The sequence below is a fragment of the Nonomuraea thailandensis genome (assembly GCF_024172165.1).
In the GTDB taxonomy this organism is placed as follows: Bacteria; Actinomycetota; Actinomycetes; order Streptosporangiales; family Streptosporangiaceae; genus Nonomuraea; species Nonomuraea thailandensis.
The window spans coordinates 11,145,750-11,203,420 of sequence record NZ_JAMZEB010000002.1 but is presented as its reverse complement, the minus strand read 5'-3'; the positions used below and the strand labels follow the sequence as shown (position 1 = coordinate 11,203,420).

The following is a 57,671-nucleotide window of genomic DNA, read 5'->3' as shown; positions in this document are numbered from 1 at the left end:
ACCGGCCCAGTACGCGGGCCGCTCCGGCGACAACGGTGGTCGCCAGCACCCAGCCAGCCGCGATCAGCCCGTACGAGAGCTACTGCGTCGCTCCTCCTGGGTTGAACGCCGACTGCTGGCCCAGATCGACAACGGGAAGCAGCAGATCAAGGGCATAGATCACGGCGTTGAAGTGCGGTGACTCGCCCGGCTTCAGCGAAGGCGGCGGCGACACCGAGGACCCAGCTTCGTCACACTGTGAGCATGAGCCGGAACGCACTGGACGCCATCTGCACGACGAAGTGGAGCCGAAACCGAACGCGGGCTATGGACCCAGGATGATTTCCCAGTGCATCCGCGGCGCAACGACCCACCTCGGCGAGTTTTGAGGTCATCCACGAGATCGTGAACACTTCCACACAAGGCGAGATATGCCCACCAGCGGGGCCCGGGTCACAGGAGGCGGGTGCGGATGAAGTCCGGCAGGTCGTCGTTGTGCAGGCGCTCGTCCAGGAGGTCCAGCTCGTGCTCGTCCAGGTCGTCGGTATCCACGATGCCTGGATCATCGTCGAACGGGGTCGCCTTGCTGGTGCCGTCCAGATGCGGGGCCGCGCTGCTCATGGGGTCGGCCAGGTGCGAGGCCAGTGCGGCGACCGGCGTGTCCGGCAGGTCCGGCTCCTCACCCGTGACCCAGGCGAGGGCCGCCTGTCCCGCCGCGGGGATGTTGAGTAGGCCGCCGTGCACGCCGCGCACGTACCAGGTTCTGACGTCGCCGAGCTGTGCCGAGGCGAGCGGCACCCGCCCGTCGCCCTCGCGATGCGGATCGCCTGGGACGCGCTTCTTCGTCAGCGAGGCGCCTCTGCCCCGGCCGAGGGCCCTGTCCCTGAGCTCCACCCGGAAGATCGTCTGGTAGCCGACGCCGGCGATCACGGCCATCCTGTCGCGTAGTTCCTGCGGAAGCTCGTGGTGCCAGGAGGCGAGGCGGCGGTGCTGACCGGCGGCGGCGTCGAGGATCGTCTGCAGCCGGTGCTCGCCGGCCGGGTCCAGGTCCAGCTCCCAGGCTCCCGCCGTGTAAAAGTCGAAGTTCGCGCAAGGGTGTTCGTACGGACCCGCAGCCCCGGGATAGATGTCCGCCGGTGCGGGAAGCAGGCTCAGAACGCCCCAGAGCGAACGGAAGGTCTCGCGGGACAGATAGCGGCCGAGCAACGCCATCGCGTCGAACCCGCCGAGATGTTTCTTCAGGTAGCGGGCGATCACCGGAGACCCGTAGTGCGGCGTGCCGACGAAGACCAGCCGGTCGATGTGCCGCCAGAGCTCCTCGCCGTACAGGTACAGTGCCACTCTGACCTGGAGACCGCCCATGCTGTGGGCGATCACGTGCACGGGACGGTCGTGGTTGCGGGCCGACAGGCCCGTCACCAGGTCACGGAAGCGGGCGGCGGAGTAGGACAGGGGTTTGCGCCAGTCGTAGGGGAACAGCACGTGCCCGACGTCGTCGCGGGTGAGGATCGAGGCCAGGAACGGCTCGTACGAAGGGTCGGCCGCGACCGGCTCCACGGCGTTGCCCGGATCGGCATCGGACTCCCCGTCGGGAGCGAGCCCCAGGTCGTCGATGTGCCGGCGAGTGCGCACGTCCACCCACCACAGGCCGCCCTTGGACGTGCTCGCCAGCAGGCTGCCCATGACGCCCGGCACGACCACGAGATCGCGGGGCGCAGCGGGACCCAGATGGCCGCCCTCGTCTCCGGCGAGACGGCGATACTCGGCGAAGGCGGCCTCGCCGAGGTGGACCCGCAGCACCGCGGCGTACTCGGGGCGCCGGCACAGGCCGAGCCGGGTCTGCGTGTCCGCCCGAAGAAACGAATCCAAGAGATATTCCATGGAGGTCTCCTCATCGACCGGCCCGCAGGGCCCGCACCTCGTTGTCATCTGCCATGAACAGTTCGTACTGGTTGACATAGCTGTAGAACAGGCCGCCGAGATTGGCGTACTGCAGCCAGAGGAACCGGCGGGCGTGGGCGACGGCCTCGCCCGCGGCCACCGGTCGGCCGTCCACCTGGCGGAAGAAGAAATGGAAGAACACCGCCGCGAACCGGCTGGCCAGACCGGTGGGGACCTTGGCCTCGGTGCCCAGGAAGGCCCGGCAGCCCCGCCGGAAGAAGGTGGACTGCAACTCGTTGGCGAAGTAGGGGTCGGCCGCCGAGGTCGTGCACGCGTTCGCGAACACCAGCGGGCTCTCCTCCAGGGGATCCGAGCCCAGCTCTGAGCGCCTGATCAGGTCGTCGTCCGCGAGGGAGCCGCCGAACCTCAGGACGGGATCCTCTCCCCTGCCGACGCTGCAGTGACAGTAGAAGTACAGGACGCGCAGGCCCTCCGGCGGGCGGTGCAGCAGCCGCAGCAGGGCGGCCCGCGGCGGCTCGCCTTCGCCCGGCACGACGAGCTGGCCGGGCCGGCCGGACAGCCGGCTCCGCTGCCATCCGGCCTCGGCCGCCACCTGGTCCGCTGGATGGCCGCCCTGGTAGAGGGCATGGACGACGCGTGGCATGGCCAGGCTTCCGAGCGCCTTGGAGGACGCGGAGGTCGGATAGGCCCAGTGGGCGAGTCGGAACCGCAGCGCGGCGAACCCCCAGGGATCCACCGGCTCGTCGGGCAGGGGCACGTCGGCGAGGTACATCAGCCCCCACGGCACGTTCGGTTGCCAGTTGCCACCCGCGGTGTCCAGCCACAGGATGGTCACCCGCTGTCCGAAAGGCGATCTGTCGAGCCACTCACGCTGGGTTGTGCTCCTGGGGAAGTAGGAGTCGTAGAGCGCGCGGCCCGCGACCGCCAACTCGCGCAGCTCTGGGCCGACCGCCATCAGCCGCCACTGCCGTTCGTGGGCCTCGCTCCAGCCGGTCGAGCCAAGCCAGCCCGAGTGCGCGGAGAAGTCGTGCAGACGCTGGACGAGGTCGTCCCTGTCGATGTCCTCCAGGTGATCGTTCCATCGGGTTCTGAGCTTCTCCAGGGCCTTACGCGCGTTGGCGATCGGGCCGGAAGTCTTCTGCGGAGGGACGCTCCACAGGACGTCCTTCTCGTCCTCGTGCTCGTCGTCGTTGAGCGAGATGTGCGCCCGGCCGTCGCCGACCACTATCCGTACGGACCCCGGAGCGGTCAGCCACTCCCTGCCGGGCCTGAGATTGGTGTGCGCTAGCGACGTGAGAGCAAGGTCCGCGCTGATCGCCGGTGCCGACCGCTTCGGTGGCCGCTTCGGTGGCCGCTTCGGTGGCCGCTTCGGTGGCCGCTTCGGTGGCCACTTGCCCCGACCGACGGCGGTCAGGCGGACGGTGAGTTTCCTGTAGATCTCGGTGCCCACGCGGACCAGGATGTCGAGTCGGCACTTCGTCGCCAAGGGGATCGCTTCGACAGTGACGGTCTCGCTGTCCGTATGCTCGGGAATGAGCAACTCGAAGCCGATACTCCAGACGCCGTTCGTCCCGTCCGGGGCGTTCCCGCCGGGCAACCTCACGGTACGGGAGCTGAGCCACCAGGAGGTCCGCAGCCCGCCGGGCGGCACGTCACCGATCACGGCGGCGGGATCGTCCACGAGATCGGCTCCGACCGGCTTGCCTACCCGTATGCGCAGGAGCTCCGGCTCGCCGACGCGAAGGACGGGCGGGATGTCCTCGCTCGCGCCCGCCCACACGGTGATCCTGCGCTCGCCGACCGGCTCTTCGGGCGTCGGCGGCTCTTCGAGCGTCGGCTGCGGCATTGTCTGGACTTCCTCCCGCCACACCTTCTCCTGAACTCTCTCCCACCGCGACTCCTGAGCCACACTCCCCAGGTACGCCCGTAACCAGCGCCGGGTCTCCGGATGGGCACGCAGCAGTATGAGCACCTCGTCAGCGTCGTCGTCGGTACCGCCTTCGAGGAGTGCCGCGAGCGTTCGATCCACCCGCGCGGCCATGTCGGCGTCGCCGAGGAGCCATGCCAGCTCGGGACGGATGAGCTCCGCCGCGCGCAGCACCTCACGCGTGTCCATCGGTATCATGGCTCCTCCTCGTCAGCCCCGACCTCGTCAGTCCCCGACCAGGGCGAAGGCGGCCCACTCGACCGGATCGCACACGTCCCGCCCAATCGGCTCTTCAAGTGCGTAGGACCGCCATAGCCGACGGGCCGCGGCTTCGGGCAAGGACGAGCCGTCGCGGAGGTAGTCGCACTTCTGTCCGTTGGTGGAGTCCCGCACCCACCGCTGGGCCTTGCGCAAGGACTCCGCTGGAGACAGCCCACCCGAGCTCAGGCCCTCGTGGAAACGCGCCATCAGCAGTGCCGTCGATCGCCCGGGAACCGCCCATGCCGAGGCCACCACGCCCGCGACCCCCGCCTGGATGAGCCCGCCAGCGAGCCCGACGACCTCGTCGGGCAGCTCAGCCCCGGTCGTGGCGGTCTCGCAGGCCGACAGCACGGCGAGCCGGGCGCCCGGGAGGCGGATCTTCAGCAGGTCCCGCAGCCGGAGCGGCCCGTCGGCCAGTGCCAGGGCGCTGTCCAGCGGCCGGCTGGGCTCGGAGCGCCCATGGCAGTTGAAGTGCACCACCGGATAGCGGGCGATGAGCTCCGTGACGGCCTTCCGGGTGGCCTCCTGCGCGGAGACGACCTCGCCGTCGGGCCCCAGGCCGTGGACGAGCGCGGTCTCGGTGGCCGACCATACGAGCCGCTCCTCCTTTCCGGCCGGTCCCGGCTCGCCGACGACCAGCATGGGGCCCGCCGGACGGCGCGCCGCGGCCTCGCGGGTGAACGCCACCGTCCTGGCGTTCAGCGCGTACGACGGCGTCGTCACGTCGAGCAGGTAGCGCCGACCGGTCGTCGCCGTAGGGTCGGGGACCCACGAGGCGTGCACGGGCAGCAGCCCCAGGTGCCCAGTGACCACCAGCCGCACCTTCTCGTGCCGCCCGAGCTCGTCCAGCATCGGCCCGAGGATCAGCTCCCCGAGCACGCCGGTGACCTTGCCGAGTACGGCGGGCCAGTTCCCGGCGTCCGCGTGACGCTGCTCGTAGGCGTGCCGGAACTCCGCGTACAGCTCGGCAACCACCTCGCGCGTGAGGCCCGGAAGCGGGTGGAGGCGAACGTCGAGCGCCGTTGATCGGCGGGTCCCGGGCGACGGCGGCACCAGCAGGCCCACTCCCCCGCCGAGTCCGGCCGAGAGGTACAGCAGCGGAGCGTCCGCCGCGGCCCGCCACAGGTCCGAGTCACGGACCGCGCGGAAGAGCCCGGCGAAGCCCCGCCGGCTCTTGACCTCGTTCACCACCCGCGTAAGAGCCACCTCGGCCTGCCCCACGCCGTCCGCCCGGGCTCCGGCGAAGCGCCGGGAGAGCGCGTGGATCTCCTCGATCGACGTCACCGGGGTACCGGACGCGTCACCGCCGGGCAGCCCGCGCATGCTGACAAGATCGATCGTGAATGACACCTGCCCGGAATCCGGGGTAGGCGGATGCGCCCGGTCCTCGGCGACGGCCTCCATCCACGCGTCCGCCGCCATGACGAAGCGCGCGTAGAGGCCGGCGTCAGCGCGCTTGAGCCGATCCAGGTCGACGCTCGTGACCGCGAGCACCGCCGAGGACAGGACCGACCTGCCACGCTCCAACGCGGTGACCGCCGCTCGCGGGTCTCCCGCCCGCACGTAGATCTCCGCCGCGTCCGCAGCCACATGCAGGGTCTGGCTCAGCCAGAACTCGCGCGCGGCGGCGGCCGGTTGCTCAGCGTACAGCCGCTGTGCGGCCCGCAACGAGAGGCCGGCCGCGCGGGTGGCCTGTTTCCAGTCCTCGGCGTCCGCGGCCAGCCCGGCCCACCACCTTGCCGCCTCCCAGCCCCACTTCAGGTTGCCGCGCAGGCCTTCCAGCGTGGCTCTGCGTAGGGCGGCCATCGCCGCGGCGCGGTCTTCCGGCCTGGAGCCTGCCTCGAAGCGGCGGTTCAGCAGGCGGGCGAGGACGTAGAGCATGACGGGTTCGTCGAATTGGCGGTATTCGTCGCGGGTGGCGGGATGGACCCGCGACACCGCGCGCCGCGCGTACTTGACAGCCTCATCCAGAGTCTCTGCCCGTCCGGTCCGCAGATGGCGTCTCTCCAGCAGCTCGGCGAGGCTCAGCAGCAGCCGCGGTGTCTTGGGGTCGCCTTCGTCCGCCGACGACAACTCTTGGGAGAGCCCTCCTGCGAGGTCATCCACCTCGTCCCTGTGCGGCCTGTACCTCGTAAGGCGTTCGACGGCCGCGAGCACGCCCATGAGCGCGGTCAGACGGTCATGGGAGCCGCGGGGCAGCGACCGAGCCGCCTCCTCGTACCAGCGCTGGGCGCGGACCAGGTCGGCAACGGCGGGGAAGCCGATCAGGTCGAATCGCATCGACAGCACATAGCCCAGACTCCCCGCCGCGGCTGCGTACCCTGGCCAGGACGGGTCGGCGCCCTGCACCGCGAGGTTCAGGTGGGTGATCGCGGCCTCCAGGTCTCCCAGGCCGCCGTTTCGCTGCGCGATGCGCATGAACTGGACGCCGGTCCAGGCCATCCACTGCCGCCGGTTGTCCTCCTCGTCGATCGAGTGCGCCCAACGCGAGCAGATTCTCGCGAGTTCCCGGCTCTCGGCGACGGTCGGTCCGAGGTCGATTCGGTCCCGTATGGACAGTGCCAACTCGCGCAGCAACGGTTCCCGATCCTCCGGCCGCTGCATTGCCAGCATCGTGTCGAGCAGGTTGACCGCCTCGTCCAGATCGGCGCTTGAAGGGCGCGAACGGTGACGCTGGCGCAGACGCTCCGCGAGCAAGCCGGTGACCGTGTGGAGACTGTCGGCGGGCACGCCCCGCGTATCCGAGAGCAGGGCACGCGCATCGGCGATGACCGCGTCGACATCCGCCTGCCTGCCGCCGATCTTCCAGAGGTCGTCACGGATCGACAGCACGTTGAGATCACGGCGGGCGCGTTCCCCGCTTCCTGGAGGGCTGGCAAGCGCCGTCGCCCGCATCATCCTCGCGGCGTCACGCAGGGCACCGGGCGAAGCCTGCCGGGACATGACCGCCGCGTGGTACTCGACGGGATACAGCTCGTCGTGGGAACCCACCCGCGCGGCGCGAACGCCCCAGCGCGCGACGAGACGGCGATCCCCGGCCCTGCCGCGGCCGCCCCACACCGCGACGGCCTCGTTGAAGGCATCGGCGACAACCTTGTTCCACAGAGGCGCGCCGCGCTCGGCCAGGCGATAGGCCTCCTCCCAGGAGGCGAGCGCGGCCCTGCCGTGAGCCGGGTCCCCGGTCCGCTCCCGCAGCCGAGCGAGGCACCAGCCGAGCATCGCGGTAGTGCCCGGCGTGTGCTCCCCGTCCGCGGGTTCGTCGCGGGCGGCGCGCTCGCAGGCCGCGACGAGCGTGCGCAGGTCGTCCAGATCACCGGTACGCCTGTAGCGCTGCTCCCGTAACGCGACGGCGTTGCGCAGGGCGGTCCTTCGCTCATCGTCGTTTGTGGCGAAGTCCGCACCCGCCTCGAATAGGGCGGCAGCGGCGTCCACGGCCTCCGGCGCGGCCTCTTCGGGTACGGGCAGGAGCAACGTTCCGGCCTGGCCGAGCAACGCCTCCGCAGGCGGGCCTGACGGCTTGCCGTAGAGCCTCTCGTACCGTTCCACCGCACTCACGAGGTCCTGCTCCCGGCCCTCCCGGATGTACCGGCGCAAGTACAGCACCGCGATCCTGTCGTGCAGTTGCCCCTCCACCGTGCCCGGCGACGGCGACGGCCAGGACGCGTCCGCCTCGGATACCAGGTCCTCGACAGTCTGATCGAGCCCGGAGGGCCAGGTGGAGCGCGCGACGTACTGGCACATCCTGTCGGCGTCCATGAGTAGTTCGACGGCCGGATGTCGGCCATGAGCAGGAACGTCTGACATCGGACTCCCGCGGCAAAGGCAATGGGCGGACCCCTCTTACGGAGTGTGCCACGCTGTCACAGATACGTGAGCGAAAGTGTGATCCTGCGTGCCTGCGACGATGGTGACCCGAGTCTTGGTCCTCCACTCAGTCGCCGGCGAACGTGACCTTCGTCTCGTTTGGGCCGTGTGCGCGGTCTTTGGTCGTTGCTCTCCCTAGCGAGGGTCCGCGGGTCCCCTCATAGGGCCGGGATCGGGTCCCGTCTATTCATCAGGCTGGCGGGCTCCAAACCCCTCGTTTCCAGGCTCGCATGTTCGCTGCGCCCTGTGCCAACACGCTCGTTAGAGCTCGTCCGCCTTCCGAGACCTCCGATAGGCGTTCAGGTGTAGCTCGCAACTGGACCAGCGTCGGCCGATGCTGTCAACGCCAGCGACCCTGGCGTCCGCGACCTGGCGTGTGCGCTGCACGACCACGTGCGACCCGCCGGGGACCTGCACGGGTACCGCGAGATCACGCAACGCCTCGGGGAGAACCCATGACCAGCACGTCGACGGACACGATCCTCTACGCTCAGAGCCGAGCCCTGGAACACGCTGCCGACCTGCCCGGCATCCGGCCTGTACGCATCCACGCGCTCGCCTTCCCCCTGCACGCCGCGGAACTCTCCGCGACCATCGAGGAACGCGGCCCGTTCGACCTCCTCGACCGATACGTCGGCCTCGCCATCGCCGAAGGCGGGTTCACCCGCCTCCAGGACATCGCCGTATTCCTTGGCGTCTCCGAGCACATGGTCGACCGTGTGTTGCGCTTCCTGGGCGGCATCGGCCACCTGCACGGCAGCGCCGATGCCCTCTCCCTCACCGAACGCGGCCTGCGGTCGGTTCGCGATGACCGCCGCTACACCGAGAAACAGGAGCGGCTGCGCCTGTACTTCGACGGCGTACGAGGCGGGCCGCTGCGCACCGCTCACTACGCCCACGGCGTCCGCATCCTGGACCGCGACGCCGCATACGCCCAACGGGCCATTCTCACCCGGGCACTGGCCTACGTAACGGCGACCCGCCGCACGATCTCAGAAGTGACAACGTTCCTCGAACGTGTCTGCCGCCAGCTCGAACCAGACACCGATGTCACTGTCGACGATCTGCACAAGCACGCCCGCAGGGTCGGATACGGCGCTCTCGACCTCAAGGAATGAGGCAGGAGTTTCAACGCCCTCGCCAGACACCATCCCGCCTTGTCCGCAGCTTCGCGCCGAACTTCTCACGCCGACCGAAGCAAGGGCGCCGAATCAATCTCTTGAATCACCACCCTCAGCGCCGCGACCAGGATGCCGTGAACGCCGCCCCTACCCTTCCACACAGTCCCCCTTGCTATGGATGGGACGGATCGGATGTACGAGCGAAGTCTCCTCAGATATGGTCCGATCGTGCGCCTTGGTGCGTCTTTGAGGGTAGCTGCCGCGGCACTGGCCTGTTTCGCGGTTCTTACGGGCTGCTCGGGAGAGCCGGAGCCACCACCGTTGGCCGAGACCACCAAGAAGCTCGTGAGCGATGGCGATGCGGTAGCAGCCTGGCTTGAGTCACGCGTGACTAGCCTGACGAAGGAGCGGGCGGACGACCCGGACCGGAACTCATCCTGCGAACCCGGTAAAGAGCGACGTTTTTACGTCGCCAAAGGCAACTTCGCGGACCCGTCCAAGGAGAGCCCAATTAACTTCATCGGGTTACTGAAAGTCGAACTTCTCAGCAGAGGCTATCATAACGAGGTCGTCGATAATCTGGATCTCTGGGAGGACGACACAAGCGTTGCGGTACTGGTCAATCCGGAAACTCGATTGACCTTTATACTGTTCGCCCGCTTGGAACCCAAGCCCAATATCGCGATCATCGGCAAGACCGATTGCTACTCGCGCCCCGACTGAGCCCGATCACGCCAAATCGGGTAGAAGCGCAGCGGTTTTACGGAACTGCTCAGCTCGGCGCCGCAGGGCCTCGGCGGTCGCCAGGCACGATTCTTCAAGGTCGGCCATCTCACGCCTGAGGTGGGAAGCATCTGTCAGGTACCGATCTGCAGCCGCCCCCTTCCAAATGGGCTCGCTCTCACTTGCCCGCAACGGGATTCCGTCGAACGTGGCAGCAATGCTTCTGGCCGCGCCAGCGAACGTTGCGGCAAGCGACTCCTTCTCGGCTGCCTCGCGGAGCAGTTGCTCTCTGGTCGGCATGATCAACCGCCTCTTACCTTCAGAGCGCCGGTCACAGCTCCGAGCATGCGGCCCATGGCGGCCTTCCTCAAGTCGTCCTGCTCCAGTGTTGTCGGCAGGCTCTGCCCGTTTGCCCTCAGCGAGTCGATCATCGCATCCACCTGCGCATTCACGAGGTCCGCGGCGACCGTCTCTGCAGTAGCCGGCGTCTTTCCGTCCAAGTAATCCGTGATTATCTTTTTCAATCGGTCCTTGACCTCATCGAGCACCTTAGCCTTACCAGTGCCTGGGATCTTGCCTGCCACCGGCACGAACTGATCCATGAAGTCGACCGGCATCAAAATGTTCCCGGCGAGCCACTCCGCATACTGGTCGTCACTCCATTCCGCGTAGGCCGACCCAGACAGCATCAGGCTTGCCAGCGCTCCCGCCCGCTCGGCGTAGTTGCGAAACGCTGCCGCATTGTAGTCGCCCGCACCGAAGGGAGGAAAGCGGCCCATGTCCATTTCCTCGACGTATTGCGTACCCGCCTTTCTCAAGGTTTCCGATGCAACAGGGTCTTGTGCAAGGGCGCCGAAGAAGCGGGCCGTCACCGCGGGCTCGAGCGTGTTCCATGGGGCTCGCGGCGCCAAGTAGGGAAGCGGTACCGGTGGATACTTTGCTTTCTTAGCCTTGGCCGTTTCGTAGGCATCGCGAGCTGCTTGGTCAGCCTGGCCTCGTGCGAGCTTATCGAGGATGGGGCCGATGTTCTTAGCCAGCACACGGCTGACCGGTGAATTGGGGAAGGTGCCGAGACTGCCGCCGATCCAGAGGGAGTGCTCGGACCCAATGCTGTTGATGACGTTGATCCAGGCGCGCTCTCGGATCTCGTCCACCCCGAAGTTCGGCTTCAACGCCCCGTCCAACGCCTCTGCCAGCGCTTGTTCATAGGCAGGGACGCCGCTCGACCTGATGGTGTAGGCGTCGAGCATGGTCCCCGCCTCTTTCGGGTGCTCGGCCAGGAATCGCTGGAAGGCCTCGGGGTTCGCCGCGAACGCCTTGGCCAGGTTGTACAGGTTCCAGTTAGGGTCCGTCGGGAACGCGTCGGAGTTCGGCGGCCGGTTCAGCAGGTTGGTCGCCACCTTGGTGAGGAACGCGCTGGACTGCGGAGCCGACGTGACGAGGGCGGTCAGGATGTCCGAAGGCGCGGTCTCGACCATCTTCTGCCATTCGGTCCCGAGCCGCCCAGAGCTCTCCGCGCTAGCGAAGGCTTTGGCGAGCAGGCCCGGCAAACCGTCGCTGGCTCGCTTGGCCGACTCCGGGGTCAGGCCTCGGCGATCTCCGGCGGCCCGGTTGTTCATCCAGTCGCGGAACAGCTTCTGGAATCTCGTGGGGCCGAGTGCCGCCAGCAGCGCCGCAGCGTAGGCGGGATCAACGACGCGTCCGTTGAGCGCCGCCGCGGCCTTCTCCACCTCGGCCCAGCTCTGCCCGGACAGGTGCTCGTCGTGGCGTTTGAGTGCCTCGGTGATCGCGGCTGCGTCCTTCTTGGCCGCCTGCGCTGCCTCCGTCCGATTGCTGAAGGGCATGGTGGCGGTCAGCATGCCTTTCTGCTGCGTCGGCACCATCCGCTTGAGGGTGTCGACGCGCCATTTCAGGTCCTGCTGAGACTCGTGGAAGAACGCCCACGTCCGGTGCATCGCGGTGACGCCCGCACGGCCGGCCCAGTCCGCACCGGCTTCAGCGATCGCCGCTTCGAGCCCCGGCCGTGTTCTGCCGAGGACATCCTTCCCCATCTCCATCTGGCGGATGAGCTTGTCTGCGCCGAGGGGATCGATCCCGACGAACTCCCCCATGAACCCTCCCAGAGGGTGTGGCTTACAAGGCGGAAGTCAAGCACGTCCTGATACGCGAGGTAAACGCGTTATACGTTCTCATTAACTATTTGAACCGCCGATATATGGTCAGGCCACAACAGCCTCGGCGACCGAATATCGCCCTGATGTCCACCTGCTCGGCTCCGGCGATAGCCCACTTCCCAGCAAGATTCACGACCGAAACCCGACGTCACAATCCACCGCTGCCGCGCTTCTCAGCCGAGAAGGTGGAGGGATACGTCGCCTCGGTGTAGAACCGAGTACGGCGGCCGGGCCAGGCTGGCTAAGGCATGGCGCGTGGATCACGTCATGCCTTCTCGATTTTCGTCCTCGTTGGAGAACCGCATGCGATTTGCACCATTGCAGGACTGACTGTGCCGATCTTCGAAGAAGACCCGGCCAAGTCCGTAGTGGCTCCTGACCGTTCGCTCGACCTCTTCGCGAATCGCTTCGAGCTGACCCGGCATGTCGTCTCGCTCGTCAATGACGACCCCGCGTCGGAAAAGATCCTCTACTTGCACGGGCTGGGCGGCAACGGCAAGTCGTTGCTGTTGCGGCACCTGGAGCAGCGGTGCTGCCTACGTACGGAACGGTGGACGACCGTCCGCAACGTCTCCGACGCGGAACTACTGGAGCAGCTGGCCGAGGGTGGCGAGCGGGTCCCGGTCGCCCGGATCGATTTCGGAGCGCGGCCAGCAGGTGAGAACCGCCCGCAGGAAGCGTTCTCCGGGCTGTTCATGCTCAAACGGCAGCTCGCCCGGTACGGCATCGCGACCCCGCGCTTCGACTTCGCCGCGATCACCTACCTGCACAAGCTCGGCTTCGACATCGCCAGCCGCGTGCCCGAGCTGTTCCCCCGGACAGAGGCCGGCATCGCGCTGGACATCGCCGACGCCATCATGTCCCTGCCGGTTCTGCGCGTGGGGCAGCAGCTGTTCCAGCTGATCAACGAGCGCATGGACCAGGTCTTCACTCGCCGGCGGGTACAGCGCCGTGTCCCCCAGCAGGACGCTGAGCGGATTCTCACGCTCGTCCCCGAGCCGGATCTCCTGCACGAGCTCCCCTGCCTGTTCGCCAAGGACCTGAACGACGCCACCGGCGACCATCCGCGGATGGTGCTGCTCTTCGACACCCACGAGGCGTTCTTCGGCGAGGCGATCGGGGACCCGGACAGCTTGATCCACGCGGACAAGCTGATGCGGGACGAGTGGCTACGCTGCCTCCTGGGACATCTCGACCTGGGCGCCGGGATCGTCGCCATCCTGGCGGGCCGTACCCGGCCGCAGTGGCCGTCGGCTCCCGTCTTCCCGATCCCCGACCGGTATCTGGATCTGCGCCTGGTCGGCCACCTGACGAGTGCCGACGCCCACCAGTACCTGAGCATGGCAGGCATCACCGACCCGCCCATGCGAACAGCCCTGGTCGGGTACGCCTCCACCGCCCCCGACGAAGTGCACCCCTACTTCCTGGGCCTGTGCGCCGACGTCGCCCTCGCCGCAGGGGCACGCCTGAGCCCGGCGGACTTCTCCGGCCTGGTGGACAAGGAGCGCGACCTCGCCCACCGGCTGCTGCAATGGACCCCAGCCGAAGCCGAGTACGGGATCCTCGCGGTCAGCGCGTGCCGGGCCTTCACCGCCGAGACCTTCCGCCGCCTGGGGCAGGCACTGGACTTTCCCTGTGACCGCAGCGCGTTCGGCAGGCTGACGGCGTTCTCCTTCATCGCCCCGTTGCGCGGGGGCACGGCCAGTGGGTCCGACGCGTACACCATGCACAACATCCTGCGCCGATCTCTGCAGAACGTCCGCCCCGCCGAGCTACGCCGCGCGCACGAGGTTCTAGCCCGGTACTACGGCGAGGGTAAGGAGTTCACCGCCGAGATGGAGGCCGCCTACCATCTGAGCCATCTCGACCCCGGGCAGGGCGTGGCGGCCTGGGTGAGCCTGATGGATCGCGGGCTCGCCACCGGCCGCTTCGACCAGTGCCGCGCGCTGGCGGGCCTGCTCGGCGACCTGCGCATCGATCGGGACGAGGACCGGGGCCGCTGCCTGTACCGGGTCGCCCGCGCCTACCTCGGGCTGGGGCACTGGGACCAGACCGAAGCCCTGCTGAACGACCTGCCCCACAGGTCAGCCCACGCCGAACTCGTCCGCGCCGAGGTGGCCTTCTGCAGGGGCGACTTCGACCGGGCCGAACACCTCGCCCAGACCGCCCTGGCCCTCGCGGAAGGAGACGCGCGGCACGGGTTCCTCTTCCGGCTGGCCGAGATCGAGCTCTACCAAGGGCGCTTTGCCGACGGACGCCGGCACGCCACCGAAGGCATGAACAGCACGGCCGACCAGGCGCCGTGGCTCAAGCTCCTCGGAGAGATCGAATACTTCTCCGGCAACGTCGACCGCGCGAACACCCTCATCAACCAGGCACTACAGGAAGTCGCGGCCCGTCCTGCCCATCTCAGGGACCAGGCGCTCCACGCCGGCCTGCTGCAGGACGCCGCCCTCGTCGCCGAAGCCACCGGCGCTTGGCGCATCGCGTTGGACAGCCAGAACAAGGCGCTCGCCATCCGCAAAGCCTCCGAGGACGCCCGCGGAGTCGCCCAGTCCCTGCATGGGCTGGGCAAGGCCCAGTGCGGCCTCGGCCTGCTGAAGGAGGCAGCTCGCAGCCTGGCAGAAGCAGGCCGCACGGCCCGCGATCTCGGGGACGGCCTGCTGGCGGCAAAGATCACGCACAGCGAAGCCGACATCCACCTGACCAACGGCGACCATCCGGGCGCGCGGCGGCTGACCGAGCAGGCACTGATCGAGTTCAAGCACCATGGCACTCCGTACGACATCGCGGCAGGCCATCTGTCGCTCGCCCGTCTCGTGCAGGGCCGCGAGCGCGTCCGTCATGCCGACATCGGGCGGCGGCTCGTTGTCCAGGGAGGGTTCGACGCGCTGGATCAGTTGTTCCCTGACCAGGCGGTCCCCTCCGCAGAGCGGATCCTGAACGGGCTCGTCGGGTTCTGCTGTGGTGACGCTCTCGGCGTGCCGTGGGAGGGGAAGCCTCCTCAGAACATCTCCCTCACCGACACCCTGACCGCCCGCGGGGATTGGCCACCCGGCAGCACCTCGGACGACACCGAACAACTCATCCTACTCGCCGAGAACCTGATCAGCACCGGCGGCTCAGAACGCGCCTTCCTGACCGCCCTCGCCGCAGCACTGCCCACCATGCACGGCGCCGGCCCGACCACGCGACGAGCGGTCGCGCGGTTCGAAGCGACCGGATCCCTCACGGCAGACGGCGGAGGCACCAACGGCGCGATGATGCGCGTCCTGCCCATCGGCTGGGTCACCCCCGCCACCGAGACCCAGCACCGCCGCGAACTGGTCGAGCGCATGACCAAGACCACCCACGCCGACGCGAGAGCCATCGCCACCGCCGGCGCGATCGCCGCCATGGGATCGTGGGCACTCGAAGCCTGCACCGCCCGGGAACTGATCGCGGTCGCCAGGGAAGAGCTCGAGCACTTCGGCGTCTCCACCGTCGAGGAGTGGGAACCGAGCCCCGGCGGGGTGTCGCTGGATGTCATGGACACGCTCGAAGCAGTCCTGCATGTGCTCGGCCTCCACGAGGAACCGGTTGATGCCATGCGGTACGCGGTCAGCCTGGGCGGGGACACTGACACCGTGGCTGCAATCGTCGGAGGCATCCTGAGCTGCCGCCAAGACGCGGTGGACATTCCCTGGGCGTCGCAAGTCGTTCTCCCCTCGTCTTTGGAGAAGCTTGCGCAAGGACTGCGGGCAACGCGACGGTCTCTGTATGCCTGACTTCTGGATCATCGGGCCGATCGCCTGGGACCTCGCCCTGTACGTGAATCACCTCCCAGCAAGCGGTCACTTCGTCCAGGCCGCCGAGAGCGCCGAGCGTCCCGGGGGCACCGGCGCGAACGTCGCCACCGCGCTTAGTCAGGCCGGAGGCCGCGTGCACATGGTGGGATACGTGGGAGCGGATGCCGCTGGCCACAGGATGACGAAGGCGCTGGCCTCAGCCGGGGTGGACGTCGATCACGTCCAGATTCTGGACGGACACACGTCCTCCGTCGTCCTGCTCATCGAACCCGACGGCGAGCGCACCATCATCGGCATCCACCCCGATCTCCTGCATGAGATCACCATCCCCGCCTCTGCCGTAGCGCCAGGCGACATCGTCTACTTCGCCGCCTGGCACGACGTGTTCGCCTCCGCAGCCCAGGCCATGGCCGCCGCTGGAGCGCTGGTCACCAGCGTCCCGCCGGGCACGACGCCGGCCATGCAGTACCTGATCGGCTCTCGCAATGACTTCACCACCATTCCCGAAAACATCACCTCGATCGTGACCGAAGGCGCCGACGGCATCGCCGTACATTCAGCAGGCGACACCGAGCATTTCCCCGCCGTCCCCACCGAGGTAGTGGACGCGACTGGTGCCGGGGATGCCTTCGCGGCTGGCCTGCTCTGGGCGATCGGCAGCCAGAGACCGCTCGTCGAAGGCGTGCGGCTTGGACTGACCTGGGCCGCCGCCACCGTACGGGCGAAGTCATCCATGCCCGTGGAGACCGAGGTGAAATAACGGGCGACGACGGGATGTCCGCGTACCGCACAAAGCATCCCGCCGACGAAGTGGGGGGCCACTTCTGGAGCGCGCTCGAGGTGTGAAGCCCGAGCATCGCGATCGCTCTGGTGCCTGCCTTTGCGTGGGAGCGGAGAAACGAGGCGAGGGAGCAGGGATAAACCACCGGCCGCTACCGCCCATCAGCGTGGCGGGCCCGGTTTCACGAAGATCGTCATCAAGCACAAGAGGCGCCATGGCACCCTGGCGGCGGCCCTTGATTCCGGCAAGACCCGTTCTGTCGGACCCACCTGTCAAGATCGCCTGCATGAGCACACCACCCCCCACGACCGCGAGAGCGGACGTGCACGTGAGCCATCACCAGATGCTGGTGAACGACGAGACGCTCGCCGACCATCCGTCGCACGTCCCCAACGGCCTGACGGCGTCGGCCCCGGGAGCGGCGGTGATCCGCACCGGCATCCACACCGGAGTCGTGGACGTCACGGTGCAGCTCGCCGACGCGCCGCCTGCCACCACGGCGGAGGGATGGGACGAGGTGGAGGAGGTGGAGCTGATCACCTTCACGGGCGAGATGCGGCTGCGGGGCCTCATGGGTCACCTGCCGGAGGCGCTGCCCAACCTCACCCCGCACGGTCCCGGCCGCTACGGCATGCGCGTGCACGCACGCGGACGCGACATCGACCCCTGCGCCGTGCCGAGTGTGCCCTTCGAGTTCTACCTGGTCACGATCTGGCCCATCGAGGTGGGGCCGAAGGCGCGCGCCAGGCTCGGCGTGGGCGTCGCGGAAGAGCTGGGGCTGCCGGACAAATCCGCCGAGATCAGGCGCTGGGCCCGGGAGCATGCGCGGCCGGTGAACGAGCCGGGACGTCCGGCCGGGCACGTCGCGTCCCCTCTGCCACCCACACCCGTCATGGGCACCGCACGGGCGATCGAGCATCGGCTGCGGATCGTCAATCCCTACCAGGAGCCCGCCACCGAAGCGGCGCTGCCCGAGCGCCTGGTCGCCGCCGCTCCGGACGCGGTGGTCATCAGGACGCTCAAGGGCCGGGGCGCGGTGGGGGTGCACGTGCGCTGGGATCTGTCCGGGGCCCGCGGGCCCGTCTCCCGGTGGGAGGAGGCGGAGGAAGTCGAGTTCGTCACGACGACCGGCATCATGCAGATCGAGGGCATGCACACCCGCGATGGAGCGCCGCCCCCCAACTTGACCTACCAGGGCGCCGGACGCTACGGCCTGCGCGTCCACGGGCGAACGCGGCCGGGTGGCGGGCTGTCGAACCGGCCCGGCGAGTCGTACCTGCTGGTGGTGTGGCCCATCACGCTTGGCATCTGAAAACGCCCGCGCCACGTGTCCCCCTCGGCGACCATAGGAATACGCCGGGAGGTTGGCTGCCTCGTCAGTTGCAGACGAGCAGGGGTGTCAGCCCCCCGGTTGGGACGTGTCCAGGAGCTGTTTGGCCTGTTCAGCTGGGGACTCTCACTGGACGTCCGTACGATGTCGGTCTCCGGACATATCGTGATCGGATGGCATTATCCGATCTCAACCGTGAGATAGTCCTCCAGGCCATCGAGGAGTACGACCAAGCGGGCCGTGACACCTTCCTGGAGCGGTACGGCTACCGGGAAGCACGTGACTACTTCATCATCCACAACGGGCGCCACTACGACTCCAAGGCCATCGCCGGCGTTGCACACCGCGGTGTCGGCGGACGCCCGCTTCGCGCTGCCGAGTTCTCCGGAGGAGCTGCCACGGTAGGCAAGGTCCTCGGCGACCTTGGGTTTCTCGTCACTCCACGACGCGACGTGTCCCCCGCCAGAACGCTCTTCGACAAGATCGAGAATCTCGACACCGCCCGTTCCTCCAACGGCCAGCGCAAGCGCCACCAGCCCCTCACCCTGCTCTGGGCGTTCGGCCGAGCCGCACGCCGGCAGGGACGCCTTACTCCCTGGGATGTCACAGGCGCCGAGATCAGCGCACTCATCAACGAATTCGGCCTGGAGGATGACCGGCCCAACCCCGAGTACCCCGTCTTGAAGCTCGCGCACTTCGGGTTATGGACGCTGCCCGACCACCGGGAACCTCCTCCGTCCAGCGGCAGCCCGCCTCTGAGCTGGATGAGGCGGAACCAGCCGATCTCCGGTCTTCGTGAATGGGTCTACGACCTGGTGGTCCAGGACGAGACGGTACGGTTTCAAGCAGCCGCGTACCTCTTGAGCACCTACTTCCCGGATGTGGACCAGAACGCGCTGCTCACCCGCGTCGGCCTGAACCAGGCCGACGACGAGGAGCTCACGCCACCTCAGGATGCCCATCCTCCAGAGCGCCGCCCAACCACGGTGAGACGGATCATCCGGGACAATGCGCTCTCCAGGCTGATCAAGGCGCTGCACGATCACACCTGCCAGATCTGCGGGATTCGGCTTCTGCTCCCCCAGGGCCCGTACGCCGAGGGAGCGCACATCCGTCCGCTCGGCAGCCCGCACGATGGTCACGACGTGGCAGGAAACCTTCTGTGTCTGTGCCCCAACGACCACGTGCTCTTCGATCAGAGCGCGATCGTCGTTGATGACGACCTCGTGGTGCTCGATCGGCTTACCGGCGAGTCGAAGGGCATCTTACGCACCGTTACCGGGCACGAGGTGGATACGCAATATCTGGCATACCATCGCAATTCATACTTACGCATGAATGCAGCCAGTAAGCAGGTGTGACCTGCGATCGAAATTGTCGGGCCTCTCTGCGATGATTTCCCTGTGACGAGCCCAATGGTGCCCACCTACAAGGACCTTTTATGGCCTACCCTCACGACTGTCCGAGACCTCGATGGTTCCGGATCAATCACTGAGATCAGCTCCAAGCTCATCGAGAACGAGCAGTACTCGGAAGAACAGCAGGCCGTCCTCAACAAGAGGCGGTCGAAGAGCCTGCTGGAGGAGCGGATCGGCTGGGCGCGGAGTTACCTCAAGGGCATGGGGCTCCTCACCAACAGCAAGCGGGTGTGGTCTCTCACCGAGTACGGGCGCACGGTACGGCTGGACGAGATCGAGAAGCTCCACAGGGGCTACCAGACAGCCGTTCGGAACAGGCAGCGACAGGAGAGCGAGCAGACCACCGATCTGCAACAAGAGGCGTCTACTCCTCCGCAACAGGAGCTGCCGGTTCCTGGCAGCAGCGACGTGGAGGCCGGACAGGAAGGCTGGCGCGAGGTTCTCCGTCAGGCCCTGCTCGCGATGCCCGCGGACGCCTTCGAACGCCTGTCACAGCGACCCCTGCGCGAGGCCGGCTTCTCCAACACCCACGTCACCAAGCTGTCGGGGGACGGCGGCATCGACTGCTGGGGGAAGTACCGGATCTCGCTCGTCAGCTTCCCTGTGTTCTTCCAGTGCAAGCGCTACCGCGAGGCTGTGGGCGCGCCTGAAGTACAGGCCTTCCGTGGTGCGTTGAGCAGACGCGGCGACCGTGGGTTGATGATCACGACAGGAACGTTCACCGAGCCCGCCAAGCAGGAAGCCACCCGCGATGGGGCAGTGCCCATCGATCTCTTTGATGGCGATCAGCTCTGCGATCTCCTCAAGGAGTACGGAATTGGAGTCACTACAACAATCCGCCAGGTAGAAGACGTGACAATCGACACGAATTTCTTCCAAGGAATATAGCGACCAAACAAGACAAGTTGGAGCAGGTTTCCCTACCGTGAAGAACAGCCGATGGTCGTGAAGCGAGACGGCCCCAGCGCAGCCGGGGCCGTCGACAGCTACAGCGACCTACTCGGTCAGGACCTCATTGATCTTTGAATTGATGTGCTCCTGCTGTCCGTCCATGCACTTCGCGTAGACGCGCAGCAGCACCTCGACGCTGTGCCCGGCCCGCTTGGCGACTTCGACAGCAGGTACGCCCGCGTTCAACCACAACGAGACCGCCGCGTGGCGCAGGTCGTATGGCCGCCCCGCCAGGGACGAGGTGATCTGTTCCGGACTGAGGGCGAGTTTGCGGGCCTCCTGCCAGACGTAGGAGTGCGCCGAGCTGGAGTAGGTGCCGCCCGTGCCTGTGTGGAAGATCCTGCCGTCCCTGGCTGTGCCGAACTCGGCGATGTGTTCGCGGAGGATGGCGACCAGGACGGGTGGGATCGGAATTTCTCGTGTTTCCTTTTCCGCTCGATGCTTCAGGTTCCGGGACTCGTGGGTCTCGCCTGAGTTGGTCCACCGCTTCGTTCCCTGTGGCCGCGCCTTCTCCAGGACGATCTGGCCCCAGCCTGATTCGGGCAACGTGCAGTTCCTCAGCCGCAGGTCGGCTGCCTCCTCCGGCCTGAGTGCGGCGTAGTAGATGCAGGCGAACAGCGCCTTGAGCCGTGCGCCCCGGTGGCGTCCTACCTTGGGGACGGCGTCCAGGAGCTGTCGCGCCTGGGCGGGGTTGACCACCGTTCGAGGGTCGATGACCGTGACGGCCTTGGGTGCTGTCCATTTGATGCCGTCCATCGGATTGCTGCTGAACACCTTCTGCTCTACGGCATGTTCGAGCAGGTGATGGAGGATGGCGCGCTTGCGGCGCACCGTGTTCGCTCCGGCCGGGGAGCCGGTGAACGTGATCGAGATGGCCTCCAGGGCTGTACGAAGGATGTGCGGCTCCCCGAGAGCCGCCAGCGGCAGGGACGCGCGTTCCAGCCAGTTCAGCGCTGCGGCTTGAGCCGCGGTCAGTTCCAGCCGCCGGTTTCTTGGCAGGAGTACGTGATTCCGGAGCACCTCCCGCAGCGCCTCGGTTGCGGGACGGCGAGGGGCGTCTGCCACCAGGGCGGGAACCAGCGACAGGAGCGCGTACGCGTCCGTTTCTCGCGTTCGAGCCGCTGACGTGTTCCAGCGCCGGAGAACATAGGACTGGGCGAACTCCAGGAAGGAGGGCCCGATGGACTCGGATCCCAGCATCGATACCGGCAGCCCGGTAGCGACGTCGAACTCCTCCCCTGCCTTGGTCGCCTGCCGTAGATCGGACATGAAGGCGGTGGCCAGCCCTTTGGTGCGGAAGCTCTTGCACTTCTCCTTGCCGGCGATGCGCCATCGGGCGATGTAGGCGGTGGTGCCCCGGTTGGAGCGCTGCTGGATCCCGCCGAGCTTCACGTCGTAGGTGGTCCTCATGCCGCTTCCCGCCGTGACTCGATCCAGGCGTTGAGATCGCTCCGCCAGACGCGGAGTTCGAGGTTGGGAAGCTGGATGCAGACCGGAGCTCGGCCGAGCTGGCGCCAGCGGTAGAAGGTGCGGCGGGAAACGCCGCCCAGTTCCTGGAGGACCTGGGTGACGGTCAGCAGCTCGTCGTTCCTGCTCAACTGTCACCGCCTCGGGAAGAGCGGGATGCCTCTGGGTGGTAGGGCGTTGCAACGGCCGGCTGGCCAGCACGACCGTCGTCTGTCGGGCCGTCGAGGCGATCGGTCACCGTGATGACCGCGCGGGAGCGGGCAAGGTGGTGCAAGATGAATGCATCCTCTCCAGTGAGCTGGGTGGGATGGCCCTCGGCCTGGCGGACGTCTTGGCGGATGTATGGCCAGGCTGGGGCCGCTTTTTGTGAGCGCGGCATGGCTCGATGTCGCTACGTGCGCATGCGGTCTTGGGTCGCTGTTTCGCGGCAGTGCTAGCCGTCATGCATGAGGACCTCTCCTTTCGGGTGCCCGGACGGGTCGGGCTTGTCTCCCGCCGCTGGGAGCTGCCGACGATGATCACTTGGCATAGCGGGTGTCCCAGGCGGGCGGGCGCGGCATATGAACCCGCGCCTCCGGTTCCGTCGTCAAGTCAGGCCGCCCGGCATGTTCGCGCGATGGCTGGGACCGTTTCTCCGTAACCTGGGGCCTTCTGCCTCTTCAGGCGGCGTTGCTGTATCCAGAGGTGGTCGCGGGCGAACGCGTCCGGTCAAAGAAGATCAACAGATCTTCGTGTGCGGTCGCGTGGATAGGAAGGCCGCGGGCCCAGCCCTTGCGTGCCTCGTGCAGCTGAAAGAACGAGGCCCGGTTCAGGATCGCGTCCTGGCCCAGCCCGCACAGCAGGCAGACGATCCGGTCAGCGAGCACCAACCCGACGCGTTCGGCGATCTTCTGGACGTGGCCAGGCAGATCAATGAGCTCTCCACGATGGCGGTACGGGCGTACCGTCACCGCGATGACCCCGTCGGAGCGCAGGAGCGCACGGCAGCCCGTGAGGATCTGGGCGAAGCCGTCCAGCAGTACGGGAAGGCTCTGGTGGGCCAGGTTGGCGCGATCGCGCGAGTAGCGCTGGTTCCACTTGTGGATGCCCGGCTCGCCGGTGTCACGAGTGGAGCGGATGTGACCGTGAGTCGCCGACCCGTACGGTGGCGAGGTGAGCACCAGCGCGGCCTGACCCGCCAGGTCGGGCAGCAGGTGGGCGATGCCACGGGCATCGCCGGCGAGCACCGTTCCGGAGCCGGTGGCGCCCTGGCGGCGGGCGTGGGCGAGGTTGGCCACGGCGAGCTTGGCCCAGTCCGCCTCGTACTCCACCCCGGCCGCGTTGCGCCTCTGGTGGACAGCTTCGACGAGGGTGGTGCCGATGCCGCACATCGGATCAATGACCAGGTCGCCCGGCTGAGTGTAGGTGTCGATCGCGCGGGCGGCGATGGCGGGCAGCATCTTGCCGGGGTGCTGCATCGATTCGGGGAGATAGCGGTGCCGTCGCTGGCTACGGGAGGGCTGCTGGCCTGTCGCCCATACCGATGTCGTCATCTTGATCACGCCTGCTCTCCCTCCAGCCAGGCACTCTCGCCCAGCACCGGATCGGTCACGTTCTCGTCAGCGCTTGTGATGGATGCGGTCCGCGGCCGGGTGAAGATGTACAGGTCGCTGTGCACCCTGGCGCTGATGGGCAAGCCGCCGTCCGCTGCTCCGGTTCTCGGCACGCCCCATGTCAGGGGTGGCTCAAGGCGTTCGCCGCGAACGGGGACGCGCAGAGCGATGATGTGCTGCAGGTACAGCAGTCCTGCGCGCTGAGCCTCTGCGATCAGGGCTGGGGCCGGATCGACGGGATCCTCCTGACCGTGATGCAGGCCGGTTACGACGGCGAGATGGCCCCCGGGCTTCAGCAGCGCCGCCATTCCGGACAGGTCGAGGTGCGTCTGTCCAACCGTGTTGGTCCGTTCGTGTCTCCGAGATGGGCAGGCGTGGGTGCGAACGACCAGGGAGGCAGTTCCCTTCAGGTGCCGGAGGTCTGCGAGCAGGGTGTCGGGACGGGTGAGACGGAGGTCGGAGACCGCCAGGTCGTGGTCAGGGTGGGTGGTCGCCAGGATTTGGCCGATGACACGGGCCAGGACGGGGTCGGTGATGGTGGCCGTGGCCTGGCAGCCCATCGCCAGAGCGGTGGAGATGACGTGGTGGTCGGAGGCGTTCAGGTCGACCACGAGGTCACCGAGCCGGGTGCAGGCGGTGACCAGATGGCGAGCGAGCGGCCCGCTCACCGGGACGCAGCAGCCGCTGCGGCAGGTAGGAACGGCTTCGGTGTCTGCGGCGCCCGGCCAGACGCTCAACGGCAGATGGCGTTTATCGACTGCGCGAGCGGGCTGGCGGTCGGTGGCGGAACGGTCGGGATGTGCGGGTGGTGTCATGGTGGTGTGGCCCGGTTACCCGGGGCACCTGGTCCCTGTCACCTCTCTAAATACCGGCGTCGAAGACCGAATTGGGACACGATGACGGGCAAAGGCTCGGTCATGCTCTCGCTCAACGGTCCCCCGGAGCTGGCGTTCGGGCTGCGAGTTTCCGTACAGGTTCCGGACAATGTCCGGACAGAAACCGTCCATCAGCATCCCTGCTCGGAGGGATGTCCCGAACAGCGCCGTGATTCCCCGCCCGCTTCAGCCCTGTTTGCCCAGGTTGGCGAGGTGCGATGAGATCGTTTGATCCACCCACTTGGCAACTACCACCGCCTCATAATGGGAAATGTGACCAAATATGATCACGAGGCGGGCGCGATGCTGGCGGAGTTGCACGCATCACTAGATCAACGGCGGCGCCCCGAGGACATCGCCGAACTCATCCTGCGAGCCGATCTGGCCCTGGGATCGGAAGGGCACGGCCTGACAGGTCAGGAGCGTGCGCTGCTGGATCGGGCAGCGGCCCACTCCAGCGCACGGCGCGGGTACGCGACCTCGATGAGCGAGGACTTCGCCCGGCCCGTCGGCGGAGCGCGGCAGGTAGCGGCTACGGCGCGGTTGTTCGAGGTGCTCGATGAGGCGGCCGTGGTGGACGGCGACCTGCCGGACGCGCTCATGGCGTTCGCCACGCGGATGGGTGGCGAGGTCGGCTGGGCCCCGGGCCGCAGCGACTTCCTTGACGACCGGCTGGATCGGGAGGAACGCGCAGCAGCGGGCATCGACGTGTCGAAACGCCAGTACAACCGGCGATTTCGTGCGCTGCGCCGGCTGGAGGCCAAGGCAGGGACGCTGCGCCGGGAACAGGACAAGAGGCGTCTGACGCTGATCGGGCGGTCCGGGTTCGCGTCCCGGATCACGCTGGAGCGCTTCCGGAGCGATCCGGCGGCGGCGTACTTTGTCGCGTATTACGTGGCCCGCAGGAACCTGCGCCGCCAGTTCTCGCTGTCGGGCAGGGGGCACGCGTTCGACGAGATCGCTCAGATGTTGTTGCGGCGGTGCGGGGACGGCTCGGACTGGTCGATGATCTCGTGGGTGTACACGAACGCGCAGGTGCTGACGCGGCTGACCGGCACCGAGCGAGGCCGGTTGCTCGGCATGTGGTCCACGGCCATGCGCGAATGCGCGGACCACCTGGAGGAGGTGTGGGAGCGCAGCGACTTCGACCGCGAGGACATGATCGTGTACCGCGGAGACGACTCCACCACCTGGAACCTTCTCGCTCAGGCGTACAACACCGCTCGGCTGTCATGGCTGGAATGCCTGATGGCGACCGGTGCGCTTCACCTGCTGGACGTGTCCTGCCCCGGCAAGGTGATGCGGCTGATGGCCTACGACCTGGTGCGCTGGCGTCGCAGCACCGGCTCGGACCTGGACCCCGACACTCTCGTATGGGCGCAGCTGCCCCTGCCCTGGGACGTGCTCAACGGAAGAGCCTCCTGCACCCGGCAACAGGTGGAGAAAGCCTGCGGGCGCGCCGGGATCGTCGCGAGCCAGCGCGGCTGGACCGCGCCGCGGCCGAAGCGCAGCGTGCCACTCTTCGAGCTGACGCCCGAGCTCGTGCACGGGGTCGAGATCGCCGACCCCGTGTGGGCGTCGTTGCTGCGCAGCGCGGGGGCCTTCAGCGGCAAGCACGTCAAGCCGGGGCGTGACGCGGAGATCCGGCGCGCGTTCGAATCGGGTGTGGTGACCGGGGAGATGCCTGCTCCTCCCGAACCCGGTGGCGGCCAAGGCGCCGGCTGACCATAATGATCAATGGCTTCGCCGTAGCTCAGCGGTAGAGCGCCCGGCTCAGCATTCCGGGTGGACGCCGGTTCGAGCCCGGCCGGCGAAGCCGACCACGTTCGAACGAGCCAGCAGGGCATTCGCCTCGTTGGTAGCGTCGCCGGTTCCCTCTTCTGCCTGCCCGCATGGGGTGCTGCGGAGTTTCCGCATCTTTGACCTGCCATTCTCGCCTCAGCACTGTTTCCGCAGGTCAGAACGCTTTCGGCCAAGAAGCGTACACAGACCGGACCGGCGCGCGCAGCAGCCCCGCGACGGTACTGAAAGCCATGTCAGCCCAGGTCAGAGGCAGTTCTGGGCACTCCCCGCACCCTTGAAGTGATCTTTATCCGAGACGAAGTCTGCCCGGAAGCTGTCCCATTTCTGTACGGGGCCTCTGGCGGCATGAGCGGCATCCCAATCCGCTCACCTGCTTCGGGGGCTGCCATGAACCACACCCGCTCTCACTCCGCCGAGATCACCACCACACCGGCCATCTGCCCGGGCAACACCCTCATCGCCGCCGGGCAGGCCCGTCCATTGGACGTGGCGGAGCGCTCCTTCAGGCTCCTCATGCAGGGGCCACAGCCGCTGGCCGTCGATGGCCGCACCCTCGGGGCCGGGCTGCCCGCCCGCCCGATCCCGCTCGACGAGCTGGGCACTCTCCTCCTGCACCCCGCGTGCAACCGTGCGACCCGGGACGAGGTCTGGCGGCACCTCATCGAGCAGGCCCGCACCCATCGGGGCGCGTGGATGGTGGCCGCCGTGACGCTGGCGGCGCCGATGCTGCGCGGCCTGGTCAAGACCTTCACCGAGACGCTTTCCGTCGAGCGCGAGGAGTTGGAGGCCGAGGTGCTGGCGTGCTTCATGGAGGCGCTCGGCCGGGTGGAGCTGTCCTGGTCGCATCCGCTGCTGCGGCTGTCGCGGCTGACCCAGTTCGCAGTCATCCGCGCGCACGCCGCCGACCGGCCGGATCTGCTCCCCGAGCCCGACACCAACGGTGACCTGCGAGCGCTGCGTTACCCGACCGGGCATGCCGATCTGCTTCTGGCCCGGGCCGTCGAGCTGGGCATCATCACCGCCGACGCGGCCGAGCTGATCTCCATGACGCGGCTGGACCACATCTCGCTCACCGCCTACAGCCGTGCCCGCGGCCTGCTGTATTGCACCGCGCTCAAGCGCCGTAAGCGTGCCGAGGCCCGTCTGCGCCAGGCGTTGCTGAGCGGCGACCTCTCCAGCAATGCCGAATGAAAGATCACGCTAACCTGCGCCCCTTCTTCAAGACCACCGGTCATGAACGGGCAAATACTGCCGACCCAGATGTCTGATCTCGGCCCTTCACCCCGGTCTTTTAGCAGGTGAAAGGCAGCGCGGACGGCGCCGGTTCCGGACAGGCCGCACCCGGTCACCCGGTTCCTGTCAGCACCGGACCACCCGCTCGCACCACGCCAGAAGGAGGACGCCCACCCGGCCACGCCCGGGGCCCGGCACCTCCGCGCCGCCTCTCATCCCGGCCAGTCATCACACCCGCCTGCACAGGAGGCAATCGTGATCCCACGCAGCCGATTCACCAGCCGCAAGAGCCTGCTCGCCGCAGCCGTCGTCGTCGCGGCCCTCACGTTCGGAACGCTTCTGGAGCTCGCTCTGGCGCACTTCGCCCAGGCCACCGCCACCGCTCTCGCCGCCGAAGGCGGTGGTGGGAAGGGCGCAGGCTCGCTGAACCAGGTGATCGACAACCTGCGCAACGTCATCGTCGGTCTGCTGGTCGCCCTCGCGACTTTGTTCCTGACGGTCGGCGGGGTGCGCTACATCCTGGCCGGCGGCGACCCCGGCGAGGTGGAGGCGGCCAAGAAGACCCTGCGTTACGCCGCCCTCGGCTACGGCATCGCCGTGCTGGCACCGCTGCTGGTCACCGTCCTCAAGGGCATTGTCGGAGCCTGACAGTGTCCCGCCAACGGCCGCCGCGCCCGCCCGGCATACGCGGGCTCCGAACCCTTCTGCGGTGCGTGGCGCAGGCCCTCATGATCACCGTCATCACGCTCGTGGTCGCCACGACCGGAGCCTCCGCCGCACCCGAACCACCATCGACGCCATCGCCGACGTCCAACCCGGAGCCCGCACCGCTCACCGAACCCGAACCCCGCCCGGTCCCGCCTTCGGCAATACCGCTTGGGCCGATGCTCACACCACCACCGCACCCGCACCCGACCTCCGGACCCACCGCCCCGGCATCAGAGCCGCAGCCGGTGCCGCACGGCGAGGCGGAGGAGTGCGGCTGGCTGGACTTCGGATGCAAGATCAACCGGGCGCTGAACGGCTGGTTCGGCTCGATCGTCACCGAGGCGATCCAGCCCGCTTTCCAGACCATGGGCACGCTGCTGCTGTCCGCACCACCGCCGGACATGCTGGAGCGGGTGCAGGAGCTGTCCGCGCACGTGCGGGTGGTGGCCAACACGCTGCTGGCGCTGTTCATCCTGGCCGGCGGAATCATCGTGATGGCCTACGGCAGCGTGCAGACCTCCACCACCGCCGCCGAAGTCGCACCCCGCGTGGTCGTCGCGGCCATCGCGCTCAACTTCTCACTCACCCTCTGCCAACACGCCATCGAGCTCGCCAACGGCCTGGTCGCAGCGCTACTCGAGAACGGCGTCGACGCGCGGCGGGCCGGCGACCTGATCGCCAACAAGCTCGCCAACCCGGTCGGCCAGCTGGCGGCCCCGCACATGTTCTTCATCTGGATGGTCGCCATCGCCGTGGTGATGGGCCTCATCCTGGCCTTCATCGCGGTCGTACGGATCGCGCTGCTGCTGTTCCTGATGATCGCCGCGCCGCTCGCGCTGCTGTGCCACGCACTGCCGCAGACCGAGCACATCGCCCGGTTGTGGTGGCGCGCCTTCACCGGCGTCCTGGTCATGCAGGTCCTGCAGGCACTCGTTTTGATCCTGGCATTCAAGGTGTACTTCACCGACGCCACCGACGCCTTCACCACCGGCCCCGACCAACCGGTCCTGGCGGCGGCCAAACCGATCGTCATGCGCGCCATCGACACCCTGGTCCTGATCGGCCTGCTGTTCATCCTGATCAAGATTCCCGGCTGGGTGGCCCGCTCCGTCTGGCAGCCCGCCCAGCCCCAGCTCCTAACCCGCCTGATCAAGGCGCTGATCGTCTACAAGACCCTCGGCCTGGCCAGAACCGCGCTGTTCAGGAGCGGCCGAGCCACTGCCAAAGCCAAAACCGCGCACCGCCCTGGCCGCCCGCCAGGTACCACCAGCAAGGGCCGGCGAGGCCCGGCAGGACCTGCGCCACGCAACGGACCTCGGAGATCACAACCGACCAGCGGGCCTACAACCACAGGGGGAAGACCACCGGTGCACAATCCGGCTGCCCAAAACGGTCCACAGCAGCTCCAACTGCCTCTCAATCTCCCGCCAGCACGATCAGGCCCGCCGCGTACGGGAGCCGCATCCGTGCGGGGACGCCAGCTGGCGCTGCCGTTCCCGGTCACCCGCGTGCCCCGCCCGCCCACACCACCCGCCACGGCGCCGCCGACCGGCCCGTGGATCCGCCCGAAACCGCCCTGGGTGCAGCCGATGCTACCGGGCATGCCCACCCGCCCCGCGCGGCCCAGGCAACTCCACCTTCGGCTTGATCCGCCGCCCCGCCGCACTCGCGGGAGGGAGGGGCGATGAACGAGCCGGAGCCACTCCTGGCGCATATCCCGTCCGATATCGGCCAGCCCGATAAGGTCGCATACGGCCTGACCGTTCGGCAGATCATCATCGTCGGCGCCACCGGCGGGCTGGCAGCCCTCATCTACTACCTGTTCCACCAGCTCCTGCCCGTCCTGGTGATAGCCGGGCTGGTGCTGCCGCTGCTCGCCGTCGGCCTGGTCATCGCACTCGGCCGCCGCGAGGGCCTCACTCTTGATCGGTTCGCCCTGGCCGGGCTGCACTTCGCCCGCGCACCCAAGCACATGGTCGCCGCCACCGACGAGGTAGCCGGGCCGCCCGCCTGGTGCCGGCTGCGCGGCAAGCTGCCCGCGCCGCTCCTGCTGCCCGTGCGCAGGATCCGTACCGACGGTGCCTTGGAACTGGCCGATGGTGGGGTCGCAGTGCTGGTGGAGACCACCACCGTTTCCTTCCACCTGCGCACGACCGTTGAACAGGCCGCTCTGGTAGGCGCGTTCGGCCGCTGGCTCAACTCCCTGCCGGCGCCCACACAGATCCTGCTCCGAGCACGACCAGTGGAGCTCGGCGCGCTGATCAACATGATCGAGCAGCGTGCCGATGGACTGCCTCACCCAGCTCTCGCCCAGAGCGCAGCCGAGCACACCTCGTTCCTGCAGCAGCTCAACGTCTCGCGAGAGCTGCTCTCCCGGCAGGTGCTCATCGTGCTGCGCGACCAAGGCCCCACACGCGGACGCCGCAGCGTCCGGCGTGAGGCCGCAGCGGCGGTCGTACTGCGGCGGGCCGACGAGGCCGCCCGAACCCTGGCCACACTCGGCATCCACGCCACCGTCGTGGACGCCGGCTCAGCCCATCAGGTGCTCACCGAGTGCCTTGACCCTGGCGGCTGGCACCCCGGCCCATCCGCACTGCCTGACGACGTCATCACCAGCACCGACAGCCAGGAGATCCGATGAGACGACACCGCGTCCAGGGCGACACGCCCCAGCCGTCCACGCCGCTCGCGCCGGGCGCGCTGCAGGTAGGCGCCCGCACGCTGACGTTCCCCGCCGGGGTGGCCTGCTCGTTCGCGGTGGTCGGATACCCGCGCGAGGTCAGCGCCGGCTGGCTGGAGCCCTTGCTCACCTACCCCGGGCGCCTTGACGTGTCGCTGCACATCGAGCCGATTCCGCAGGCCGTGGCGGCGATGCGATTGCGCCGCCAGCTCGCCCGGCTGGAGTCGGCCAGCCGAACCGACGCCGCCCACGGCCGGCTGCAAGACTTCTCCGTCGAGGCCGCCGCCGACGATGCCACCGAGCTGGCGTCAAGCCTGGCCCGAGGGCATGGCCGACTGTTCAAGGTGGGCCTCTACCTCACCGTGCACGCCACCGCGCAGGACGAGCTGGACGCCGAGGTGGAGCGGGTACAGGCACTCGCCGCCTCACTGCTGCTCGACGCGCAGCCGACCACCTTCCGCGCCCTGCAGGGCTGGGTGACCAGCTTGCCGCTCGGCACGGACGCGGTGCAGTTGACCCGGACCTTCGACACCACCGCTCTTGCCGCCGCATTTCCTTTCACCTCCTCCGACCTGGCCACCGCGACCGGGGACAGTGCGGTGTTGTACGGGCTGAGCGCCTCCGGCACCGGAGTGGTCGTCTGGGACCGCTTCGCCCAGGACAACCACAACTCCGTCACCCTGGCCCGCTCCGGTGCCGGCAAGAGCTTCTTCACCAAGCTCGAAGCCCTGCGCCTGCTGTATCAGGGTGTCGAGATCGCCGTCGTCGATCCGGAGGACGAGTACGCCCGTCTGGCGTACGCGGTCGGTGGCACCCACCTGCGCCTCGGCGCCACCGGAGTGCGCTGGAACCCGTTCGACCTGCCCGCCAGCCACGGCTCTCACGATGACGTGCTGTCCCGGCGCGCGCTGTTCCTGCAGACTCTGGTCGCCACCATGCTCGGGGGCCCGCTCACCCCTCCGCAGCGCGCGACGCTCGACTCGGCGATCCTCACCACCTACCAGCAGGCGGGCATCACCCGCGACCCGGCTACCTGGGCCAGGCCCGCTCCGCTCCTGAGCAACCTCGTCACGGCGTTGCAGGCGAGCAAGCCGGGCGCCGAGCTGGCCACCCAGCTCACCCCGTACGTCACCGGCTCCTACCGGGAGCTGTTCGACGGGCCGACCACCACCACGCCGGCAGGACATCTGATCGTCTTCTCCCTGCGTGACCTGCCCGAGGAGATCAAGGCGGTCGGGACGCTGCTGGCGCTGGATGCCATCTGGCGGCGCGTGGCCAACCCCCGCGACCGGCGTAAACGTCTCGTCGTGGTGGACGAAGCCTGGCTGCTGATGAAGGAGGCCGAAGGCGCCCGTTTCCTGTTCCGGATGGCAAAGGCCGCGCGCAAGCACTGGGCCGGTCTCGCCGTCATCACTCAAGATGCCGCCGACCTGCTCGGCACCGACCTTGGCCAGGCCATCGTCGCCAACGCCGCGAGCCAGATCCTGCTCCGCCAGGCGCCGCAGGCCATTACCGCCGTCGGTGACGCCTTCAACCTGTCCGACGGCGAACGGCAGTTTCTGCTCGCCGCCGAGAAGGGCGAAGCACTCATGGTCGCCGGTCCCGCGAACCGCATAGCGCTGAGCATCGTCGCCTCGCCGTCCGAGGCTGCCCTGATCACGACTGACCCGGCCGAACTGGCCGATCTCGACCCTCCAGACAACCCACCAGTTCTCTTCCCAAGCCAGCCGTCCTGCGCCGATGAGGAGGTCGACCCGCTATGAACCCGACCGTGCCCTGCCTGCTCTGCAACATCAGCGATCAAGACGTCCAAGAAGGGTTGGAGTTCCTGCGCGAGCTGCCAGCGCGGCTGCCTGAGTACGCACTGCGCTACGGCTGGCGTATCGCCGCCGTCGTCCTAGCCGCCGTAGGCCTGCTGGTACTCGGCCGGCAGGTCGTCAGCCGGTTGCGCCACCGCGGGTTGGCCCCGGAGGCGCGGCTGATCGAGATTTCCTGCCCGCCCGACAGCGACCCGGACGGCGCCCAGGTGTTGTGGAGCCAGCTCCTCGGCCTGCTTCGCCCCGCCTGGAAACGCTTCCTGACCGGCCAGCCCCACCTGGTGTGGGAGTACCAGGGCAATGACGCGGGTGTCCGCATCCGCCTCTGGGTGCCCGGCATCGTGCCTCCCGGCATCGTGGAAAAGGCCGTCCAGGCAGCCTGGCCCGGCGCGCTCGTCACCACCACGCCCGCCACTCACCCGCTTCCGGCCGATGCGCGTGCCGTGGGCGGGCGGCTGATCCTCGGCCGTGCCGAGCACTACCCGCTCAAGACCGACCACGCCAGCGACCCGGTCCGCTCGCTGCTCACCGCGATGAGCAGCCTGCGCAGCGGCGAACACGCGCTCGTGCAGGTGCTGGCCCGGCCCACCACCGGCCGCCGCCTGCGCCGCGCGCACCGCGCCGCCGCTCACCTGCGCGGCGCTCGCAGCAGTAGCCCGCTCGGCCACGCTCTCGACGAGCTTGCCCCGATGTCCGGTCACTCCAACCCCGGCGAGCTGGCCCGCATGTTCCCGGAACGCGGCGAGCAGGTCCGCGCCATCCTCGCCAAGGCAGGACAGCCCCGGTACCAGGTCGCCATCCGCTACACCATTGCCTCCACCCGCGATGAGGCGTCGACGCCCGGCAGGCTCCGGGGACACGCGCACAGCCTGGCCGCCGTCTTCGCCTTGTTCACCTCCGGCCACCAGCACCTACGCCGCGCCCGCTTGTTCCGTCCCGGCGCGGTTGCTCGCGACCGCCGCCTCGATCGCGGCTACCTGCTGTCCGTCGGCGAGCTGGCCACGCTGGCCCACCTGCCCTGGGACACCGACGCCCCCGGTATCGCCCGCGCCGGAGCCCGCCCCGTCGCCCCCAGCCCCGCCGTACCGCGCGACGCGGTGAACGGGCCGGTCCGGGTGCTGGGCGACAGCGACGGCGGCCCACAGCGCCCCATAGCCCACCCGGTCGCCGACGGACGCCACCACACCCATGTCCTCGGCGGCACCGGCGTCGGCAAGTCCACCCTGCTCGCCAACCTCATCCTCGCCGACGCCCACGCAGGGCGGGGCGCCCTGGTCATCGATCCCAAGGGCGACCTCATCAACGACGTCCTCGCCCGCCTCCCCGAGCCGATCGGCAGGACCGTCGTGTTCGACCCGCAGGACCCGGCGCCACCACCGACGATCAACGTCCTCGCCGGACCGAACCCCGCCTTCGCCGTCGACTCCATCGTCACCATCTTCCACCGCTGCTTCCGCTCCGCCTGGGGACCTCGCGTCGACGACCTGCTCCGCTCCACATGTCTCACCCTGACCCGGGTGCTCGGCCAGCGCGCCACCCTGGGCGAGGTACCCCGGCTGCTGACCGACGCCGCCTTCCGCGCCCGCATCACCAACAAGCTCAACGACGACCTGCTGACAGGGTTCTGGAACTCCTACGAGGCCCTCACCCCCGCCGGTCAGGCGATCGTGATCGGCCCGGTGATGAACAAGCTGCGCGCCGTACTGCTGCGCCCCTTCGTCCGCAATGCCCTGACCAGGCCGACCACCAGCGTGTCCATCGACAAGCTGCTCAACAGCGGCGGGCTCATCCTGGCCCGCCTGCCGAAGGGCATCTTGGGCGACGACGCGGCCCGGCTGTTCGGCTCCATCCTGCTCGCCCACACCTGGCAGGCCGCCACCCGCCGCGCCACCCAGCCAGAAGCGGAGCGCTCGGACGCCACCATCTACCTCGACGAATGCCAAAATTTCCTGAATTTGCCCGGCCACATCAACGACGTCCTGGCCGAGGCCCGCGGCTACCGCCTCTCCCTCACCCTGGCCCACCAGCACCTCGACCAGCTCCCCGCTGATCTCCGCGAAGCATTGTCAGCCGACGCCCGGAACAAGATCTACTTCAACGCCTCGCCCAAGGACGCCGCCGAGCTCAAACACCACACCAGCCCGCTCATCACTCCGCACGACCTCACGCACCTGGGCGCCTACCAAGCCGCCACCCGCCTGGTCATCAACCGTCAGCAGACTCCCGCCTGCACCCTACGGACGCGGCCGCTCCCACCCCTCATCGCCGACCGGGAGCAGGAAATCCGGCAGTCCTCGCGCGATCGCTTCTCCAACAGCCCGGCACCAGCCGACGCCCCGCCCAGGCAAGGGGCCAAGCATTCCCAGCGAGACGCACCCGAACTCGATCCGCGCACCTACAACACGTAGCCGCCCGTCGACTCGAAACGGCAGACCATCCACGAAGGAGATCCGTTATGCCCGCGAAGCCCGTGCCCGTTGGACAGCCCCGCCTCGACCGCGTCACCCTGGCCACACTCGCCGCCCGGTTGACCCCCCGCGACTACGACATCCTCGCGTATTTGCACCAGCACCGTGTTCTGACCACCCACCAGCTGCAGCGCATCTTCTTCGGCATTCCGCAGTCGGCCCGCAAGCGCCTGGGAGCCCTGTACGCGCTCAACGCCGTCACCCGCTTTCGCCCCTGGGCGCCGTACGGCACCGGCTCCCAGCCCGTGCACTGGCTTCTCGGCCGTGCTGGCGCCGCCGCTCTCGCCAGCCGAAAAGGCGTCACCGTCAGAGAACTCGGCTACAACCCAGACGACCCCATCGCCGTCTCCTCCCGGCTCCGGCATCAGGTCGGCGTCAACGACTTCTTCTCCCACCTGCACCACCACGCCCGGCAACCCGGCACCGAGGCCGAGGTGAAGGCATGGTGGTCCGAACGGCGCTGCGCCCGGCTCTGGGGCGACCTGGCCCGCCCCGACGCCTACGGTCATTGGACCGACCAGAACCGGGAGATCGACTTCTTTCTCGAGCACGACACCGGCACCGAGACCCTCACCAAGGTCACCGCCAAGCTGCATGGCTATGCCGACCTCGCCGAGGCCACCGGCATCAGCACACCTGTCCTGTTCTGGCTTCCCAACCGCACCCGGGAAACCAACCTCCGCAGACATCTCGCGGCCAGCACCGAGGTCCCCGTGGCCACCGCCGTGCACACCGCCGACGGCCCGGCCGGACCGGTCTGGCTGCCCCTCGGCCCTGACCGGCCCCGGCTCCACCTCGCCGACCTCGGCACTGTCTGGCCCCGGCAAGCTTCCGCAGCCGACCGGCAAGCCGGTACGTGACCTGCTGACCGGTCCCGCCTCGGAACGGAGCTGAACGAGATGAAGTACGCCGTGGCCGGCACCGCCTTCCTCCTGCTTCTCATCATCGCCGTCATCGCAGCCGCCACCAGCATGCTCCTCGGCCCTTCCGGCCTGGGCGGCGCGACCTGCCTGACTGCGGCAAGGAGCGGCACCTTCGGAAGCGGTCCGGCCCCGGCCGTGCCAGCCCTCCAAGGCTTCGACGAGAGCTTGGTGGAAGAGCAGCGGGGCAACGCCGCGCTCATCATCCAGGTTGCCCACGCGCGCGATCTGCCTGCCCGAGCGGCAGTCATCGCCGTCGCCGTGGCTCTACAGGAATCCCGGCTCCGCAATCTCGAGTACGGCGACAAGGACTCTTTCGGCCTGTTCCAGCAGCGCCCCTCCCAAGGCTGGGGGACCCGTGAGCAGGTCCTCGACCCTGCTCAGGCCGCCCGCCAGTTCTACGGGCGCCTCGCCGACGTCCCCAAGTGGGAACGGCTCCCGCTCACCCGAGCGGCGCAAGCCGTGCAGCGCTCGGCCTACCCTGACGCCTACGCCCGGTGGGAACCCCTCGCCCAGCACCTCGTCGACGCCCTCACCAATGCGTGCGTGCTCCCCATGGCGGGCGAACAGGTAACCGCCGTTCTCGCCTACGCGCACGCCCAACTAGGCAAGCCGTACATTTGGGGCGCCGAAGGACCGACTGCCTTCGACTGCTCCGGCCTGACCATGCGCGCCTACCAAGCAGCCGGCATCTCCATCCCCCGCGTCGCCGCCGACCAATGGCGCCATGGACCACCCATCCCAGCAGGCCAGGAACAGCCTGGCGACCTCGCCTTCTTCAACATGCAAGCCGACGGCCCCGGACACGTCGGCCTCGTCCTCGGCAACGGGCAGATGATCCACGCCCCCAACCGCCGCAGCGTCGTCAGAATCGACACCTACCAGCGCCGTGACCTGGTCGGCTTCACCCGGCCACCGGGCAAGCAGACCCACGCTGACGTACTCCAAAGAAGGCCGCACCCATCATGGCGGGTGAACACCCTCCGGTCATGGGAAAGACCCTGGCGGACGGGCCTGATCCGGTGGTGCAGGAGGTGTGCCCCGGCCAGCACACTTTGACTGTGCTGGGCGGGGCATGCCACCTACGCCACCGGCTCAGGCGCTACCGGCCATGTCCTCCTCCGCTACCGGCTCTTCTCCGCCGCAGATCCGGCAGGCGCGTTCCTCCTCGGCGGTGAGCACCACGGCGTGCAGCTCCGGAAGACCGATGGTCACGGCCTTGCAGAGGCGATGCCAGCCGTCAATGATCAGGATGCCGCCGGTCGGGACGGTGGCCGCGATCAGCGGCACGGACAGATCCACCCGCGCGGCGTGCTCGGCATCGATGGCGACCAGGTTGAGCATGGCCGCCCACCATTCGGTCACGATCAGCCTCTCCGGGGTCCGGCCCTGGGCGAGCTTCTTCGCCGTGGTGATGTCCCAGCTCCAGCCGAGTATCTGGAAGAACTCCAGACGAGACCGATCTGTCCGCTTCAGCTCCGGGCCGTTCGCGGCGGGAGACTCCGGAGCCGGGGTCGTGGGTTCGCCGCTGCGATCGGGGTGGGTCATGCCGTGGTCTCCTGCCCGGTCGAAGCGCCAGGGCTCTGCTCCGCCGAGCAGAACGCCGTAAGCGTCCTGGCTTGGGCGAGGAACGTGCGGGCGGCGTCTTGCCGGATCAGTGCCAGGCTGCGCTCGAGGTGGTCCAGGGCAGGTGCGCGTTCGACGTCCGCCCGAGACGCCGTTGCGAGCATCGCGGGTTCGGGCGGAATGGGATCGGTGACGTAGGGGGCGATCCAGGAGATGAACCTGGCGACGGCCTGGGACGGGCGCAAGCCGCCACTGTCGGCGTACTCGATGTGCCGGGCCACCAGCAGCCACCAGGTACACACGGTGTGCGCGTGCAGGGTGTCGTAGATCTGCCCGACCGTCAGCCGCTCGCCCCGACCCAGACGCCGGAACAGATCATCAGTGTGATGCTGGCGAGCGCTGCGAGCCTGCTCGATGATCGCCTCCAGAGAGGCCGGAGCCCCTTCGGGAGGTGCGCCGGTGGCGGGATGCTGCTCGGGGATGTTCATGATGTTGGTGTCCCTTCCTTCGGAGGTGTCGCCAGCGCCGGGATGCTCTGGCGCGGTCGGCTGCTCGCTCACGGCGTTGCGGGCGTGGTCGGTATGGCGAACCCGTCGGGGGGCGTGGCCGGGTTGGTTGCCTGGTGGATGAGGTGCTGGGTGAGCAGGTGGCCGCTGTCGTTGAGGAAGTCGCGGGCGGCCATGCGGGCGGCGTGGGCGAGGGCGTGATCGAACAACGTGCCCGGCCGGGCGGCCGGAGGTTCTGTGGTGAGGTAGTGGCGGGCCCAGGACCGCACCCGGCGTAGCGCGTGGTCGGAGGTCAGCTTCTTGCCGATGATCTCCTCGTCCACCAGGTCCCACCAGGCGCGTGCTGCCTGGGCGTAGACGGTGACGAACAGCTGCTCGCCGGTGAACCGCTGTCCGTTCTGCAAGGCGAAGATCGCCTTCGCTGCCGCTGTGTAGCAGCTGTGACGAGTGGCGGTGATCTTCTCGGTGGTCAGCTGATCGCACGAGGGCCACGCCTGCTCTTCATGATCGGGAGTGGCGTCCCTCGCGGGGGTGATGCCACCCACCGGACAGAGCGGAGGCAGAGGGTCGGGCTGGCGGGACTTGTCCATCGTGTGTCGTCCTTTCGTGGAGTGACAGGGGTTTGGTGAGGGGTGGGGGTTATGGGGTGAGCGCCTGATCGGCGGGCTCCAAGCCGTACCTGGCGCATGGCGTCACGGATAGCTCCCGTCGGCCTGCTCAGTCGCGGAGGTGGTTGGCGGGGTCCCCTCGCCCAGGCGGGCGTCGTGATCGGTTAGGAGAGCCAGCGCGTCGGCGAGTTTCTCGGTCGCGTCGAGAAAGGCCCGGGCGCCGCCCCTGCGGGCCTCGGCCATGGCCAGGACGAACAAGCCGCCGTTGTTCACCGGGCGGGCGTTGATCAGCAGGTCCTGGGCGCGTTGCCGCACGGTGAGCAGTGCGGTCGCGCCGTCGATCGGTTCCTCGCGGCCGTGGGTGAGGTCGGTGACTTGCTGCCACCACGACATCCGCTGGTAGGCGTAGGCGATGCGGCCCAGGTCCTTGTCGTGCAACGTGCCCTCGTCGTCCAGGGTGGCGATGCGGTTGAGCGCCTCGCTCAGTTCCCAGCGCGCGGCGTTGGCGTAGTGAACGGCCAGGTCTTCGAGTCGTCCCATGACGATCTCCTTCGGTGTCGGTCGATGACGTACGTGAGGTGGGCTATCGGCTGATCGGGCTGCCCCGGGCCCGGGCCGGGTCGCCCATGTGGCTATGGGCCCGGCGTCGGGGGCGGCTCCGGCACGCCGCCGTGTAGCGGCGTGGTGCCCGGTACGGCCCGCGCCGGGCCGTACCGGAGCCAGCGGCTATGGGTCAGGCGGTGGCCAGGAGCCGGAACGCGCGGATCTTGATCTTGGCGTGGTCGTGGTCGTCGAGCAGGGCCCGCTCCGCCCGCACGGCCGCCACGTCACGGCTGCCGAACACAGGGCTGCGGTGGTCCAGCCGCTCGGTCACCGCGTTGTAGGCGGCCCAGCGGGTGTTGCGGATCGGCTCTTGCGTCGGCGCGTGGGCGAACAGGTGCTCCAGCTGGCGCAGGGTCAACTCGCGGTTCTTACGCGCCAGGTCCTTCGCACCCGGCGGGATCGGGTACAGGACGTTGGTGAACTGGCGGAACTCGGAGAAATCCATCGGGGTCGCCAGGAGTTTCTCGGCTTCGGCAGCGAAGGCTTCCCCGTGCTTCCAGGTGAGCTTCAGCGCGTCGCGGGCCTCGGCGATGCGTCCGGCCATCCGGCCGGTGTGCCGGACGGTGAACTTCGAGGCGTGATTGGCCAGCGCGGCCCGTTCGGTGTTGGCGCACACCACCCGGACCGGGGTCGCCACGGTCACGAACGACCCCCACCCGTCATGCCGGGAGAACGCCGCCAGGTACAGGTCGATCTGATCGAATCCGCCGACCATGAGCGGCTCGGGCAGCCGCATGGTGACGAAGATGCGCCGCCCGTTGTTCAGCGACCCGCCGGTGTCGAACACCGCCCCCGACTCATCCACCAGGGTCTGCAGGAACGCGGTCACCTCCTCGTTCTGCAGCACCTCATACTCTTTGCCGACCCGGCCGAGCCGTTCCGGCGCACCGGTGACCGGGTTGGTACGCACCACCAGGAAGTCCTCGTCCGTGGCGACCGGCTGCCCGGTGAGCGGGTCGGTCACCTGACCGACCGGCACCTTACGCACGTTCCACCCGGCGAGCTGGGCGTTCGACAGGAGCTCCTCGGCGGTCATCGACCCGGGCGCGGTGTAGCCGAGCCCGTGCCAGCCAGGCTTAGCGGCGGCAGCGAACCCGGCCGAACCGTTGGCGAAGATCTCGATCTCGTGAGCCATGACAGTTGCCTCCTTCAAAGGCAGGTCGCGAAACAGGCGTGAGGGGGAGGGACAGAGGCCGGGCCTCGGCACGGGAGGGGAGGCGTACGTGCCCGGTGCAGGAGGTGATCCCGGGCGGAGAGCGGACCTTCATGTGAGGCCGCTCTCCGCCGGGCGTCAGAAGGTGGGGGACGTGCTGGCGAGGCGGAACCGGCGAGGCCGTTCGCAGGTCAGCTCGGCCTGGTCGAGATTGACCAGCCGGTCCAGGGCGTTGGCCACGGCACCGGAGGAAGAGTCCAGGGCCCGCCCGATCTCGTAGGGGGTGAACTCCTTGCCCGGGTACTCGTTGAGGTGCTCCAGCACTCGGTCGCGCAGCGCACCGTGCCGGATCGAACTCCCCGCCGCCACGCCTCCGCCCCTGCCCGAGGAGCGGGCCGGGGTGGTTCCGGTGAGCACCGCGCGGGCGTTGCGGTGCACCTGCGGCGCGCGGGCAATGGCCATCTCCAACCGGCCCAGAGCCAGCACCGCCTCCTCGCTCTCCCCTATCGCGGTCGCCGCACCGATGAACAGCTCGGCCAGTTCCAGGAGCTCGGTCCGCGCCTGCTCGCGCGCTGGATCCGTGTCGGCCGCCGGGGCATCCTCGCCCTCTCCAGACTCCTGATCCTGGACCGCCACCTGGCCGTCACCAGGAGCGGGAGTGCCCTCCGGCTCCGCGACGCCGGGCTCTCTGACTGCTTGCGGCATGTCCATGTCGGACTGTGGGAAGACAGTGCTCGCAGCGGACTCTTGTGCGTCCTCCGTCTCGGCGCTCGTCTGGGCCGAGTCATCGCTGATCATCTCGTCGGCGGGCTGGACGGGTATGACCGTGGCGTCGTCCGGCACCGCTCGGAGGTCACTCTCCTCGTGGTCCTGCTCAGCGATCGACGCGGCGCCGGTCACGGCCGGATACCAGCGGTCGGGGGTGCGGCCACGGCCCGTTCCGTCGTGCCCGCCCATCTCCCTACGGGCCCGTCCTTCGGCCACGAGTTGGTTGAGGATCTTGCCTGCAACCATCCGGCTCATTCCCGCCGCCGCGCCGATCACCGTGGCGGATGCGCCGGGGTTGGCCGCCAGTGCGGCCCACAGCGCCTCCTGACGGTCGTTCGGCATGTCCCCCACCGTCGCGCCGGAGGGCGGTGTGGCAGCCGTGTCCGTGGCGTACGGGGCCATATCAGCAACGTTGCCGGAGGCGATTTCGAGGGTGTCGCCAGAAACGATTTCCGGGGCACGAGTTTCGGGGTTGCGAGTTGCCATCGCGGGCACATCCCTTCCATTTTCCGGCCCTGAATTCCGGGGCCGACGATTTCCGTGTGGCTCGACGATGTCTCGGCTTGTCGGGCCATGGCAAGCGGTCGCAACGTATTTCTCGGTTACCGCAACGGCTGGAGAGGCTGTCCTCACTAAATGATTGGTGAGCTGCTAAACCGTTCTGCGAGAAGGCACCGAAAGAAGCTTGACTTCCTAACCGGAACCGGGTCGCCCTAAATTCGCCAACCATCAACGCCACGATGGGGATGCATCCTCTTCAAGAAGAAGCGCGAAGACTTCAGCGACACCCCCGCCCTGGGCGGCGAAACGAAATATGCACATGACGGAAAGTGCACTCGAGGTGGACGCAGCCCACATTCGCAGGCCAGTCGCCTGCGGTCCCGTACGGGTACTGATGTACGACGGCGCCAGCCCGGTGATCATCCTTACCCATCGCTGCGACGACGATCGAGACGCCCGCTAGGAGATGGCGTCTCAACCCCTCCAGACGCCCACGACCCCTGGCACAACCGACAAAGATTCGGCTCGGCGGGCGCCGGTCAAGTGCACGCCGGCACCGAGGCACAAGCATCAAGATGTCCGGTGATGAACAGTCAGGCGGGCGGACACCAGACAGCCGGCCAGTCAAGCCGCCGACCACCACCCACAACGAGCCCACACACCTATTCCCCAGTCGCCTTAAGGCGAGTCGGGGCGCGCATCGCGCCACCCGAAAGGCGCTGACCATGGAAAACGGCACTGCCCGGAGTAGCGGTCTTAACCGCGCAGACGAACGCTACCCGCAACTCCACACCGACATCCCCGGCGAGCGCCTCCAGCCTCGGCCCTGCCTCACGCGCTCATCCCAAGCCGTTTGCAGGTCACCGGGCAACAGGCCGTTGCAGAGTCACCCCACGGCCATGGGCAACCATCCGCTCATACGATGCCTTCCGCCCGCGGACTTGCTTGCGCGACTCCGTACGCTTTCGCGCGTGACGAGCACGCCGACGTGACCACGGCCATCGCCATGGCCGCCGTCCCGTCCTTCGGACCCGGCGCGGAATGGCCACCCACGTGCCTGTCCCGGACAGGCGCGCGGGCAACACCCCGGCCTTCACAGCCGACATCGGCCCGATCAGCTCTGTCCCGGGTACATCAACAGTCTCCGCTCTCTGGGGCTCGGCGTGATCCATCTCTGGCCCCACGACGGACAGGAGTCGGTCACCGCTCGTCTCGGGCAGCATCGCCCGCAGCGCGGCGGGTCCAGCAGCAACGATGACCGAGTGCTTGCCGCGCAGCGCCAGCCAGCGGTTACGCACCACCAAGAACGCCCAGTCCGGGCGCTCTCTCCGCAGCTTCTGCAGCTCACGCTGCGCCCACGACTCCTGCCCGTATGCGGACACCTGGTCCGCCTTCTGGCTTATGAGGCCCTCCGCGGCCCGATCGAAGGGTCCAAGCCGTTCGCACCTCCTGCGCTCGCGGCCATGACGACGCCCTGGCTGTGCTCATCGGACCCCTGATCACGACCTGACGGGTCTCGCCCGACTCGCTGACGGAGCTCGGCACCGCCCGAAACGAGGCTGAACTCGGCCCAAACCGCATGCCCGCACACGGGATCCCCCGCCACCCCAACCCGATCGGCAAGCGCAGCCACCCCAGCCAGTCCCCTGCCGCTCTCGCTCAGGTCCAGCTCCGCCCGCCGGGCGGCGGCCACCGCTCGGCCGAAGTCCGGAACAGCTCCCACACCCAGGTCATACACCGTCACCCGAGCAACCGAAGCGGTCCGTGCCACCTCCACCACGAAGAACCCACCCCGCGCACCGGACTTCGTGTGATGAAACGCGTTGCCGGCCAGTTCGGCCGCCACCCACTCCGCGTCCTCCGCCCAGACCGTGTCTCGCAGCAGCAGCCGCACCAGATGACGCGCGGGCGCGGCCTGATCCCCTCGGCCGGCGAATGCCTGCCGCCACACCAGGCCGTCTCCGGCGCATCCGGCCCGAACGCCCTCCACGACGTGAGCTGGCCGCAGATCCGGCAACCGCCCCTGGCACAGCGGCTCCCCTCCATGCCGAAAGCCGTCTTCTGGAATGCAGGTCTCCTGGTCGCAGTACTGGTTCACCGCTGATCCCCTCCGATGACACCCCGGTCGATCCGGGGAGCGGCCAGCACCATCAACCACCTTCGCGCCCGATTCACACCCCCAATCCCGCGGCCCAGAACCACCCGGCCTCCAGCAACAACGACCTGCGACAACGACAGCGCCGTCAGCCCCGGCCACGCCAGGCCGGACGAATCGACCACCCCAAACAGCAACTTGAGCCGCTCACCCCAGCCGCCCTACCCTCCACCAACCCCATCCTGGGTGCACTTGTCAACGCCATCACCGGAAGGAACACACCGCATGTCCGGCCAGGGCTATCAGACGCTTCTCGACTGCCGACGCCGGAGCCGCCTGCTCCGCGAGCGTGGCTTCACCATCGATCAGATCGCCATCGTCCTCAGCCTCGACCACCAGGTAAACCCGCTACGGCTCTACCGCTACGCCGCCGGACTCACCGCGAGGCAGGTCGTCACCGCCCACGCCCGCCTCGACCTCGCCAGAGCAACTTTGCGCGAAGATCGTTTGTACGACTACGAGCGCTGGCCCCATTCTGGCCGCCGTCCACCAGCACACACGCTCCGCCTCCTCGCCCGCATCTACGACACCACGCCTGCTCGCCTCGTACCGGCCGAGGTCCTGACCACGTACCTGGCTCGCGACCAGAAGGCACTCACCCAGACGGAGTGATCCACGCAGAGGTGCGCGTTGCCAGACAAGCTGTCAACTACTTGATGAAGCGCTCGTAGGTGCGCCGGGCCTGGGGTCCAGGCTTGGCGTCGATCTCGGCCAGCCGCTCGGTGAGCTGCCGGAAGGTCAGCTCCACTGCCGGCAACCGTCCCAGCTCGCCCTGGATCGTCATGATCTGGCACCACAGCACCTCGCTGTGGGGATCGATCCGATTGACCGCCAACGTCAGGGTGCCCAAGGCGCCATCCGGGTCCTGTTTGCGCTCCAACTCGGCCAGCTGCGTCACCGCCGTCATGGCTTGGTTCAGTGCGGCCTGACGGAGGGGAAGGCACCACAGGTCATCCCGACCGGCCAGGAACGGACCTTGATACAGGTCCAGCATCTGCCGCAGCGCTTCCCGCCGACCGGAGTCGCAATCGGCGGTGTTGGCCTTCACATACGCCTGCTCGAACCGCCACCAGTCGACGTCGAAGTGCGTCGGCGGCAAGCTGCGCCGTTGTTCCGCCTTGACGACGAACTTCACCTCGGCACCGAGTCCCGTCGCCCGGCGCATCGCACCGTTGATGTCACGGATGGCGGTCTCCAGCCGGCGCACGCCCCGCTCCCCGTCCCTGGGCCACAAGCGCGCGATCAACGACTCCGACGATTCGCCGTCCTTGGACGTGGCGAGCAGAGCGAGCAGCGCCCGGCCATCGGCCCTGCCGAAGGAAACTTCCTGCTCCGCTACTCGCACCCGCAAGGGGCCGAACACCTCCACCTGCGCAATAGCCGGCTTGCACGCGACCGGCGACGCTGTTGGAGGCTCGCTCGGTGTGACCTCCGCTTCTTGCTGGCTCCAATTCCGCTCCTCGACCTCAGCAGAAGGTTCCGCCGCGGTCATCGCCTTGGTCGCACACGCTGTAGGTGCCAACGCATGGTTGTGCTGCACTTGTGGAGGAGCAGACGGCTGCTGACGCGGGCGAGTTCCTGCCGGGAGCGTCGTCATCGTAAGACTCGGTACGGTCCGTACGCGGGCCCAGCGCATCAGCAAACCGCTGACCAGCATCACGACCAAGGCAAAAACGGCACCGCCTACCGGAACAGGCCAGGTGTCACCGGAGACGTGCTTGTCCGGAAGATTCGCAGGAGAACCCATGCCGGGTGCTGGTTCCGTGCGGGACCTGACGGGCGACGGCGCAGGGATGCTTGAAACCGGAGGTGGCGCCGCAGTAGACCGTTCCTGATACCGAGAACCCTTCTTCTTCCGCTTGCGTGAGCTATCGCGCTTCTCTTCGGGGTTGACTGGCCGTGGCCGCTCGATCTGGTCCCCATGCTGGCGCCTCAACTCGGTCCTGTTCCGGTTATCAGTACCTGGCCTTCGCTCAACCGCCGGAGCCCTACGTGTTTTCACTGGAGCTGGATCTCGATCCAGCCGCTCATCGCCGGAGGGACGAGAAGGAGTGGTCCTCACTCTTGGCTGGTCCGATCGGCTCTGCGGAGGTGCGGAAGGAGCAGGGCGCTTCCGGTGTTCCTTTAGGCTCCCGATGAGGTCTACGGGCCGCCCGTTCCTGAAGTCATCGTTGACAGCGGCGCACCAACTCTTGATGTCGAACATCTGATACGCCTGCTCGGAGACTGGCGGGCAATAGTCAGCGGCAACTGCTTGCGCTGCAAGCGGTGCCCCGAGGCTCACGCCGAGCGTGACAGCGATCAGGGCAGGGTACCGAATGGAACTCGAACGCCCTACCCTATTGCCCCTTACGAGAAGGTTTTCCCGAATCATCAGGCACCTCCCGCGGAGCCGGTCATGTCAGTTCCGGTATATCAACTCCTCCACGCAAGATGATCAGAGAAACGCGATGCAAATCACCAATAATCAGTCTCGGTCGATAATTTTTATGCAGCCAGACGGCCGGACAGACGCCGAATATTCACCACATGGAAGGCATCATCGGTTGCATCGGGTCCACACCGGGACGCCGGGCACCACAGAAGTGGACTATCCGACAAAAACACTCTTACCCGACTTGGCGATCTCCATCTGACCTAGAAGGAGCACCGCATTGATGTCTACGTCGCATTTCGACCCCTCATGGATGAACGCGACGTGACTGGTGTCATTGAAGACATACGCTGGCAAATCGTCAATCGCGAAGCAGCCGCTCGGGTTGTAGTAGATCCTGTCATTGACGATCAGGACCCCTCTTGCGGCTTCGGCCGTCGCGGGGACTCCCATCACCAGCATCCCGACCATGGCAATAGCACCACCTCTTGCGGCAACACGTCTCATCGCAGCCTCCGCGCGATCTCGATGGCGACACCCGCACTCTCAACAGAGAGTAATACACTGAACACGAAGAGGTATAGGGGTGAGGCTTATCGCCTCCTTGGGATCATGATCCCGCCTCGACTGCTGACAGACCGCCAACCCGGTAGAGCCGGAATCGCCAAGCGCTCCACGCTCGGCCGGCACCGCGACATCCGGCCAAGGCTTCGCACACCGACGCCACCATGAACAAGGTTCGTCATGGGCCGCCCTACGGAAGATCCAAGCCCGCAGTGACGCACGAGGAGCCGCACGTACGCTGCGCACGCAAAGGATCACGTGCATGGGGGCGAGGAATGCGCAAGAAGGTTGAGCGGCCGCAAGGACGAGTGGGCGCCAAGATTCTCCTGTTGGTGGGCGGCGCTGCCGCCATGGCCGGTGCGGTAGCTCTGGGCGGACTCGGCCCGGTCCCACCCGCCGACGGGCAGAACTCCTCGCCGCGTGCCATGAGTACCCTGCCAGACCTCACTCGTGATGCTGCGCCCGCAGCGTCCCTGCCGTCGCGTCCGTCCAGCGCGGAATCCACTTCCCCTGTCCCGGTCTCCTTGGCCCTCCCCCACGGTAGGACCACAGCACGAGGCGAAGGCGATGGCATCGAGCAGGTGGGTGTAGCGAACAAGCGCGAAGAGGTTGATGAACCGCACGCTCGCCGCAGACCCTCGCAGCCACGCCGGCTGGCCAATACAGCAACTGACCGCCGCCCTTCCCGGCCGGGTCCTCGATCGAAGCGCGGGCCGAGCGGCCCACGCCCGGATTCGCTGACACCATCCGAGCGCGGTGGAACCCCATCGCTGTTCGCGATGCGGTGCGACGAGCTGTTCCCCGCTCACAAGCGGGAGTTTCGACTTCGCAATATCGCCTGCCACCATCTCCTGGGCTACTGAAGCGCGCTCAACCCATCTCGGCCCAGCAGCACTTCGGATCACCTCACCGGTCCGGGCACGCTACGCCTCGATCGACGACCCCGACGGGTATAAGTAGAGACTTCCTGCTCACGGTGCCTATGCCGTTGCCATGGTCGATGCAACGTGCTTCGCGGTCGTCCACAACCAGTCCCACATGGTGGTTCAGCAGAATCTGGATCGGGGCTCGAAGGAAGGGCACGGAGGGGGACGGCTGCTGTCGCCGTCCCCCTCCTCCTGCAGCAGAAGCTACTGTCGACCGATGGCGGCCAGACGGTGCGGATCCGATGGCCTGAGCCGTCAGATCTGCAGCTTCCAGATCCGAGCGCTGGGATGATCGAGCCACAGATGGGTGCCGGCCGAATCGACCGTCAGCCCGAACCGGTCATAGCCGGGGCTGCCGAGTGAGATCCATTGCCGGTAGGCGGACAACAGTTCGTCCCAAAGCCGCCGATCGCCGTACTGCGTCACCTCAGCCTCGGCCGCTCCGGGCTTGTGGTCGCAAGCCGCCCAGGAGCCTTCGGCGGTATGGTCGTCCAGCTCGTACAGCAGCAGCGAGTTCTCGCCGTCCTCGCTGACGTCGTACCAGCCGACTCGGGGAGCCAGGGCGATGCACAGCAGTTGCGCACCCAGATCCAAGTTCCAGAAGGTGCGAGGGTTGATCCTGGTCGTGGAACGGTGCGCTGCCTCATGGTGATGGCCGCTCCATCTGGAGTTGTAGCGCTGCTCGCGCAGCATCATGTAACTGGCCGCCCCGTGGAAGCGGCCGACCGCGGTGGCCTCGTCCACCACCGTCAGGCGCAGCTGGTGACCGACGAGCCCGCCGGCGTGCCAGGGCAGGACGATGACGCCCCCTGGCCGGGTCTGCTCGATCCAGGCCATCGGGATGTCGGACACGCCCACCGTGACGTGCACGCGATCGAACGGCGCCTGCTCCGACCAGCCCTTGATCCCATCACCGACCACCAGATGAGGGGTGTATCCCGCCTTGCGGAGGTTGACTGCCGCGCGAGCAGCCATCTTCGGATCCACTTCGATGGAAGTAACGCTGTTCGGTCCGGTAGCCCACGACAACAAGCCCGCCGTCCACCCGGAGCCGGTCCCGATCTCCAGGATGCGATCGCCTTCCTGCGGATCCAACAGCTCCAGGAAGGGGAACACGATGCCGGGGGCCGACACCGACGACGAGAAGAAGCCCTTCCCACTGAGCGGATCACCGGCTCCATCGTCGGCCTGCAGGACGATCGAGGTGTCCGAGTACACGGCCGCCCACCAGGCCGCCGGATCATAGTCGAGGGCGAACCTTCCTCTCGGCGCGCTGGCGTGGTTCGAGGTGCACCAGGCCGCGGCAGGAGCGAACAAGTGCCGGGGCACGTCCCGCAGCGCCCTCTCCCATCGCGGCTCCGTGAGCGATCCTCGTGCCCGCAGGTGGCCGGCCAGACTTGCTGCCAGTTCGTGGACCGTGAGGCCGTTCGGCGGCGTCAGCGTACCCATGCCGGCCCCTTCTGCAGCACGTCGGCCAGAGCCCTCGGTACGGGCAGGCCCGCCTTCTTGTCCAGCCACCCCCACTCTCCGCTCTGGTTGGTCTCCAGAAAGTGGTAACGGCCCTGCGGGTCGCAGATCAGATCTGCGGCGCCGAAGACCAAATTCAGCCGATCGTGCAGCTCCACCAGCCGTTCCTCGACCTCGACGGGGAGATCGACCCGCTCGTACGCGAGCGAGTTGTAGTCGCTGCGCCAGTCGATCCTGCCTTGCTCGCTGTCGCTGTCGATCCGGACCGCAAGCACCTCGTTACCGACGACGAGAGCCCGCACCTCGTATGCCTTGTCGATCCACTCCTGAAACAGCTGCGAGGTGTGGGCCAGGGCCGGATCGAGCAGCTGGTCCGGGTCGTCGACGGGCTTGGTGTAGATGACGCGCACCTTACCCTCGTCGGCATGCCAGATGCCACCGACCGCTTTATAGACGAACGGCTTGCCGAGCTCCTTCGCCCACGCGTGCGCTTCCTGGAAATCATTGGTGTGATCGTCTTGGGTACGCTCAGCCCGACTCGAGCGGCCATGACGAGCTGGATCGGCTTGTACTCGGCGCGCACCGCGGCCATGGGGTCGTTGACCCACAAGCAGCCGCTCTGCCGGAGTGCGGCCAGCACGCCGCCGAAGCCGTAGCGTGCTTCCGCGTAGGCGAAGGCCCGTTCTGGGGACGACATCCGCTCGTCCATCCGGAACTGGGTCGGCCGCCTGCTGTACACCGCGCCCACCTCGGCCAGCTCGAACTCCCCGCGCTGGGTGGTGACGATGCCGGTCCAACTGTTACTGCCGGTCTCGATGCGGGTCGCCATCGAGATCAGCGACGGGAAGTCGGCGGTGTCCAGGGTGGCGACAGGGACCCCGCGGCCGGCCAGTTCAGCCGCGACCCGCGCGGCTGCCGTGTCGGAGTCGTCCGTGATGATCAGGACTGTGTGCGTCACGAGCTCAGTCCTTGACCTTCTCCTCGTTGGGGCCGTTTCCATCGCTGCTGGTCTCGCTGGTCTCGTTGCTGCCGCCGCCACCGTGGTTCCCGGCAGTGATGGGCGTCGGCGCGACAAGGTGGCGCAACCCCCACGGTCGCGCCTCCCCGGCCGGGGTGTCGGTGGCCGACAGGATGTGCTTGGTCGGCGACATGGGAAGAAGTCGCCTGCCCGGAACGGCGTTCCCCGGGATTCCCCGTCCGGGGAGTGGGTGATGAGGTCAAGGGTCGGCCGGTCGTTCTGCCTGGTGCTCGTAAGCATCTGATTGATCCTCTTTCTACCTGTCCACCTTGTGGGGCAGGCATGTAGCGCGCATTCACGCGTGCGGGTTCGGGATGGTGGTTCTCTCCTGGCGCCGAGAGTGCGCAGCGTCAGGAGTACAGCAGGCCGCATCGGAGGGCGATAGTCGGCTGGAGGGAGCCTCCCTCGGTCCTCTCGGAGTAGCGGCGAACCCTCATCTGACTTCTCCATTGATGAGCTTTCGCCACAGCGTTTCGGCTTCGCCAACTCTGACCCGTGGGCTCTCTGCGACGACCCACGGGACGACGGATCGGTCGTACCGTCGAATGAATCCCTGTCCGCCGGCCCGGCAGTCCTCGAAGACCAGCGACCGACATTCGCAGGTGTATCCCCGGACACGGGCTCGATCCGGACGACGTTGGACCGGCGTCCACCGCACCGGCACCGCGTCCGGACGAGGCGAAGCGGGGTGCGTGCCGTGGAAGTCATCATCGTCAACCACAGGGACTCACCATCCTTCATGGCGCGCAATCGCCGACGTCGCACCACATGGTGCCCGCGGAGATCGCAATCAATGAACAGGCCTTGGGGACGAAGGGCCAGCTCCAGTCGTTCTGTGCGCCCTATGGGCGGCAGGCAGGACCGCACCGTAAGGGCCTCACCCGGAGAGGTCCTGGACCGTCGCCCCAGCGCCATGCCACAAACCTAGCTTCACCTGTCCTATCCTGTCTATAGAATTCTTAGCCATGCCTGTTCTATGCCGAAAGGTCCATGGATACGTAAGGTCGTCCTGTGATCGAGTGGGACCCCAGGCTCTACAAGTGGGAGCAGATAGCTAATGTCGTCGCAGAGCGCATCGACAACGGCACCTACCCGCCGCTTGCCTTGATCTCCGAGGTGAAGCTGCAGGAGGAGTTCGATGTCGCTCGCGTCACTGTGCGGAAGGCGATGGAGGCGCTCAGGGGCCGGGGACTAATCACAACCAAGCCAGGCAAAGGTTCCATAGTTGCGCCGCAGTAGGTGCTCGACAGTCGGTACAATCACCGCCCGCACTATGACCGATCTATCTGCTCTCGGCAGCACGCGACGAAGGCGCTTCGGGCTTCGTCGATCTTGGCCATGGCGTCGCTTGCTTGTTTAAGATCGACATCGCCTTTCCGGTTGAGCGCCGGTTCGAGAATGGCATCGACGCGAGCATGGGCGGCGTACAGTTCGAGACCTGACAGCACCACCTCATGAGCGCCATCCAACTCGAGGACGGATCTCGCACGCCTTAGTTCCGCGACCTGGTCAACCGCCAGCTGAAAGCTTGCGGTCTCTGCTTCAGTTGGATCCCGTTCGCCCCAGGCGCCCAGGCGCATGTCCGTCAGTACCCGACTCACACGCTGGGTCATGACGTCCGAGGCCGAGAGGAAGGCGGCGTAGGTATCTCGTCGCCGATTGATCAGAGCTGTCGCACGCTGGCGCTCGAACTGGACTCTCTCTCGGAATGACGTTGCGTACAAGGTCAATCCCACCCCAGCAAGGGCCGCACCAGGAGCAATAAGCATGTCCCACGTGAACGCCACAGTGGTGTGACGCGGCGTGGGTTACGTGGGTTTACTCTGACACTCGGATCTTGGGTACCGCCTGTACCTCGGCCAGACGCGCTAGACTTCCGCGAACTCTCCTCACATCTATGATCGACACCGTACAGCACCTCGGCCTCTTCGACCTTGACAGAACGCTCATCGACCTTGACGCTGCGTTTCTCCGGTGGGCCGAGGAGTTCGCCGAGCACCATCACCTGAAGTCTGGAGACATTGCCTGGCTCATCTCCCTGGATCAAGGCGTTCACCCTCACCGAGACGTCTTCTTCAACAAGGTGCGCAAGCACTTCGCGCTGCCGGAACCGGTCGAAGAACTATGGGCTGGCTACCGCCAGCGAATGCCGCACCTCGTGCAGTGTTACCCAGGCGTTCTGGCGGGGTTAGCTGAACTACGAGCCGCGGGGTGGCGCGTCGGGATAGTCACCAACGGCATGGCCGACAACCAACTCGGCAAACTCCAACGAACCGGCCTCGCTGACGTGGTCGACGGTTATGCCGTGTCAGGGGTTGAGGGCATCCGGAAGCCGGATGCTCGTCTCTTTCAGATCGCCGCTCAGCGGTGCGGAGCCAGTCTCGCCGAGGGCGGTTGGATGGTGGGCGACAACCTCGTCGCGGACATCGCAGGCGGACAGGCTGCGGGCCTGCGCGCAATCTGGCTCGATCAAGGGACGTGGCAAGGACACGAACATCGAGCCGACCATGTGGTGGCGGATGTGGCCGAGGCGATTGCCATCATGCGTGATACGCAGCAGCCGGGATAAACGTTGAGCTTATGCCGTATGAGCAGTTCGGCTCGACGGCGCTACGGCAGCCCTTTATCGTCACATTGATCCCATAGATAGCCGTCCTCAAGATCCAGAGGATCCCAGGATGATGGCGACCCAGGAACAGATCGCTGCCGCCCGGCGCACGATCGAGCAGGTATGCGACCAGCACACCAACGACGTGCGCAAGCTCATCAGCCTGCTCCAAGACGGCGCGATGAAGGGCAAGGCCGCCGACAAACTGCTCGAGGACTGCCAGGCGTGGGAAGCAGCCTATCGAGGCGTCTTCAACCGAGCCCTGGCGCTGGTCGAGTCCGCACGTCCCGATCCTGCCAAGCCGACAGACCCCTTGGGACTGTGGCCACCACCCCTGAACCTGCCGGGAAAGGCCGGCGGATGAGCCCCGCCCCGAACCGGATCGGCATCGACCCCGCGCTGATGACCCAGCTGATCAGCGAGATCAAGCGCCTGGAGCGGTCGTGGCCGGACGCGGACGCGCAGATCGGCAGAGCGCTGACCTCGATCGGCACCAGCATGTCCGGGCCGGGCACGCTCAGGGACGTCGCCTTCCAGATCTCCCAGCACATCCCCGATCTCCAGCGCCGCCTGGACCTCATCGTCTCCACCCAGAAGATCGGACTCGACAAGGGCGTCGTCTGGGCGGACGAGACGCTTTGGGCCTCGAACTCACCAGCGAGCGGTGCCGCGGCGGCCAAGACCGTCGCCGACCAGCTTCGCAAGGCGGTCAAGGACGTAGCCGACCGCCGAGGGACTCTCTCCAAGGAGACGTTGGATCTGCTGGAGAAGCACCAGCACGATCCCTACTTCGCGGTCGCCCTGGCCAAGGAGATACCGCCGAAGGAGCTGAAGGCGCTCCTGGAACGCTTCTACTTGGCGCACCGAGGATCCCTGAAGGACGACTGGGCAGAGCCCTCATCCTCCTCCGTTATGGACCGTCTGGCGCGAGCTCTCAGCGTCACGTTGGGAACGGCCTCGCGCGGCGTCGGTGAGATGAAGCTCCCCAAGGCATATATCGACGAGCTGATTGCGACCGACGACGATCCGATGAGCGGCCGAATGGTCGATGAGCTCCTGCGCTACGGCACCTTCGACGACGCGTTCCTGCGCGAGGTCGCCAACAAGGTCTTCGACAACGCGCAGAAACCGGCATCCGAGCAGCAGGACATCATCAAGTTCGGGCCCGGCCTCGCAGCCGCCCTGGCGAACAACGCCAGGGTCGCTCAAGACTTCTTCACCGACCCCGCCCGCAAGCCTCTGTCCTTCCTGATGCGGGACAACTTCTGGGGCAGCGGCAACGGTGAGCTCGGCCGGGCCATCGAGGCGGCCACCACAAGATTCCGCGACCACGGTCAACCTCCAGGCAGTTCACGAGGGTACAAGTCGGCCTTGATAGCGTCCTGGGCGGCTCACTTCTGGTCAGATCCGCGAGCGCAGGCCAACCTTCCCGACACCAAGCAGAACGCTGCCCGCGTCTTCTCTGCCTACATGGGCGACGTTCATCGAGCGGCTATCTCTGATTTCCCGGAACCGATGGGTGTGAATCCGCAGCCGGACTCTGACCCGAACCTCCCTGGCAAGCAGCCTTACGGAGCCATGTTCGACGGCGGCGCGGTCAAGAACGTGATGACGTGGGCCTCTAAGGATCTACAAGCGCTGAAAATCGCAGTAGAGGGACACGGCGAGTACAGCACGAAGGTCCTGGACGCCCAGGGCAAGGCGATCCGCGATGCGGTTAACGCCGAATTCGCCGAATGGCGGAGCACTCACCCGGACGCATCGGAAGAGGAGCAGGCGGCACATCGCCAGAAGCTACTTGCCGACAACATGAACAGCAATCCGGGAAAACTGTTCAATGCTCAAGCGAATGCCCTCGGCAAGTCGCTCCACCTCATCGTCGACGCCGGAAATTTGACCGACATCAACGAGGCGGACCAGAAGGATCAGAGGAGCCAGGCCTTCAAGGATGGCGTATCCAGAACACTCAAGCTGGTACTTACCCCAGCCGGAGACTGGGCCGTTGCCGGCTACGAGTATTTGGAAGGCCCTGTCAGCGACAGCATCAAGCACACCGAGGGCAAGGCCGCACGCAGCCAGGGAGAGGAAACTCTCCGTGAGAGTCAGCGCCTCTTCAAAGACCTCACGGCTAATGTGATGATGCGGTACGGGCTGTTCGGTGACGAATCAGCAAAAGGTTCCGCGCATCCTCACGCATCCGAGAACTACGCTGAGAGGTCGGGTGGCGACTTTCTTGCCAAGGGCCAGATCATCCCTCGTGACCAGATGACTTGGCAACAGAGGATTGCCTACGATGAGTGGCTGAAGAGCTCTCCAGCCGCCGCTGTCTTCCGTGAGGTCGATCGGGCCGTCTGGGAGGGATTCCAGTTAGACGTCCCTCCGTATCCGGAGGCAGAGGAATGAGAAACTGGTCAGGCTCCGCCTTGTTGGCTGTCATCCTCATCTCTGCGGCAGGGTGTTCATCGCCTCCCCCTGCGGATCGCCGCCCGCTCGGCAGCGTGACGACACCGCCTGTGGAATGCGGTCTGCTTTCCAACCAAGCCATTGGCCGGGCCATCGGGTTGAGTGACTTCTACGCGAGCGGGTCAACCTCGGCGAACGACTTCTCGCATTGCGTCGTCAGCAAATCGCCGAGCATCAGAGACAAGGCGTCGATGACCGTCGAGCTACAGGATCCCTTCCCTTCGACGTTGCAGAGTCTAGAGAACGGGAAGGCAAGGGATAGGGGTGTAACCCTGCCCAGCGGCGTCGGTCCAGGCTACAGCGCGGCGATAAAAGATACGGACGGAAACATCGTTGGGGCCAAGGCCTTTGCCTGGACGCAGGACGGCACCAAGGTGCTGGCCATCCAGATCGTCAAGGGAGCGCCGGGGCGGGATCATCAAGCCGATGCCATCGAGTTCGCCCGCCAGCTCCGCCCCCTTCTCTTGACCTCGGCCCCGCAACAACCGCGCTAACCGTAGAGAAGGTGGCACGCCCGATTTCGGATTCGGAACTCGGGACGGGAAGGCGGGAACAGTTCGTCACATGCCGCGATGCTCTCCGGCAGCTCCGGATTCCTGTCTCTGGGGCGTGGCTCGTTGTGCCGCTTCCTCTTCCCGCGGTCGGCAGGAAGCACAGTCTTCATGGGCGGGACCGGCGGCCCAGTTCGATGACGCTGGCGCGGCAGGGCCGGCGGTGCCGGTCGCCGGTGGGGCCTCGACGACTGCGTCTTGCGCTTCGACACCTTGGGGATGGACCTGGGCGTCGTCGAAGACAGCGCTGGAGGCGATGGAGACACAGACGGCGCCGACGCGACCGAGCGCCCGGCAACGCTCGGCGTGGGCATCGCCGTCGAAGCGGCGTTTGATCGTGACGCGGCGCCGTCCGTCCCCCAGGAACCCGCCCAGACGCTGAAGGCCAGGAACCCCAGGAGGCCCGCGACAAGCGTCGGCCGAGCCAGCCGACGCCGATCACGCAGCGGCGGTCTGTCTGGCAGGGTGGGGCTCGCGAAGACGTCACAGATCGGGCAGCCGAAGCCGAGTAGAATTTACTGAGCGCTCCGAGCGGCCTCCTGTACGTCGAACGCGCTCGTCTGTGCGGCTACTGTCTCCCATCGGCTGCAACCGCTGGCTGACCTGTCCTGCCGAGTTGCTATCTGCCACCGTCGAACCAGTCGGACATGGCGAGCGACACGTACGTTCAGTCCTTTATCCTGCCGCGGACAGGCGCTTCGGCGAACAGTTCGGCGAGCAGCCTCGTCATTATCTCGAGAGATTTCTGCGGCACCGAAGGGTCGTCAGGGCCCTCGGGGAGCTCGTCGAAGAAGGGGCGGGGATCGTAATCCCCGCTCCGCCCCTGCTCCTCCCAGTACCGGCGTGCTGCTCCGTCTAGCGGGACGTCGACAGCCACGGCGTCGAGCAGGAGCGTGGATGCCGCGACCTGGATCGCTTTGGACAGCGCATTCGCAGCGCGACCGTCGGGAAGTTGCTGACCGTCCCCTGAACGGGGCAGGACTTCCAACACCGCCAGAGCTGTCGGACGGTGGTGGGCTGTGCCGGAGCGGAAGAAGTTGTTGATGATGTCCTGGTTCGTGAGCGCGAGGGCTGCGGTGGTGTAGTCGCCGCCGTTGCGGAACAGCTCGCTCATCCACCACAGGCGAGCCAGGGCCTGCTTGTAGTCCGGTCCGATGAAGCGTTCGCCAGCGGCGCTTTTCTGGGGGTCGGTTTCGTCCGGTTCGGGTCCGAACCGCCACCGGACATAGTCTGCCGCCCACAGCCCCAGGAACCGCCAGACGTCTCGAGAACCAGCCTCGCGGCGGGACAATCTCAAGGCGGCATGGAGCCTGGGGCCCAGCCAGGAGTCGGAGCTGGCCGCGTTCTGCCGGGTGTGGCGCCTCATGGCCTCATCGAGAACCATCCGGACGGGTTCGAGAGGGTGCTTGCGCCCACCGGGGACGGGTTTCTTGTAGTCCGCCACGTCGAGGTTCTCGATGCCGAGTCTGAAGGCCGGCGTGAGCCGAACCGCGGCATCGATGCCACCGAGGAACTGGGCGTCCTCCAGAGAAAGCGCGACGCCAGTCATTGTGCGTTCACCTCGTCCTTCGTGTCCTTCTCCAGCAGCTGGATCCCACTGCGCAGGAGTTGCGGTAGGCGTACCTGGCCGGATGCGGCGGGGATCAGGCGCTCGAACAGATCTCCCGATCCCTCTTCCGAGGTACGGGCCGCCACTGCCGCGACGAGCGCATCGTAAGGGCTGAGGTCCGGGTAGATGCGGGCCAGTAGGGTTTTGAGCACGACCTCCCGCCATCCCTCGGAGGGAAAATCAGGCAGGCCGTTCTCCGGGTCGGTCTCGACTGCTTCGAGGGCGGTGGCAAACATCGCGGACCACGCGTCGCTTGCGATGTTCGCGCGCGTGCTGTCGTGCAGCGCCTTCTCCGGTCGCGGGCGGTGCTTCCGGTCCACGAGCAGGGCCTCGAGGCCTTCGAACCCCCGGTTGAGGAACAGGGTCGGGTCGTCGGGGTCCAGGCGCAGGTAGTAGGGGTCGTGCGTGAATTGCTTGAGGTAAGGGCGAGTCTCGTCGCCGGCGAAGTC

The 57,671-nt window shown here is 67.3% G+C and carries 47 protein-coding genes, 1 tRNA gene and 1 pseudogene (1 of these 49 only partly in view); 24 read left to right on the top strand and 25 right to left on the bottom strand.

Translation table 11 applies throughout. The annotated features are described in order from the left end of the window. Positions 1–432 precede the first annotated feature (432 nt). The 3 genes from HD597_RS55990 to HD597_RS55980 are packed head-to-tail and all read right to left on the bottom strand — an operon-like array spanning position 433 to position 7,873. On the bottom strand, positions 433–1,848 hold the full coding sequence (locus HD597_RS55990) for a lipase/acyltransferase domain-containing protein (protein WP_253756503.1): 1,416 nt from the start codon (positions 1,846–1,848) through the stop codon (positions 433–435). Positions 1,849–1,870: 22 nt separating this feature from the next. Next, the gene (locus HD597_RS55985; protein ID WP_253756501.1) at positions 1,871–3,997 is read right to left on the bottom strand and encodes a CHAT domain-containing protein; all 2,127 of its coding nucleotides are present in this window, start codon (positions 3,995–3,997) and stop codon (positions 1,871–1,873) included. Positions 3,998–4,033: 36 nt separating this feature from the next. Then, positions 4,034–7,873 (bottom strand): CHAT domain-containing protein, encoded by a 3,840-nt coding sequence (locus HD597_RS55980; protein WP_253756499.1) that lies wholly within the window; start codon positions 7,871–7,873, stop codon positions 4,034–4,036. 515 nt (positions 7,874–8,388) lie between these two features. Here HD597_RS55980 and HD597_RS55975 point away from each other — a divergent pair. Both HD597_RS55975 and HD597_RS55970 read left to right on the top strand, forming a co-directional pair. Further along, on the top strand, positions 8,389–9,051 hold the full coding sequence (locus HD597_RS55975; protein ID WP_253756498.1) for a hypothetical protein: 663 nt from the start codon (positions 8,389–8,391) through the stop codon (positions 9,049–9,051). Between the two features lie 231 nt (positions 9,052–9,282). After that, on the top strand, positions 9,283–9,777 hold the full coding sequence (locus HD597_RS55970; protein ID WP_253756496.1) for a hypothetical protein: 495 nt from the start codon (positions 9,283–9,285) through the stop codon (positions 9,775–9,777). Between the two features lie 6 nt (positions 9,778–9,783). On the opposite strand, the gene HD597_RS55965 is transcribed toward HD597_RS55970, so the two are convergent. Next, positions 9,784–10,077, bottom strand: a complete 294-nt coding sequence (locus HD597_RS55965; RefSeq protein ID WP_253756494.1) for a hypothetical protein — start codon at positions 10,075–10,077, stop codon at positions 9,784–9,786. Positions 10,078–10,079: 2 nt separating this feature from the next. Continuing rightward, positions 10,080–11,888, bottom strand: coding sequence for a hypothetical protein (locus HD597_RS55960; RefSeq protein WP_253756492.1), 1,809 nt, complete (start codon positions 11,886–11,888; stop codon positions 10,080–10,082). Between the two features lie 395 nt (positions 11,889–12,283). Between HD597_RS55960 and HD597_RS66335 the strand changes: the two genes are divergently transcribed. From HD597_RS66335 to HD597_RS55935, 5 genes are all read left to right on the top strand, one after another. Then, positions 12,284–15,718 carry an ADP-ribosylglycohydrolase family protein gene (locus HD597_RS66335; RefSeq protein ID WP_253756490.1) on the top strand — a complete coding sequence of 1,145 codons (3,435 nt, stop codon included), beginning with the start codon at positions 12,284–12,286 and terminating at the stop codon, positions 15,716–15,718. Then, the gene (locus HD597_RS55950; RefSeq protein ID WP_253756488.1) at positions 15,711–16,499 is read left to right on the top strand and encodes a carbohydrate kinase family protein; all 789 of its coding nucleotides are present in this window, start codon (positions 15,711–15,713) and stop codon (positions 16,497–16,499) included. Before HD597_RS66335 ends, HD597_RS55950 begins: the two co-directional genes overlap by 8 nt. 307 nt (positions 16,500–16,806) lie before the next feature. Next, positions 16,807–17,832, top strand: coding sequence for a hypothetical protein (locus HD597_RS55945; RefSeq protein ID WP_253756486.1), 1,026 nt, complete (start codon positions 16,807–16,809; stop codon positions 17,830–17,832). Between the two features lie 191 nt (positions 17,833–18,023). Then, a complete protein-coding gene (locus tag HD597_RS55940; RefSeq protein WP_253756484.1) occupies positions 18,024–19,211 on the top strand; it encodes an HNH endonuclease in 1,188 nt (395 codons plus the stop codon). A gap of 54 nt (positions 19,212–19,265) precedes the next feature. Next, positions 19,266–20,156: a restriction endonuclease gene (locus HD597_RS55935; protein ID WP_253756482.1), complete on the top strand. Its 891-nt coding sequence runs from the start codon at positions 19,266–19,268 to the stop codon at positions 20,154–20,156. Positions 20,157–20,264: 108 nt separating this feature from the next. Here the strand turns inward: HD597_RS55935 and HD597_RS55930 are convergent, their stop codons facing one another. The 4 genes from HD597_RS55930 to HD597_RS55915 all read right to left on the bottom strand — a co-directional run bounded on the left by HD597_RS55930 (position 20,265) and on the right by HD597_RS55915 (position 24,015). After that, complete coding sequence (locus HD597_RS55930; RefSeq protein ID WP_253756480.1) at positions 20,265–21,629, bottom strand: tyrosine-type recombinase/integrase; 1,365 nt, start codon at positions 21,627–21,629, stop codon at positions 20,265–20,267. Beyond that, positions 21,626–21,817 carry a helix-turn-helix transcriptional regulator gene (locus HD597_RS55925; RefSeq protein WP_253756478.1) on the bottom strand — a complete coding sequence of 64 codons (192 nt, stop codon included), beginning with the start codon at positions 21,815–21,817 and terminating at the stop codon, positions 21,626–21,628. Before HD597_RS55925 ends, HD597_RS55930 begins: the two co-directional genes overlap by 4 nt. 528 nt (positions 21,818–22,345) lie before the next feature. Continuing rightward, on the bottom strand, positions 22,346–23,218 hold the full coding sequence (locus HD597_RS55920; protein ID WP_253759891.1) for a DNA methyltransferase: 873 nt from the start codon (positions 23,216–23,218) through the stop codon (positions 22,346–22,348). A gap of 5 nt (positions 23,219–23,223) precedes the next feature. Continuing rightward, entirely contained in the window at positions 23,224–24,015 is a 792-nt protein-coding gene (locus HD597_RS55915; RefSeq protein WP_253756476.1) for a hypothetical protein, read from the bottom strand. A 411-nt stretch (positions 24,016–24,426) separates the two neighbouring features. On the opposite strand from HD597_RS55915, the gene HD597_RS55910 reads away from it, so the two are divergent. The 10 genes from HD597_RS55910 (at position 24,427) to HD597_RS55865 (ending at position 36,841) form a co-directional block, all read left to right on the top strand. Beyond that, a complete protein-coding gene (locus HD597_RS55910) occupies positions 24,427–25,878 on the top strand; it encodes a hypothetical protein (protein WP_253756475.1) in 1,452 nt (483 codons plus the stop codon). Between the two features lie 17 nt (positions 25,879–25,895). Beyond that, positions 25,896–25,969: transfer RNA gene (locus HD597_RS55905), tRNA-Leu, on the top strand. Positions 25,970–26,343: 374 nt separating this feature from the next. After that, positions 26,344–27,147 (top strand): hypothetical protein, encoded by an 804-nt coding sequence (locus tag HD597_RS55900; RefSeq protein ID WP_253756473.1) that lies wholly within the window; start codon positions 26,344–26,346, stop codon positions 27,145–27,147. 297 nt (positions 27,148–27,444) lie between these two features. Further along, positions 27,445–27,837: a pilin gene (locus tag HD597_RS55895; RefSeq protein WP_253756471.1), complete on the top strand. Its 393-nt coding sequence runs from the start codon at positions 27,445–27,447 to the stop codon at positions 27,835–27,837. A gap of 425 nt (positions 27,838–28,262) precedes the next feature. Beyond that, positions 28,263–29,585: a TrbL/VirB6 family protein gene (locus HD597_RS55890; protein ID WP_253756469.1), complete on the top strand. Its 1,323-nt coding sequence runs from the start codon at positions 28,263–28,265 to the stop codon at positions 29,583–29,585. Then, the gene (locus HD597_RS55885) at positions 29,582–30,538 is read left to right on the top strand and encodes a PrgI family protein (protein ID WP_253756467.1); all 957 of its coding nucleotides are present in this window, start codon (positions 29,582–29,584) and stop codon (positions 30,536–30,538) included. The genes HD597_RS55890 and HD597_RS55885 overlap by 4 nt, the downstream gene beginning before the upstream one ends. Continuing rightward, on the top strand, positions 30,535–32,340 hold the full coding sequence (locus HD597_RS55880; protein WP_253756465.1) for a VirB4 family type IV secretion system protein: 1,806 nt from the start codon (positions 30,535–30,537) through the stop codon (positions 32,338–32,340). Before HD597_RS55885 ends, HD597_RS55880 begins: the two co-directional genes overlap by 4 nt. Beyond that, on the top strand, positions 32,337–34,802 hold the full coding sequence (locus HD597_RS55875) for a type IV secretory system conjugative DNA transfer family protein (RefSeq protein ID WP_253756463.1): 2,466 nt from the start codon (positions 32,337–32,339) through the stop codon (positions 34,800–34,802). Before HD597_RS55880 ends, HD597_RS55875 begins: the two co-directional genes overlap by 4 nt. 47 nt (positions 34,803–34,849) lie before the next feature. After that, a complete protein-coding gene (locus tag HD597_RS55870) occupies positions 34,850–35,722 on the top strand; it encodes a replication-relaxation family protein (protein WP_253756461.1) in 873 nt (290 codons plus the stop codon). A gap of 39 nt (positions 35,723–35,761) precedes the next feature. Further along, positions 35,762–36,841: a C40 family peptidase gene (locus HD597_RS55865; protein ID WP_253756459.1), complete on the top strand. Its 1,080-nt coding sequence runs from the start codon at positions 35,762–35,764 to the stop codon at positions 36,839–36,841. Between the two features lie 36 nt (positions 36,842–36,877). Here the strand turns inward: HD597_RS55865 and HD597_RS55860 are convergent, their stop codons facing one another. The 7 genes from HD597_RS55860 to HD597_RS55830 form a co-directional block, all read right to left on the bottom strand. After that, positions 36,878–37,330: a hypothetical protein gene (locus HD597_RS55860; protein ID WP_253756458.1), complete on the bottom strand. Its 453-nt coding sequence runs from the start codon at positions 37,328–37,330 to the stop codon at positions 36,878–36,880. Next, on the bottom strand, positions 37,327–37,836 hold the full coding sequence (locus HD597_RS55855; protein WP_253756455.1) for a hypothetical protein: 510 nt from the start codon (positions 37,834–37,836) through the stop codon (positions 37,327–37,329). The genes HD597_RS55860 and HD597_RS55855 overlap by 4 nt, the downstream gene beginning before the upstream one ends. 68 nt (positions 37,837–37,904) lie before the next feature. Then, the gene (locus HD597_RS55850; RefSeq protein WP_253756453.1) at positions 37,905–38,258 is read right to left on the bottom strand and encodes a hypothetical protein; all 354 of its coding nucleotides are present in this window, start codon (positions 38,256–38,258) and stop codon (positions 37,905–37,907) included. Positions 38,259–38,546: 288 nt separating this feature from the next. Beyond that, positions 38,547–39,002 carry a hypothetical protein gene (locus tag HD597_RS55845; RefSeq protein WP_253756452.1) on the bottom strand — a complete coding sequence of 152 codons (456 nt, stop codon included), beginning with the start codon at positions 39,000–39,002 and terminating at the stop codon, positions 38,547–38,549. A gap of 193 nt (positions 39,003–39,195) precedes the next feature. Further along, a complete protein-coding gene (locus HD597_RS55840; protein ID WP_253756450.1) occupies positions 39,196–40,200 on the bottom strand; it encodes a DUF932 domain-containing protein in 1,005 nt (334 codons plus the stop codon). 156 nt (positions 40,201–40,356) lie between these two features. Further along, positions 40,357–41,481, bottom strand: a complete 1,125-nt coding sequence (locus HD597_RS55835) for a hypothetical protein (protein WP_253756448.1) — start codon at positions 41,479–41,481, stop codon at positions 40,357–40,359. Between the two features lie 1,405 nt (positions 41,482–42,886). After that, a complete protein-coding gene (locus HD597_RS55830) occupies positions 42,887–43,585 on the bottom strand; it encodes an ATP-binding protein (protein ID WP_253756446.1) in 699 nt (232 codons plus the stop codon). Between the two features lie 282 nt (positions 43,586–43,867). On the opposite strand from HD597_RS55830, the gene HD597_RS55825 reads away from it, so the two are divergent. After that, positions 43,868–44,254 (top strand): hypothetical protein, encoded by a 387-nt coding sequence (locus HD597_RS55825; protein WP_253756444.1) that lies wholly within the window; start codon positions 43,868–43,870, stop codon positions 44,252–44,254. 37 nt (positions 44,255–44,291) lie between these two features. On the opposite strand, the gene HD597_RS55820 is transcribed toward HD597_RS55825, so the two are convergent. From HD597_RS55820 to HD597_RS55805, 4 genes are all read right to left on the bottom strand, one after another. Then, positions 44,292–45,134, bottom strand: coding sequence for an AfsR/SARP family transcriptional regulator (locus HD597_RS55820; RefSeq protein ID WP_253756442.1), 843 nt, complete (start codon positions 45,132–45,134; stop codon positions 44,292–44,294). A 1,098-nt stretch (positions 45,135–46,232) separates the two neighbouring features. Continuing rightward, positions 46,233–46,523 carry a hypothetical protein gene (locus HD597_RS55815; RefSeq protein ID WP_253756440.1) on the bottom strand — a complete coding sequence of 97 codons (291 nt, stop codon included), beginning with the start codon at positions 46,521–46,523 and terminating at the stop codon, positions 46,233–46,235. Positions 46,524–47,761: 1,238 nt separating this feature from the next. Then, the gene (locus HD597_RS55810; protein WP_253756438.1) at positions 47,762–48,955 is read right to left on the bottom strand and encodes a methyltransferase domain-containing protein; all 1,194 of its coding nucleotides are present in this window, start codon (positions 48,953–48,955) and stop codon (positions 47,762–47,764) included. Then, the gene (locus HD597_RS55805) at positions 48,943–49,383 is read right to left on the bottom strand and encodes an MvdC/MvdD family ATP grasp protein (protein WP_253756436.1); all 441 of its coding nucleotides are present in this window, start codon (positions 49,381–49,383) and stop codon (positions 48,943–48,945) included. Before HD597_RS55805 ends, HD597_RS55810 begins: the two co-directional genes overlap by 13 nt. Before the next feature lie 15 nt (positions 49,384–49,398). On the opposite strand from HD597_RS55805, the gene HD597_RS55800 reads away from it, so the two are divergent. Further along, positions 49,399–49,629, top strand: coding sequence for a hypothetical protein (locus HD597_RS55800; RefSeq protein ID WP_253756434.1), 231 nt, complete (start codon positions 49,399–49,401; stop codon positions 49,627–49,629). Positions 49,630–49,631: 2 nt separating this feature from the next. Here the strand turns inward: HD597_RS55800 and HD597_RS67135 are convergent. Next, positions 49,632–49,973, bottom strand: a pseudogene (locus HD597_RS67135) (MvdC/MvdD family ATP grasp protein); the annotation flags it as partial. After that, positions 49,936–50,124: a hypothetical protein gene (locus HD597_RS55795; protein WP_253756432.1), complete on the bottom strand. Its 189-nt coding sequence runs from the start codon at positions 50,122–50,124 to the stop codon at positions 49,936–49,938. The gene HD597_RS55795 and the pseudogene HD597_RS67135, both read right to left, overlap by 38 nt. An 878-nt stretch (positions 50,125–51,002) precedes the next feature. Between HD597_RS55795 and HD597_RS55790 the strand changes: the two genes are divergently transcribed. After that, positions 51,003–51,230: a GntR family transcriptional regulator gene (locus HD597_RS55790; RefSeq protein ID WP_253756430.1), complete on the top strand. Its 228-nt coding sequence runs from the start codon at positions 51,003–51,005 to the stop codon at positions 51,228–51,230. A gap of 32 nt (positions 51,231–51,262) precedes the next feature. Here the strand turns inward: HD597_RS55790 and HD597_RS55785 are convergent, their stop codons facing one another. Beyond that, positions 51,263–51,604: a hypothetical protein gene (locus HD597_RS55785; protein ID WP_253756428.1), complete on the bottom strand. Its 342-nt coding sequence runs from the start codon at positions 51,602–51,604 to the stop codon at positions 51,263–51,265. Positions 51,605–51,888: 284 nt separating this feature from the next. Between HD597_RS55785 and HD597_RS55780 the strand changes: the two genes are divergently transcribed. The 4 genes from HD597_RS55780 to HD597_RS55765 all read left to right on the top strand — a co-directional run bounded on the left by HD597_RS55780 (position 51,889) and on the right by HD597_RS55765 (position 55,556). Beyond that, the gene (locus HD597_RS55780; RefSeq protein ID WP_253756426.1) at positions 51,889–52,560 is read left to right on the top strand and encodes an HAD family hydrolase; all 672 of its coding nucleotides are present in this window, start codon (positions 51,889–51,891) and stop codon (positions 52,558–52,560) included. A 109-nt stretch (positions 52,561–52,669) separates the two neighbouring features. Further along, the gene (locus HD597_RS55775) at positions 52,670–52,963 is read left to right on the top strand and encodes a hypothetical protein (RefSeq protein WP_253756424.1); all 294 of its coding nucleotides are present in this window, start codon (positions 52,670–52,672) and stop codon (positions 52,961–52,963) included. Beyond that, positions 52,921–55,002: a hypothetical protein gene (locus tag HD597_RS55770; protein ID WP_253756422.1), complete on the top strand. Its 2,082-nt coding sequence runs from the start codon at positions 52,921–52,923 to the stop codon at positions 55,000–55,002. The genes HD597_RS55775 and HD597_RS55770 overlap by 43 nt, the downstream gene beginning before the upstream one ends. A 23-nt stretch (positions 55,003–55,025) precedes the next feature. Beyond that, entirely contained in the window at positions 55,026–55,556 is a 531-nt protein-coding gene (locus HD597_RS55765) for a hypothetical protein (RefSeq protein ID WP_253756420.1), read from the top strand. Between the two features lie 724 nt (positions 55,557–56,280). Here HD597_RS55765 and HD597_RS55760 read toward each other — a convergent pair. Next, entirely contained in the window at positions 56,281–57,162 is an 882-nt protein-coding gene (locus HD597_RS55760) for a DUF6339 family protein (RefSeq protein WP_253756418.1), read from the bottom strand. After that, positions 57,159–57,671: the 3' portion of a hypothetical protein gene (locus HD597_RS55755; RefSeq protein ID WP_253756416.1), read on the bottom strand. Its footprint extends 492 nt past the window's final position; only the last 513 of its 1,005 coding nucleotides appear in the window; the start codon falls outside the window, past its right edge — the gene reads right to left on this strand; its stop codon occupies positions 57,159–57,161. The genes HD597_RS55760 and HD597_RS55755 overlap by 4 nt, the downstream gene beginning before the upstream one ends.

Bases quoted from the DNA above. Each gene is read 5' to 3' on its own strand.
- HD597_RS55940 (WP_253756484.1), top strand. From the start codon at position 18,024: ATGGCATTATCCGATCTCAACCGTGAGATAGTCCTCCAGGCCATCGAG.
- HD597_RS55930 (WP_253756480.1), bottom strand. From the start codon at position 21,629: ATGAGGACCACCTACGACGTGAAGCTCGGCGGGATCCAGCAGCGCTCC.
- HD597_RS55845 (WP_253756452.1), bottom strand. From the start codon at position 39,002: ATGGGACGACTCGAAGACCTGGCCGTTCACTACGCCAACGCCGCGCGC.
- HD597_RS55900 (WP_253756473.1), top strand. From the start codon at position 26,344: ATGAACCACACCCGCTCTCACTCCGCCGAGATCACCACCACACCGGCC.
- HD597_RS55780 (WP_253756426.1), top strand. From the start codon at position 51,889: ATGATCGACACCGTACAGCACCTCGGCCTCTTCGACCTTGACAGAACG.
- HD597_RS55860 (WP_253756458.1), bottom strand. From the start codon at position 37,330: ATGACCCACCCCGATCGCAGCGGCGAACCCACGACCCCGGCTCCGGAG.
- HD597_RS55810 (WP_253756438.1), bottom strand. From the start codon at position 48,955: ATGGGTACGCTGACGCCGCCGAACGGCCTCACGGTCCACGAACTGGCA.
- HD597_RS55870 (WP_253756461.1), top strand. From the start codon at position 34,850: ATGCCCGCGAAGCCCGTGCCCGTTGGACAGCCCCGCCTCGACCGCGTC.
- HD597_RS55820 (WP_253756442.1), bottom strand. From the start codon at position 45,134: ATGACCGCGGCGGAACCTTCTGCTGAGGTCGAGGAGCGGAATTGGAGC.
- HD597_RS55945 (WP_253756486.1), top strand. From the start codon at position 16,807: ATGAGCACACCACCCCCCACGACCGCGAGAGCGGACGTGCACGTGAGC.
- HD597_RS55985 (WP_253756501.1), bottom strand. From the start codon at position 3,997: ATGGACACGCGTGAGGTGCTGCGCGCGGCGGAGCTCATCCGTCCCGAG.
- HD597_RS55795 (WP_253756432.1), bottom strand. From the start codon at position 50,124: ATGTCGCCGACCAAGCACATCCTGTCGGCCACCGACACCCCGGCCGGG.
- HD597_RS55950 (WP_253756488.1), top strand. From the start codon at position 15,711: ATGCCTGACTTCTGGATCATCGGGCCGATCGCCTGGGACCTCGCCCTG.
- HD597_RS55815 (WP_253756440.1), bottom strand. From the start codon at position 46,523: ATGAGACGTGTTGCCGCAAGAGGTGGTGCTATTGCCATGGTCGGGATG.
- HD597_RS55880 (WP_253756465.1), top strand. From the start codon at position 30,535: ATGAGACGACACCGCGTCCAGGGCGACACGCCCCAGCCGTCCACGCCG.
- HD597_RS55965 (WP_253756494.1), bottom strand. From the start codon at position 10,077: ATGCCGACCAGAGAGCAACTGCTCCGCGAGGCAGCCGAGAAGGAGTCG.
- HD597_RS55885 (WP_253756467.1), top strand. From the start codon at position 29,582: ATGAACGAGCCGGAGCCACTCCTGGCGCATATCCCGTCCGATATCGGC.
- HD597_RS55760 (WP_253756418.1), bottom strand. From the start codon at position 57,162: ATGACTGGCGTCGCGCTTTCTCTGGAGGACGCCCAGTTCCTCGGTGGC.
- HD597_RS55920 (WP_253759891.1), bottom strand. From the start codon at position 23,218: ATGACGACATCGGTATGGGCGACAGGCCAGCAGCCCTCCCGTAGCCAG.
- HD597_RS55975 (WP_253756498.1), top strand. From the start codon at position 8,389: ATGACCAGCACGTCGACGGACACGATCCTCTACGCTCAGAGCCGAGCC.
- HD597_RS55785 (WP_253756428.1), bottom strand. From the start codon at position 51,604: ATGACCCAGCGTGTGAGTCGGGTACTGACGGACATGCGCCTGGGCGCC.
- HD597_RS55935 (WP_253756482.1), top strand. From the start codon at position 19,266: ATGGTGCCCACCTACAAGGACCTTTTATGGCCTACCCTCACGACTGTC.
- HD597_RS55980 (WP_253756499.1), bottom strand. From the start codon at position 7,873: ATGTCAGACGTTCCTGCTCATGGCCGACATCCGGCCGTCGAACTACTC.
- HD597_RS55875 (WP_253756463.1), top strand. From the start codon at position 32,337: ATGAACCCGACCGTGCCCTGCCTGCTCTGCAACATCAGCGATCAAGAC.
- HD597_RS55865 (WP_253756459.1), top strand. From the start codon at position 35,762: ATGAAGTACGCCGTGGCCGGCACCGCCTTCCTCCTGCTTCTCATCATC.
- HD597_RS55855 (WP_253756455.1), bottom strand. From the start codon at position 37,836: ATGAACATCCCCGAGCAGCATCCCGCCACCGGCGCACCTCCCGAAGGG.
- HD597_RS55890 (WP_253756469.1), top strand. From the start codon at position 28,263: ATGGGCACGCTGCTGCTGTCCGCACCACCGCCGGACATGCTGGAGCGG.
- HD597_RS55960 (WP_253756492.1), bottom strand. From the start codon at position 11,888: ATGGGGGAGTTCGTCGGGATCGATCCCCTCGGCGCAGACAAGCTCATC.
- HD597_RS55840 (WP_253756450.1), bottom strand. From the start codon at position 40,200: ATGGCTCACGAGATCGAGATCTTCGCCAACGGTTCGGCCGGGTTCGCT.
- HD597_RS55825 (WP_253756444.1), top strand. From the start codon at position 43,868: ATGTCCGGCCAGGGCTATCAGACGCTTCTCGACTGCCGACGCCGGAGC.
- HD597_RS55800 (WP_253756434.1), top strand. From the start codon at position 49,399: ATGCCAGATGCCACCGACCGCTTTATAGACGAACGGCTTGCCGAGCTC.
- HD597_RS55775 (WP_253756424.1), top strand. From the start codon at position 52,670: ATGATGGCGACCCAGGAACAGATCGCTGCCGCCCGGCGCACGATCGAG.